At 60.1% G+C, this 57,671-nt stretch carries 46 protein-coding genes, 2 tRNA genes and 1 pseudogene (1 of these 49 running past the window's edge); 38 read left to right on the top strand and 11 right to left on the bottom strand.

What is annotated here, in order from left to right:
- Together thiC and cytX are read left to right on the top strand one after the other, a co-directional pair.
- Positions 1-1,426: the 3' portion of a phosphomethylpyrimidine synthase ThiC gene (gene thiC / locus LIX91_RS10835; protein ID WP_003414443.1), read on the top strand. The gene continues 464 nt to the left of window position 1, outside the view; the window shows 1,426 of its 1,890 coding nt (coding positions 465-1,890); the start codon falls outside the window, past its left edge; its stop codon occupies positions 1,424-1,426.
- Positions 1,427-1,960: 534 nt separating this feature from the next.
- Positions 1,961-3,250, top strand: coding sequence for a putative hydroxymethylpyrimidine transporter CytX (gene cytX / locus LIX91_RS10830; RefSeq protein ID WP_103689900.1), 1,290 nt, complete (start codon positions 1,961-1,963; stop codon positions 3,248-3,250).
- Here cytX and LIX91_RS10825 read toward each other — a convergent pair.
- The gene (locus LIX91_RS10825) at positions 3,219-3,965 is read right to left on the bottom strand and encodes an RsiV family protein (protein WP_004409450.1); all 747 of its coding nucleotides are present in this window, start codon (positions 3,963-3,965) and stop codon (positions 3,219-3,221) included. The genes cytX and LIX91_RS10825 overlap by 32 nt on opposite strands.
- A gap of 207 nt (positions 3,966-4,172) precedes the next feature.
- On the opposite strand from LIX91_RS10825, the gene LIX91_RS10820 reads away from it, so the two are divergent.
- The 11 genes from LIX91_RS10820 (at position 4,173) to LIX91_RS10770 (ending at position 14,417) form a co-directional block, all read left to right on the top strand.
- Positions 4,173-4,790 carry an NUDIX domain-containing protein gene (locus LIX91_RS10820; RefSeq protein WP_003342963.1) on the top strand — a complete coding sequence of 206 codons (618 nt, stop codon included), beginning with the start codon at positions 4,173-4,175 and terminating at the stop codon, positions 4,788-4,790.
- A complete protein-coding gene (locus LIX91_RS10815; protein ID WP_003414449.1) occupies positions 4,781-5,233 on the top strand; it encodes a DUF1249 domain-containing protein in 453 nt (150 codons plus the stop codon). Before LIX91_RS10820 ends, LIX91_RS10815 begins: the two co-directional genes overlap by 10 nt.
- A gap of 196 nt (positions 5,234-5,429) precedes the next feature.
- Positions 5,430-5,837: a hypothetical protein gene (locus LIX91_RS10810; protein WP_226488469.1), complete on the top strand. Its 408-nt coding sequence runs from the start codon at positions 5,430-5,432 to the stop codon at positions 5,835-5,837.
- The gene (locus tag LIX91_RS10805) at positions 5,834-6,199 is read left to right on the top strand and encodes a hypothetical protein (protein WP_100072877.1); all 366 of its coding nucleotides are present in this window, start codon (positions 5,834-5,836) and stop codon (positions 6,197-6,199) included. Before LIX91_RS10810 ends, LIX91_RS10805 begins: the two co-directional genes overlap by 4 nt.
- A gap of 87 nt (positions 6,200-6,286) precedes the next feature.
- Positions 6,287-7,093, top strand: a complete 807-nt coding sequence (gene cpdA, locus LIX91_RS10800) for a 3',5'-cyclic-AMP phosphodiesterase (protein ID WP_103696038.1) — start codon at positions 6,287-6,289, stop codon at positions 7,091-7,093.
- A gap of 88 nt (positions 7,094-7,181) precedes the next feature.
- Complete coding sequence (locus LIX91_RS10795) at positions 7,182-7,799, top strand: YqiA/YcfP family alpha/beta fold hydrolase (protein ID WP_226488468.1); 618 nt, start codon at positions 7,182-7,184, stop codon at positions 7,797-7,799.
- Between the two features lie 76 nt (positions 7,800-7,875).
- Positions 7,876-9,780: a DNA topoisomerase IV subunit B gene (parE, locus tag LIX91_RS10790; RefSeq protein WP_003414454.1), complete on the top strand. Its 1,905-nt coding sequence runs from the start codon at positions 7,876-7,878 to the stop codon at positions 9,778-9,780.
- Positions 9,777-10,754, top strand: coding sequence for an esterase-like activity of phytase family protein (locus tag LIX91_RS10785; protein ID WP_226488467.1), 978 nt, complete (start codon positions 9,777-9,779; stop codon positions 10,752-10,754). The genes parE and LIX91_RS10785 overlap by 4 nt, the downstream gene beginning before the upstream one ends.
- A gap of 38 nt (positions 10,755-10,792) precedes the next feature.
- Positions 10,793-11,272, top strand: a complete 480-nt coding sequence (locus tag LIX91_RS10780) for a TIGR02281 family clan AA aspartic protease (RefSeq protein ID WP_153222477.1) — start codon at positions 10,793-10,795, stop codon at positions 11,270-11,272.
- A 10-nt stretch (positions 11,273-11,282) separates the two neighbouring features.
- A complete protein-coding gene (parC, locus tag LIX91_RS10775) occupies positions 11,283-13,538 on the top strand; it encodes a DNA topoisomerase IV subunit A (protein ID WP_003317178.1) in 2,256 nt (751 codons plus the stop codon).
- A gap of 183 nt (positions 13,539-13,721) precedes the next feature.
- Positions 13,722-14,417: a membrane integrity-associated transporter subunit PqiC gene (locus LIX91_RS10770; RefSeq protein ID WP_226488466.1), complete on the top strand. Its 696-nt coding sequence runs from the start codon at positions 13,722-13,724 to the stop codon at positions 14,415-14,417.
- 372 nt (positions 14,418-14,789) lie between these two features.
- On the opposite strand, the gene LIX91_RS10765 is transcribed toward LIX91_RS10770, so the two are convergent.
- Positions 14,790-16,331 carry a HAMP domain-containing protein gene (locus LIX91_RS10765; RefSeq protein WP_003414460.1) on the bottom strand — a complete coding sequence of 514 codons (1,542 nt, stop codon included), beginning with the start codon at positions 16,329-16,331 and terminating at the stop codon, positions 14,790-14,792.
- A gap of 130 nt (positions 16,332-16,461) precedes the next feature.
- Between LIX91_RS10765 and serB the strand changes: the two genes are divergently transcribed.
- Complete coding sequence (gene serB / locus LIX91_RS10760) at positions 16,462-17,676, top strand: phosphoserine phosphatase SerB (RefSeq protein ID WP_003431946.1); 1,215 nt, start codon at positions 16,462-16,464, stop codon at positions 17,674-17,676.
- 66 nt (positions 17,677-17,742) lie between these two features.
- Here the strand turns inward: serB and LIX91_RS10755 are convergent, their stop codons facing one another.
- The 4 genes and pseudogenes from LIX91_RS10755 to LIX91_RS10740 all read right to left on the bottom strand — a co-directional run bounded on the left by LIX91_RS10755 (position 17,743) and on the right by LIX91_RS10740 (position 23,196).
- A complete protein-coding gene (locus LIX91_RS10755) occupies positions 17,743-19,527 on the bottom strand; it encodes a molecular chaperone (RefSeq protein WP_226488465.1) in 1,785 nt (594 codons plus the stop codon).
- 255 nt (positions 19,528-19,782) lie between these two features.
- On the bottom strand, positions 19,783-20,646 hold the full coding sequence (gene asd, locus LIX91_RS10750) for an archaetidylserine decarboxylase (protein ID WP_032634688.1): 864 nt from the start codon (positions 20,644-20,646) through the stop codon (positions 19,783-19,785).
- A gap of 156 nt (positions 20,647-20,802) precedes the next feature.
- A pseudogene (locus tag LIX91_RS10745) lies at positions 20,803-21,615 on the bottom strand (rhodanese-like domain-containing protein); the annotation flags it as partial.
- Between the two features lie 45 nt (positions 21,616-21,660).
- On the bottom strand, positions 21,661-23,196 hold the full coding sequence (locus tag LIX91_RS10740) for an HDOD domain-containing protein (protein ID WP_003414465.1): 1,536 nt from the start codon (positions 23,194-23,196) through the stop codon (positions 21,661-21,663).
- A 207-nt stretch (positions 23,197-23,403) separates the two neighbouring features.
- On the opposite strand from LIX91_RS10740, the gene motA reads away from it, so the two are divergent.
- Both motA and motB read left to right on the top strand, forming a co-directional pair.
- Complete coding sequence (motA, locus tag LIX91_RS10735; RefSeq protein ID WP_032702578.1) at positions 23,404-24,255, top strand: flagellar motor stator protein MotA; 852 nt, start codon at positions 23,404-23,406, stop codon at positions 24,253-24,255.
- 3 nt (positions 24,256-24,258) lie between these two features.
- Positions 24,259-25,317 (top strand): flagellar motor protein MotB, encoded by a 1,059-nt coding sequence (motB, locus tag LIX91_RS10730; protein WP_226488464.1) that lies wholly within the window; start codon positions 24,259-24,261, stop codon positions 25,315-25,317.
- Between the two features lie 61 nt (positions 25,318-25,378).
- On the opposite strand, the gene rsgA is transcribed toward motB, so the two are convergent.
- Positions 25,379-26,410 (bottom strand): small ribosomal subunit biogenesis GTPase RsgA, encoded by a 1,032-nt coding sequence (gene rsgA, locus LIX91_RS10725; RefSeq protein WP_003317188.1) that lies wholly within the window; start codon positions 26,408-26,410, stop codon positions 25,379-25,381.
- A gap of 108 nt (positions 26,411-26,518) precedes the next feature.
- On the opposite strand from rsgA, the gene orn reads away from it, so the two are divergent.
- Together orn and LIX91_RS10715 are read left to right on the top strand one after the other, a co-directional pair.
- On the top strand, positions 26,519-27,055 hold the full coding sequence (orn, locus tag LIX91_RS10720; protein WP_003317189.1) for an oligoribonuclease: 537 nt from the start codon (positions 26,519-26,521) through the stop codon (positions 27,053-27,055).
- Between the two features lie 96 nt (positions 27,056-27,151).
- Positions 27,152-27,763, top strand: a complete 612-nt coding sequence (locus tag LIX91_RS10715) for a trimeric intracellular cation channel family protein (RefSeq protein WP_003343002.1) — start codon at positions 27,152-27,154, stop codon at positions 27,761-27,763.
- Between the two features lie 198 nt (positions 27,764-27,961).
- Here the strand turns inward: LIX91_RS10715 and queG are convergent, their stop codons facing one another.
- Positions 27,962-29,050, bottom strand: coding sequence for a tRNA epoxyqueuosine(34) reductase QueG (gene queG / locus LIX91_RS10710; RefSeq protein ID WP_046236101.1), 1,089 nt, complete (start codon positions 29,048-29,050; stop codon positions 27,962-27,964).
- Positions 29,051-29,113: 63 nt separating this feature from the next.
- Between queG and LIX91_RS10705 the strand changes: the two genes are divergently transcribed.
- From LIX91_RS10705 to LIX91_RS10650, 12 genes are all read left to right on the top strand, one after another.
- Positions 29,114-30,604: an NAD(P)H-hydrate dehydratase gene (locus LIX91_RS10705; RefSeq protein ID WP_226488463.1), complete on the top strand. Its 1,491-nt coding sequence runs from the start codon at positions 29,114-29,116 to the stop codon at positions 30,602-30,604.
- On the top strand, positions 30,592-31,062 hold the full coding sequence (tsaE, locus tag LIX91_RS10700; RefSeq protein ID WP_003317192.1) for a tRNA (adenosine(37)-N6)-threonylcarbamoyltransferase complex ATPase subunit type 1 TsaE: 471 nt from the start codon (positions 30,592-30,594) through the stop codon (positions 31,060-31,062). The genes LIX91_RS10705 and tsaE overlap by 13 nt, the downstream gene beginning before the upstream one ends.
- Before the next feature lie 2 nt (positions 31,063-31,064).
- Positions 31,065-32,492 (top strand): N-acetylmuramoyl-L-alanine amidase, encoded by a 1,428-nt coding sequence (locus tag LIX91_RS10695; protein WP_198702760.1) that lies wholly within the window; start codon positions 31,065-31,067, stop codon positions 32,490-32,492.
- Positions 32,492-34,438, top strand: coding sequence for a DNA mismatch repair endonuclease MutL (gene mutL / locus LIX91_RS10690; protein ID WP_100072787.1), 1,947 nt, complete (start codon positions 32,492-32,494; stop codon positions 34,436-34,438). Before LIX91_RS10695 ends, mutL begins: the two co-directional genes overlap by 1 nt.
- On the top strand, positions 34,439-35,410 hold the full coding sequence (miaA, locus tag LIX91_RS10685; RefSeq protein ID WP_003414475.1) for a tRNA (adenosine(37)-N6)-dimethylallyltransferase MiaA: 972 nt from the start codon (positions 34,439-34,441) through the stop codon (positions 35,408-35,410).
- A 93-nt stretch (positions 35,411-35,503) separates the two neighbouring features.
- Positions 35,504-35,764, top strand: a complete 261-nt coding sequence (gene hfq, locus LIX91_RS10680; protein WP_002551819.1) for an RNA chaperone Hfq — start codon at positions 35,504-35,506, stop codon at positions 35,762-35,764.
- Between the two features lie 12 nt (positions 35,765-35,776).
- Positions 35,777-37,078 carry a ribosome rescue GTPase HflX gene (hflX, locus tag LIX91_RS10675; protein WP_046236074.1) on the top strand — a complete coding sequence of 434 codons (1,302 nt, stop codon included), beginning with the start codon at positions 35,777-35,779 and terminating at the stop codon, positions 37,076-37,078.
- 96 nt (positions 37,079-37,174) lie between these two features.
- Positions 37,175-38,380, top strand: coding sequence for an FtsH protease activity modulator HflK (gene hflK, locus LIX91_RS10670; RefSeq protein WP_226488462.1), 1,206 nt, complete (start codon positions 37,175-37,177; stop codon positions 38,378-38,380).
- Entirely contained in the window at positions 38,380-39,249 is an 870-nt protein-coding gene (gene hflC / locus LIX91_RS10665; RefSeq protein WP_003393535.1) for a protease modulator HflC, read from the top strand. Before hflK ends, hflC begins: the two co-directional genes overlap by 1 nt.
- A 270-nt stretch (positions 39,250-39,519) precedes the next feature.
- Positions 39,520-40,707, top strand: a complete 1,188-nt coding sequence (locus tag LIX91_RS10660; RefSeq protein WP_003402926.1) for an ATP phosphoribosyltransferase regulatory subunit — start codon at positions 39,520-39,522, stop codon at positions 40,705-40,707.
- 54 nt (positions 40,708-40,761) lie between these two features.
- A complete protein-coding gene (locus LIX91_RS10655) occupies positions 40,762-42,054 on the top strand; it encodes an adenylosuccinate synthase (protein WP_003366319.1) in 1,293 nt (430 codons plus the stop codon).
- 169 nt (positions 42,055-42,223) lie between these two features.
- Entirely contained in the window at positions 42,224-44,158 is a 1,935-nt protein-coding gene (locus tag LIX91_RS10650) for a methyl-accepting chemotaxis protein (RefSeq protein WP_103696026.1), read from the top strand.
- A gap of 104 nt (positions 44,159-44,262) precedes the next feature.
- Here LIX91_RS10650 and LIX91_RS10645 read toward each other — a convergent pair.
- Together LIX91_RS10645 and LIX91_RS10640 are read right to left on the bottom strand one after the other, a co-directional pair.
- Positions 44,263-44,349 (bottom strand) — tRNA-Leu (locus LIX91_RS10645).
- 160 nt (positions 44,350-44,509) lie between these two features.
- Positions 44,510-44,596 (bottom strand) — tRNA-Leu (locus LIX91_RS10640).
- Between the two features lie 225 nt (positions 44,597-44,821).
- On the opposite strand from LIX91_RS10640, the gene rnr reads away from it, so the two are divergent.
- From rnr to dnaB, 7 genes are all read left to right on the top strand, one after another.
- Positions 44,822-47,455, top strand: coding sequence for a ribonuclease R (gene rnr, locus LIX91_RS10635; protein WP_003414480.1), 2,634 nt, complete (start codon positions 44,822-44,824; stop codon positions 47,453-47,455).
- Positions 47,452-48,207: a 23S rRNA (guanosine(2251)-2'-O)-methyltransferase RlmB gene (rlmB, locus tag LIX91_RS10630; RefSeq protein WP_003414481.1), complete on the top strand. Its 756-nt coding sequence runs from the start codon at positions 47,452-47,454 to the stop codon at positions 48,205-48,207. Before rnr ends, rlmB begins: the two co-directional genes overlap by 4 nt.
- 278 nt (positions 48,208-48,485) lie before the next feature.
- Entirely contained in the window at positions 48,486-48,911 is a 426-nt protein-coding gene (gene rpsF, locus LIX91_RS10625; protein WP_002551828.1) for a 30S ribosomal protein S6, read from the top strand.
- A 28-nt stretch (positions 48,912-48,939) separates the two neighbouring features.
- The gene (gene rpsR, locus LIX91_RS10620; protein ID WP_002551829.1) at positions 48,940-49,170 is read left to right on the top strand and encodes a 30S ribosomal protein S18; all 231 of its coding nucleotides are present in this window, start codon (positions 48,940-48,942) and stop codon (positions 49,168-49,170) included.
- Between the two features lie 39 nt (positions 49,171-49,209).
- Positions 49,210-50,106: a hypothetical protein gene (locus LIX91_RS10615; protein WP_003414483.1), complete on the top strand. Its 897-nt coding sequence runs from the start codon at positions 49,210-49,212 to the stop codon at positions 50,104-50,106.
- Positions 50,107-50,125: 19 nt separating this feature from the next.
- Positions 50,126-50,572 (top strand): 50S ribosomal protein L9, encoded by a 447-nt coding sequence (gene rplI / locus LIX91_RS10610; protein WP_003317208.1) that lies wholly within the window; start codon positions 50,126-50,128, stop codon positions 50,570-50,572.
- Between the two features lie 123 nt (positions 50,573-50,695).
- Positions 50,696-52,090, top strand: a complete 1,395-nt coding sequence (gene dnaB / locus LIX91_RS10605; RefSeq protein ID WP_003317209.1) for a replicative DNA helicase — start codon at positions 50,696-50,698, stop codon at positions 52,088-52,090.
- Positions 52,091-52,152: 62 nt separating this feature from the next.
- On the opposite strand, the gene LIX91_RS10600 is transcribed toward dnaB, so the two are convergent.
- Positions 52,153-55,023 carry an RHS repeat-associated core domain-containing protein gene (locus LIX91_RS10600; protein WP_226488461.1) on the bottom strand — a complete coding sequence of 957 codons (2,871 nt, stop codon included), beginning with the start codon at positions 55,021-55,023 and terminating at the stop codon, positions 52,153-52,155.
- A 191-nt stretch (positions 55,024-55,214) separates the two neighbouring features.
- Between LIX91_RS10600 and LIX91_RS10595 the strand changes: the two genes are divergently transcribed.
- Positions 55,215-57,524, top strand: a complete 2,310-nt coding sequence (locus LIX91_RS10595; protein ID WP_032702580.1) for a YgiQ family radical SAM protein — start codon at positions 55,215-55,217, stop codon at positions 57,522-57,524.
- Positions 57,525-57,671: the final 147 nt, after the last annotated feature.

The raw sequence follows: 57,671 nt of genomic DNA, 5'->3' as shown, positions 1-57,671 counted from the left end.
GGAATACGTCGCCATCCGCGAGAACATGAAGCTCCAGGAAGCCCGCGCCGCAGGTCTGCTGACCCAGCAACATGCCGGGCACAGCTTTGGCGCGAGCATTCCGAAAGAAATCACTGCCGAGTTCGTGCGTGAAGAGATTGCCCGGGGCCGCGCGATCATTCCGGCCAACATCAACCACGTCGAGCTTGAGCCGATGATCATCGGTCGCAACTTCCTGGTGAAGATCAACGGCAACATCGGCAACAGCGCACTGGGCTCTTCCATCGAAGAGGAAGTCGCCAAGCTGACCTGGGGCATCCGCTGGGGCTCGGACACGGTCATGGACCTGTCCACCGGCAAGCACATTCATGAAACCCGCGAGTGGATCATCCGCAATTCGCCGGTGCCGATCGGTACGGTGCCGATCTATCAGGCACTGGAAAAAGTGGGGGGTGCAGCCGAGGACCTGACTTGGGAGCTGTTCCGCGACACGCTGATCGAGCAGGCCGAGCAGGGCGTCGATTACTTCACCATCCACGCCGGAGTGCTGCTGCGTTACGTGCCGCTGACCGCCAAGCGTGTCACCGGTATCGTCAGCCGTGGCGGTTCGATCATGGCCAAATGGTGCCTGGCGCACCACAAGGAAAACTTCCTTTACACCCATTTCGAAGACATCTGCGAAATCATGAAGGCCTACGACGTCAGCTTCTCGCTGGGCGATGGTCTGCGTCCGGGCTCGATTGCCGATGCCAACGATGCGGCGCAGTTCGGTGAGCTGGAAACGCTGGGCGAACTGACCAAGATTGCCTGGAAGCATGATGTGCAGACCATGATCGAAGGCCCCGGCCATGTGCCGATGCAGTTGATCAAGGAGAACATGGACAAACAACTGGAGTGCTGCGACGAAGCGCCGTTCTACACCCTTGGCCCGCTGACCACCGACATCGCGCCGGGTTACGACCACATCACCTCGGGCATCGGGGCGGCCATGATCGGCTGGTTCGGCTGCGCCATGCTGTGTTACGTCACGCCCAAGGAACATCTGGGGTTGCCGAACAAGGATGATGTCAAAACCGGGATCATCACCTACAAGATCGCAGCCCATGCGGCGGACCTTGCCAAAGGCCATCCGGGTGCGCAGATCCGCGACAACGCCTTGAGCAAGGCGCGTTTCGAGTTCCGCTGGGAAGACCAGTTCAACCTCGGCCTGGACCCGGACACTGCGCGTTCGTACCACGACGAAACCCTGCCCAAGGATTCGGCCAAGGTCGCGCATTTCTGCTCCATGTGCGGGCCTAAATTCTGCTCGATGAAGATCACTCAGGAAGTCCGCGAGTACGCCGCCAATCAGCGCATCGAGGCGGTAGACGTCGACGTCGCCAAGGGACTGGCCGAACAGGCCGAGCGCTTCAAGCAGGAAGGCAGCCAGTTGTACAAGAAGGTGTAAAGGGCGATAGCCCGTCGTTATACACAGTTCCGCTTTGATTCTGCCCGAAGGGCGTAGGAGCGACCGGGGGGGCGATCCGCATTGTTCGCGAAAGGGCTTGGCTTCTGCCCGAAGGGCGTAGGAGCGAACTTGTTCGCGAAAGCTTTATTCCGGGCGATACATCTTCAGCGGATGTAACGACCCTTTCGCGAACAAGTTCGCTCCCACGGCCTACGGCCTACGGCCAGAAGCCGAAGCGGACTTGTGCATAGCGATGCATCGGACGCAGAGCACGCTTCTGCCCGAAGGGCGTAGGAGCGACCGGGGCGGCGATCCGCATTGTTGGCGAAAGGGCTTGGCTTCTGCCCGAAGGGCGTAGGAGCGAACTTGTTCGCGAAAGCTTTATTCCGGGCGATACATCTTCAGCGGATGTAACGACCCTTTCGCGAACAAGTTCGCTCCCACGGCCTACGGCCAGAAGTGTGCTCTACGTCCGATTCTGAAGGTGCAGTGCCGCTGCACCCGGTTCCTAGACTTTCCACACGAGACACCCCTGTGAATACACCCGGCACCTATTCTCCCGACACCCCCGTCCCCGCCAGCCAGCGCGTGTTCGGCGGGCGGGATCTGTTTTCCCTGTGGTTTTCCCTCGGCATCGGTCTGATGGTGTTGCAGACCGGAGCCTTGCTGGCGCCGGGGCTGGGCATGTCCGGCTCGATGCTGGCGATCTTCCTCGGCACGCTGGTGGGCGTCTTGCTGCTCGCCAGCGTCGGCGTGATCGGGAGCGATACCGGCCTGTCGTCCATGGCCGCGCTCAAGCTCAGCCTGGGCAGCAAGGGCGCGTCGCTGCCCGCGGTATTGAACCTGCTGCAACTGATCGGTTGGGGCTCGTTCGAGATCATCGTCATGCGCGACGCAGCCAGTCTGCTCGGCGCTCGGGCCTTTGCAGAGGGCAGCCTGTGGAGCAGTCCGCTGCTCTGGACGCTGTTGTTCGGCGCACTGGCCACGCTGTTGGCCGTCAGCGGACCCTTGACCTTCGTGCGCCGGTTTCTGCGCAAGTGGGGCCTGTGGATACTCTTGACGGCGTGTGCATGGCTGACCTGGAACCTGCTGGCCAAGGCTGATCTGCCCGCGCTGTGGGCAACCTCCGGCGATGGTTCGCTGCCGTTTGCCTCGGGATTCGACATTGCCATCGCCATGCCGCTGTCGTGGCTGCCGCTGATTGCCGACTACTCACGCTTCGGGCAGCGCGCGAAAAGTGTCTTCGGCGGCACGGCTGCCGGCTTTTTCATCGGCAACTTCTGGCTGATGAGCCTGGGCGTCGCCTACACCCTGGCGTTCGCCCCGAGCGGCGAGGTCAATGCCTTGCTGCTGGCACTGGCCGGCGCAGGTCTGGGTATCCCGCTGCTCCTGATTCTGCTGGACGAGACGGAAAATGCGTTCGCCGATATTCACTCGGCTGCAGTCTCCAGTGCTCTGCTGTCACGCATCAAAGTCGAGCATCTGGCATTGGCGATTGGCGTGGTCTGTACGCTGATCGCCTGTCTGGCACCGTTGGCGCAGTATCAGAACTTTCTGTTATTGATCGGCTCGGTATTCGCGCCACTGTTCGGCGTCGTGCTGGTTGACCATTTCATTCTGCGTGGTCGCAGTGGTCAGGTAGCGGAGGGCGGTTTGCGCTGGATGAGCCTGCTGGCGTGGCTCGGCGGGCTCAGCACCTATCATCTGCTGGCCAATCTTTATCCTGAAGTGGGCGCAACACTGCCAGCGCTCATTGTCGCTGGCGTGTTGCAGCTGCTGATCGGCAGTGCGATCAACCGCGGCCGGGGAACAGTTCCGGCTTGAGGATGCCATTGAGCTGCGGATAAGGAATCTTCAGCTCGATGTGACCCATCGAATACGGCGCGATGGTATCGACCGAGTACTTGAGGATCACTGCACCGTAGGTCAGCGCAATGTGGGGCGTGCGCTTGAACGGCCAGGTCTTCATGAACTCGCTGTCTTCATTCATCTTGGTCGATACCAGCCAGCCCTGGTGGGCCAGTTGGGCTTTCTGCCAGAACTCGCTTTCCTTGCCCGGGATGATCATGTCAGCCAGGGTCAGGACTTTCTGCTGCTGACGCGAATAGTTGATGAACGCCCGACCCGGGTTGCCGTGGGCACCGCCGGTCTCCAGATAGCTGGACAGTTCGACCACTACGATACCGTCATGCTGCTCGCGTACCTTGGCCTGCAGATAGCTGGCGTTGCGACCCTGGGCCTGACTCAGGAACTGTTCCTGATAGGCTTTGATCGACGCAGGCGGCGATGCGCTGCTGTCGGCAACGGTCAGTTGCAGCAACGTCTTCTGAACGATGGCGTCCAGGCGCGGCTCATCGGGGAAGTGCACGGTATCGATGTTCACCAACGGGCAGTCGGTCGTGGTGCAGCCCGGCTTGATCAGCTCGGAAGCATCGCGCTGGACTTGCAGCGGTGTGCGCATGTTGGGCGTGAAGAGGCTTTGGCAGGCGCCGAGCAACAGGGCCAGGCAAGCCAGTGAAGTGATCCTCAATAACGACATGTTGATCCTTGGCAGTGTCAGTAAAGGCGGTTGCGTTGTACGTATGCAGGCTGGTTGGACTGTAAACAACGTCTTCGGTTCGATCATGGCAGATTAGAATTGTTTTAAGTCCCGGCCGTCTACCCTGCATCTTCAAGGGGGCTGCATCTGACTGCCGATGCGCGTTAGGATGGCCCGATGTCAAACACGGCGGCAAGCGAGAAACCCATGACCCAGACCACACGATCTGCACCAAGCGCTTTTGAAACCATAAAGCGTGAAAACTGCTTCAAGGGCTTCTATAAGCTGGACAAGCTGCATGTGCGCCACGAATTGTTCGCGGGCGGGATGAGCAAGGAAATCAGCCGCGAACTGTTCGTTCGCCACGACGCCGTCTGCGTGCTGCCCTATGACGCCAAACGTGACGAAGTCGTGCTCATCGAGCAGTTTCGTGTAGGCGCCATGAAAAAGACCAACAACCCCTGGCTGGTCGAACTGGTCGCAGGTCTGATCGACAAGGACGAGCAGCCGGAAGAAGTTGCTCATCGCGAGGCGGAAGAGGAAGCTGGACTGAAGTTCGAAGCATTGTGGCCGATCACCAAATACTTCCCTTCGCCGGGTGGCAGCGACGAATATGTTCACCTGTTTCTGGGGCGCTGCACGAGCGAAGGCGCGGGCGGCTTGCACGGGCTGGAATCCGAAGGCGAAGACATCCGGGTCACGGTCTGGTCATTCGATGACGCCATGCAGGCGATGAAAGACGGAATAATCAAGAACGCATCGACGATCATCGCCTTGCAATGGCTGGCGCTGAATCGTGCAGAGATAAGGGGTTTATGGTCGTGACTGTATTGCGCGAACGCTACCGTGTCGACCTTGCCGGACTGCAGGCCGCGTGCGAGGCCAACTACGCGCGCCTGATGCGCCTGCTGCCCGACATGCGCAACGAACAGCGCTCACGCCGCGTCGCCGTTACCCAGGGTGATCAGATGCTCGGCGTGCTGGCAGTCGAAGTGCTGCTCGACTGCCCGTACACCACCACCTTGCAGGTCTGCCAGGAACACAGCCTGCCCTGGCTGCCGGTGCCCAAGCTCGAAGTACAGGTCTACCACGACGCACGCATGGCCGAAGTCATCGGCGCCGAACATGCACGGCGCTTCCGGGGCATCTATCCCTACCCCAACGCCGACATGCACCAACCAGACGAAAAGGCCCAGCTCAACCTGTTTCTGGGCGAATGGCTGAGTCACTGCCTGGCGTGTGGGCATGAGTTTGAGGCGGTGCGCTGATCTATTCGCAATTCTGAATTTTTTATCTCGACCGGCCTCATGACCTATTTATTCAGTTGTGAATGACTTTGGCCGTCAGTGTTTATGCCTCAGGCATGTAGGTCGTGTCTGAATATATTCAAAGCGAGCAGCGTGTCCTTGAATTTGAAATTCCATGGCTTACATTCGCCATGACTTTCATTTACAGGCATAACGAATGAGCTATTTAGGGAGCCATCTGAATCATTGTCGGGCTGTGCCTTTCAACTGGTACGACACATGGCTTGTAGTAGTAAGCGGTGACGGCCCGAATATCTGTGGGCATGCCTTGTTGAAAGCGGGAGAGTTTTGTTTTCATATTGCCGGGTTGGCCGAACGGCCGTACTTCATGAGTGAAACTGATTACAGGCGTTATCTCAATGAATCCTCGAAAACAGAGCTGTTCCGTCGAAGAATACTTCTGACCGAGCCCGATGCGGCGCAGCGCAAACTTGAGGAGCTTAGCGCCAAGCCGTGGCACTGGTTTGGCATCCCCAATAATTGTGTTTCTTATGTCGAAGAGATTTTCAGTGCTGGCGGCTCTCGGGAATCCATGATTACCAATTGTCCAGTGAGATGGCGATGATCATCTATCGGGCTTTGATTGGTGGTTTCACTGGACTCATCTTCGGCCTTCTCCTATATGTCGGACTGATAACCCTGACAGGCAGCGCTCTGCGTGGGGAGCACTCCCTGTATATGGCCATTATCGGAGCGGTCATCGGTATTCTGTCTTTGAGGCTCATACCGTGGATCGTTCATCTGGCTGGATTGGCAGGAATGATTCTTGGTGTTGCCCTGGAGCTTTTGCTGGCGGGATATCTCTGGCCCGGAATGCCTTATGAGCGCGTGTTGAGCTATCTCTTGGGTGCGGGACTGGCAGGCATGGTGTCGGCCGGACTTATTGCTTCAATTGTGCTCAAGCACCGAGCGAATCAGCAAATGTGACCAAATGCTCGTCCGCACGCACATTCCCGGTTTACCCGCCCGCTGCCACATCACATAATCGCGCTGAATCCTCTCTGGGAGACGGTCTTGCCGAGCGCAGCCCTTTCATCGTCAGTTTTGCTGGTGCAGATATCCGATAGCCACTTGTTCGCCGAGGCGGACGAGGCGTTGTTGGGCATGAGCACGCGGGACAGTCTGGAAAAAGTCGTTGATCAGGTGCTGGCCGAGCAGCCGCACGTCGATCTTGTGGTCGCCAGCGGCGATATCTCGCAGGACGGCAGTGTCGAGTCTTACCAAGCGTTTCGTCGGATCAGCGGGCGGATCGATGCGCCAGCGCGCTGGTTCGCCGGTAATCACGACGAACTGCCGCAGATGGAGCAGGTTGCGCAGCCTAATGGGCTGCTCGACCCCGTGGTGGATATCGGCCAGTGGCGGGTGACGCTGCTGGATTCGGCGGTGCCCGGTTCGGTGCCGGGTTTTCTCGCGGCTGCGCAATTGCAGTTGCTGGAGCAGTCGCTGAGCGAAGCGCCTGACCGGCATCACCTGGTCTGCCTGCACCATCACCCGGTGGCGATTGGTTGTGAGTGGATGGCGCCGATCGGCTTGCGCAATGCCGATGCGTTGTTTGCTGTGCTCGATCGTTTTCCGCAGGTTCGCGCCATACTGTGGGGGCATGTGCATCAAGAGTTCGACCAGATGCGTAACGGCGTGCGCCTGCTGGCGTCGCCGTCGACCTGCATTCAGTTCGCCCCGGGCAGTGTGGATTTCAAGGTGGACACCTCGGCGCCGGGCTATCGCTGGCTGCGACTGCATGACGATGGACGGCTGGAAACGGCTGTTTCCCGAGTGGTCGGCCTGGAATTCGAGGTCGATTACGGCGGCACCGGCTATTGATCGGGCAGGCGGATACGTTTCCGGTGAGGTGCTGTAGCGTAAGTCCCTGTAAACTACACGGCTTTGCCTGGCACCCGGGAGCAACAGCGTGACGAGCGACACACCTTCACTGCTATACATCCATGGCTTGAACAGCTCGAACCTGTCGAGAAAGGCCTGTCAGCTCAGCGCGCTGATGAAATCCCTGGGTCTGGCTGATCGTCTGCAAGTCCCTGAACTGCATCACCATCCGCGTCAGGCCATGCTCCAGCTTGAAGCGGCTATCACGGCGCTGGGACGGCCATTACTGGTCGGCAGCTCCCTCGGCGGCTACTATGCGACTCATTTGGCGCAACGGCACGGCCTCAAGGCGGTGCTGATCAACCCGGCAGTCAATCCGCATCAGCTGTTTGACGGGTTTCTCGGCGTGCAACAGAACCTGTACACCGGCGAGCAGTGGCAGTTGACCGAAGACCATATCCGGGCGCTGGCCGAGCTGGAAGTACCCGCGCCGCAGGACTCGCAGCAGTTCCAGGTGTGGCTGCAGACCGGTGACGAGACGCTCGATTATCGTCGCGCCGAGAAGTTTTACCGGGCCTGTGCCTTGCGCATTCAGGCGGGCGGCGACCACAGCTTTCAGGGTTTTGCCGAGCGCATGCCGGCACTGCTGACGTTTGCCGGGTTTGCCCCTGATCTGTTGCAGACGATCGATCTGTCGGCGCTGTAGGTGATCGATGCCCGGTCACATGAATGCAAGAAGATTGAACCCCCGAAATTCCATGAAAGATTGATAACGAGAACCCATGGCCACTCCCAGCGCTAGCTCTTATAACGCAGACGCCATCGAAGTCCTCTCGGGCCTCGATCCGGTTCGCAAACGTCCGGGCATGTACACCGACACCTCGCGGCCCAACCACCTGGCTCAGGAAGTCATCGACAACAGCGTCGACGAAGCCCTGGCCGGTCACGCGCGTTCGGTACAGGTCATCCTTCATGCCGACAATTCGCTCGAAGTCTCCGACGATGGACGCGGTATGCCGGTGGACATCCACCCGGAAGAAGGCGTGTCCGGCGTCGAGCTGATCCTCACCAAGCTTCACGCAGGCGGCAAGTTTTCCAACAAGAACTACCAGTTCTCCGGCGGCCTGCACGGCGTGGGCATTTCCGTGGTCAACGCGCTGTCCACCCAGGTTCGGGTGCGGGTCAAGCGTGATGGCAACGAATATGAAATGACCTTCGCTGACGGCTACAAGGCCACCGAACTGGCGGTCGTCGGCACCGTTGGCAAGCGCAACACCGGGACCAGCGTCTATTTCGCCCCCGATCCGAAGTATTTCGATACGCCGAAGTTTTCCGTCAGCCGTCTCAAGCATGTGCTCAAGGCCAAGGCGGTTCTGTGCCCGGGCCTGCTGGTCAGCTTCGAAGACAAATCCAGCGGCGAGAAAGTCGAGTGGCATTACGAAGACGGCCTGCGCTCCTACCTGCAGGACTCGGTCACCGACTTCCTGCGCCTGCCGGACGAGCCGTTCTGCGGCAGCTTCACCGGTAACAAGGAAGCGGTCGACTGGGCGTTGCTCTGGCTGCCCGAAGGGGGCGACAGCGTTCAGGAAAGCTACGTCAACCTGATCCCGACGGCGCAGGGCGGCACCCACGTGAACGGTTTGCGCCAGGGCTTGCTGGATGCCATGCGCGAGTTCTGCGAGTTCCGCAACCTGTTGCCGCGTGGTGTGAAGCTGGCCCCGGAAGACGTCTGGGAACGCATTGCCTTCGTCCTGTCGATGAAAATGCAGGAGCCGCAGTTCTCCGGGCAGACCAAAGAACGTCTGTCGTCCCGTGAAGCGGCGGCCTTCGTCTCGGGTGTGGTCAAGGATGCGTTCAGCCTGTGGCTCAACACGCACTCCGAGCTGGGCCTGCAGCTGGCCGATCTGGCGATCAACAACGCCGGTCGGCGCCTCAAGGCGAGCAAAAAGGTCGAGCGCAAGCGCATCACCCAAGGGCCGGCGTTGCCGGGCAAGCTGGCTGACTGTGCCGGACAGGACCCGGCGCGCTCTGAACTGTTTCTGGTCGAGGGTGATTCTGCCGGCGGTTCCGCCAAGCAGGCTCGCGACAAGGAATTCCAGGCGATCCTGCCGCTGCGCGGCAAAATCCTCAACACCTGGGAAGTGGACGGCGGCGAAGTGCTCGCCAGTCAGGAAGTCCATAACATTGCCGTGGCCATCGGGGTTGACCCGGGCGCAGCCGATATCAGCCAGTTGCGTTACGGCAAAATCTGCATCCTGGCCGACGCCGACTCGGACGGTCTGCACATTGCGACGCTGCTGTGTGCCTTGTTCGTGCAGCACTTCCGCCCGCTGGTCGACGCCGGGCATGTGTATGTCGCCATGCCGCCGCTGTACCGGATCGACCTGGGCAAGGAAATCTACTACGCGCTGGACGAAGCCGAGCGTGACGGGATCCTTGACCGTCTGGTCGCTGAAAAGAAACGTGGCAAGCCGCAGGTCACCCGATTCAAGGGGCTGGGTGAGATGAACCCGCCGCAGTTGCGCGAAACCACCATGGACCCGAACACCCGGCGCCTGGTGCAGCTCACGCTGGATGATTTCGCCGCCACCTCGGAAATGATGGACATGCTGCTGGCGAAGAAACGTGCAGGTGATCGCAAGTCCTGGCTCGAGTCGAAGGGCAACCTTGCCGAGGTCCTGACTTGATACGAGCCTGGCTCGCCGCCCTGATCCTGATTGCCGCGCCGGTTGTCGCTGCGCCACTCGAGGCCCTGAAGCTGCAATCCGAGCACCCGGTAGATGACATGGCCGGTGGCAATCTGTCAGGTCTGGCAATGTGCAACGGCCAGTTGTGGACCGTGTCCGACCGTGACGACGATGTGCTGTACAGCCTGGATGTGTCGCAAGACACCTGGAAGGCTCAGTCACATCACATTGACGCACCGGCACCACAAAGCTATCTGCCGCTTAAGCTGCGTTTCATGGCGGGTCTTTCCGCGCTGATACGTGGCGGTAGTCTGGATTTCGAGGGTGTCAGCTGTGACGCCGCCGGCAATCGCTATCTGGTCAGCGAGGCTTACGGCGCAGTGCTCAAGGTTCCGGTCAGCGGTAAACCGTTCTGGCTGGATTTGCCGCAAGCGCTGGTGGATCAGGCGCGCGCTCAGGGCATGTTGCAGCGCTTCAACGCGATTTTCGAAGGGATTGCCGTGAGTCCTGCGGGCGACCGTCTCTGGCTGGCGGCCGAACGCGAGAAGCGCGGCTTGCTGGTGGTGCAACGCGACAAGGAGCAGTGGACCTGCGGGCAAAGCTGCGTGCTGCTGTCCGAGTCCGGTCTGGACGCGTTGCCGCCGGAGCAGGGCAGCAAAAAGGTGTCGACGGATTTTTCTGATGTGTCGTTGTACAACGGCAAGCTGTTCACGCTGGAACGTGCGGTGTATCGCATCTGTCGGCGTGATCTCGAAACCGGGCAGGTCGAGCGTTGCTGGTCGTTTGCCAAGGAAGCCATGGTGCCGTCGCGTCGTTACGATCAACCCTACGGCCTGACCGAGGCACTGGTGGTGGACGAGAAGGGCGTATGGATCGGCATCGACAATAACTTCGGTGTGCGTGCCGACGGTGAGAAACGCCCGATCGTCTGGCGTTTCGCTGCACCTGAGGCGGGCTGGGGTGCCGGGCAGTGAGCGAGGTGCAGCCTGGCAAACGCGCTGGCAAGGTGCTGATGATCGTGGCCTGGGCGGCCGGTCTGTTTCTCGCGACGCGCTTTTTCGGCGATTGGGAAGACCGGCAGCAGAACCCCAACGCCGTGGTCACCTCGCAACACGGTGACGGCTATATAGAGGTGCAACTGGCAGGCAATCGTCAGGGGCACTTCGTCACCACCGGCCAGATCAACGGCCGGACAGTGGAGTTCATGATCGACACCGGGGCGACCGATGTGGCCGTACCCGGTGATATGGCTGACCGTCTGGGGCTCAAGCGTGGCTTCCCCGTCACAGTCAGCACGGCCAACGGCAACAGTCAGGGTTTTCGGACCACGCTTGACCGCTTGCAACTGGGCGATATCGTCCTGACCAATGTGCGTGCCCTGGTGGCGCCCGGTCTGGACGGTGAACAGGTGCTGCTGGGTATGAGCGCAATGAAACAACTCGAATTCACACAGCGTGGCGGCAATTTGCTGCTGCGCCAGTCAACGAAATAATGAGGCCCGCATGAGCGACTCCCTTGACCTCAGCCTGGATGGTGTAGAACGCCGATCATTGGCGGACTTCACCGAACAGGCCTACCTCAACTACTCCATGTACGTGATCATGGACCGTGCCTTGCCGCATATCGGTGACGGCCTGAAGCCTGTTCAGCGACGCATCATCTACGCGATGAGCGAGCTGGGCCTGGGTGCCGACGCCAAGCACAAGAAGTCGGCGCGTACCGTCGGCGACGTGCTCGGCAAGTTCCACCCGCACGGCGACTCGGCCTGTTACGAAGCGATGGTGCTGATGGCTCAGCCGTTCAGCTACCGCTACACGCTGGTGGACGGGCAGGGCAACTGGGGTGCGCCGGATGATCCCAAATCCTTTGCGGCCATGCGCTACACGGAGGCGCGTCTGTCGCGTTACTCGGAAGTCCTGCTCAGCGAGCTGGGTCAGGGCACCGCTGACTGGGTGCCGAACTTTGACGGCACCCTGGACGAACCTGCGGTGTTGCCGGCACGTTTGCCGAACATCCTGCTCAATGGCACCACCGGTATCGCCGTCGGTATGGCGACCGATGTGCCGCCGCATAACCTGCGCGAAGTCGCCAGTGCCTGCGTTCGTCTGCTGGACGACCCCAAGGCCACGGTTGCCGAGCTGTGCGAGCACATTCTGGGGCCGGACTATCCGACCGAAGCGGAAATCATCACGCCGCGTGCCGACCTGCTGAAAATCTACGAGACCGGACGTGGCTCGGTGCGCATGCGTGCGGTTTATCGCATCGAAGATGGCGACATTATCGTCACCTCACTGCCGCATCAGGTATCCGGTGCCAAGGTGCTGGAACAGATCGCCGCGCAGATGCAGGCCAAGAAACTGCCGATGGTTGCCGACCTGCGCGACGAGTCGGACCACGAGAACCCATGCCGTATCGTGATCATCCCGCGCTCCAACCGGGTTGAGCTGGACGAGCTGATGCAGCATCTGTTCGCGACCACCGAGCTGGAATCCAGTTACCGGGTGAACATCAACATCATCGGTCTGGATGGCAAGCCGCAGCTCAAGAACCTCAAGACGCTGCTGGGCGAATGGCTGACGTTCCGTATCGGTACGGTGCGTCGCCGCCTGCAATTCCGCCTGGACAAGGTCGAGCATCGTCTGCACCTGTTGGACGGTTTGCTCACGGCTTACCTGAACCTCGATGAAGTGATCCACATCATCCGTACCGCCGAGCATCCGAAGGCGGAGCTGATTGCGCGTTTCGATCTGTCGGAAATTCAGGCCGATTACATCCTCGACACCCGTCTGCGCCAGTTGGCGCGTCTGGAAGAGATGAAGCTGCGCAGCGAGCAGGATGCCTTGCGCAAAGAGCAGGCCAAGCTTCAGGCGTTGCTGGGCAGCGAGTCCAAGCTGCGCAAGCTGGTGCGTGCCGAGCTGATTGCCGACGCGGAAACCTATGGCGACGACCGTCGTTCGCCTATCGTTGCCCGTGCCGAAGCCAAGGCGCTGTCTGAAAACGAATTGATGCCCACCGAGCCGGTGACTGTCGTCCTGTCGGAAAAAGGCTGGGTACGCTGTGCCAAGGGCCACGACATCGACGCTACCGGGCTTTCCTATAAAGCCGGGGACGGTTTCAAGACCTCGTCCATCGGCCGCTCCAATCAGTTCGCCGTGTTCATCGACTCGACCGGGCGCAGCTATTCGGTTGCGGCCCACACCCTGCCATCAGCGCGAGGACAGGGCGAGCCGCTGACGGGCAAGCTGCAACCGCCACCGGGTGCGACCTTCGAGTGCGTATTGCTGCCGGAAGATGATGCGCTGTACGTGATCGCGTCGGATGCCGGTTATGGTTTTGTCGTCAAAGGCGAAGACCTGCAAGCCAAGAACAAGGCGGGCAAGGCGCTGCTGAGCCTGCCGGCCGGGGCGAAAGTCATCCTGCCTCGCCCAGTGCCTGATCGCGAGCAGAACTGGCTGGCGGCGGTGACCACCGAAGGCCGTCTGCTGGTGTTCAAGATCAGCGATTTGCCGCAGTTGGGCAAAGGCAAGGGCAACAAGATCATCGGTATTCCGGGTGAGCGGGTAGCCAGCCGTGAAGAGTATGTGACTGATCTTGCGGTGATCGGACAAGGCGCTACGCTGGTACTTCAGGCGGGCAAAAGAACGCTGTCGCTGAAACCTGAAGACCTCGAACATTACAAGGGTGAGCGAGGCAGACGTGGCAATAAACTGCCAAGGGGCTTCCAGAGGGTCGATGCATTATTGGTGGAAAATAGCTGAAAACATTGATCTGGCACCAAGGTTCTTCGTTTTGCCATGAAGTACGATGCATAATCGCTGGAGTCATGGTGCATATTCACGGATGATATGGGGTCTTGGGGTGCATGCGTGGCTCAGTGCCTGCATGGGTCTTGAAAGTACTAATACTGTGGCCTGTCTCTGGACGGCCACCTGGATGGGATGATGAATTTTCTACGCCTTCCCTTGATCCTGCTGATGACTGGCGTTCTGGGTCTGGCTGGTTGCAGTGTGCACCAGCCGACCGCGCTTTATCAGCTCGATAGTGGTGAGCCTGGTCAGCCGAAACAGAGTAGTGGTCTGGCAGTATTGCTGGGTCCTGTTTCGGTGGCCGACTATCTGCAACGCGAAACCCTGCTGCAACGCCAGCCTGACGGTACCTTGACCGCTTCGTCCGATGGGCGCTGGGCAGGTAACCTGTCTTCGGATATCGACCAGCTGCTATTGCGTCAGCTGGCCTGGAAGCTGGACAGCCAGCGCGTCGTCATGGCGCCCGCAACGGCCAGCTTCACGCCCGATGTTCAGGTCGTGCTGTCCATCACTCGCCTGGACTCCGGTGCCAAACAGCCCGCAGTACTGGACGCACAATGGCGACTTGTGGACCGTAAGGGCCACGTCCGTGACAGCCGACTGGTTCACCTGGAACAAGTCCATGCCGGCAGCTCTGCCGATCAGGTCAAAGCCCAAGGCATGCTGTTGCAGCGGCTGGCTGATCAGGTCAGCACGGCGATCAAGCCGATTTCCTGGCAGGCGCTCGACGAGCCGAAAAAAACGCCTGTCGCCAAGGCCAAAGAGCCTGACAAGCCAAGAATTCCCCTGGCGTCCCCTATACGCACCGATCTGGAAGTGTTCCGCTTCTAGGATCGGCCCAACAAAAAGCCCGCAGCGATGCGGGCTTTTTGTTGGGCGCTCATCTCTGGTTCCCACACCTCGGCGTTCCTGACGCGCCGCACCGTCAGGATAGGACGCAGAGCGTCCAGAACGGCATGCCCACGCTGGAGCATGGGCACGATGGTGAACTGCGTGACCTACCGGTGCGTGGGGCATGGGCGCGATATTGATCTTGCGGACACCTATCGTTCCTCACGCCACTCCGCGTGGGAATGCAGTTCGTGACGCTCTGCGTCAACTAATTTGCGTCGGACCAGGTCAGTCAGGATAGGACGCCGAGCGCCCAGAGCGGCGTGCCCATGCAGAGCATGGGCACGAGAGAAGAGTGAGCGGAGGAGAAGATCAGGCCTTGTTGGATTCGTGCATGCGCGCCAGCTGGCGTTCGAGCATCGACGGGTAGGGCTCCATCAGGCGTTCTACGCAGCAGGCACCTTCCGGGCTGGCGATCGGGCGGATACGGGCGCGTTGGCGGATCAACGGGTCGTCGTTGATGCGGCGCTCGACCAATAGCAGGTTGCGGCTGTGCTGGGACAGCGCCAGTGCATCCTGCGCGGTTTCGGTCAGCAACAGATCGATCTGACTCAGCCCACTCAAGCCCTCGCCCAGCGTCAGGCCCAGTTGCAGTTGCAAGGTGATGCCGCTGTCGGCCACCTCGATCTGCAAGGCATGACTGAGTGCGCGCAACAGCTCGCCGCAGCAGATCGCGTTGGTCAGGTAGTCATCACCGCTTTCGTGGCTGTGGAACAGCATCAGCGTGCTGCCGTCATTCAGGGTGTGCAGCTCGCTTTCATACAGCGAGGCGGCCTGATCGAGGCAGTCGCGGTAGCGTTGCAGCAATTCGGTCAGGCGTGCGCGCGGCAGGCGGCGCAATTGATCCTGCGCACCCAGCTGCACGGCCAGCACTGCGCTGTTATGCGGTTCGATCGGCGCTACCGAGGCCGCAGTCGGGCGAACGGCTGGCGAGTTGTCCGAGTGGTCGCGCAGATCGGCGAATGGATCCTCATCGTCGTCTTCATCTTCTTCGGCAACGATGCGGCGCTGCACCGGTGGCGCCGGCAAGCGCGGTTTTGCTTCGCTACTGCGTGCCGAAACCTTTGGTGCGGGCTTCTCTTCCGGCTCCAGATAAGGATCTTCGCTGTCGTCTTCCTCGCCGTCATACTCAGGCTCGGGCAACGGTTCTGGCTCCGGCACCGGCGGCGCGAACGAGGTGCGCAACTGCCGCGCCAGATCGCCGACTTCATCCTGGCGATCGGTGGCCGGTGTGTACGGGTCAATATTCCGTAGCCAGATACGCATCTGCATCAGTGGCGTGGAGATGTGGCGGCCAAGGCGCAGGCTCAGGGCCAGCGCCAGGGCCAGCAGGATACCGGCCAGAATGCCCATGCTCTGCAGACTGATGGTCAGCGGCTGCTGGAACTGCGACATGTCGAGGCTGATGCGCAGATGGCCCGCCATCACGTCCTGGAACGTGATCTTGATTTCATACAGACCCTGAGCTTCCCCCAGCAGCCCGTTTTTCGGGCGCTGACCGGCCTCCGCGAGGATGCGGTTATCCACACTGTAGATAGCGGCATGCGCGACCAGCGGATTCTTGACCAGATTGCCCAGCAGCACGTTGAGACTGAGGATGTCGTTGGACACCAACAGCTCGGTAGCCGAGGTGGCGGTCTGGGTAGTCAGGGCCTGCCCCAGCGCATCAGCCTGTTCATGCATGGCCTGCTTGAACTGCAGGCCCATGACACCGGCGTAGATCACCAGCGCCAAAGCGACCAGGATCACGTTATGGCTGGCAATGCGCAAAGCGATCGGTACACGGCGATGACGCAGGGCACGAAAGATGAGCAGGAAGAAATTATCGGTTTTAACGGGCGTGGGCCGGTTCACAGAGCACGGCTCTTTCGGTGAAGTTGTCGCGCAGTATAACGAGCGACCCAGTGGCGGCAAAGCGCTGCCTGTGCCCGGTGGTCACTGAATGTGGTTAGAATGCGGTTTTTTTCCACTGCGGGGGTGCGCCTTGCGCGAAATCGTCCTGATTAACATCACTGGTGTCGACCGTCCCGGTCTCACTGCGGCCATCACCGGCGTCCTCGCCCAGGGTGGCGTGAACATTCTCGATATTGGTCAGGCGGTGATCCACGACACCCTGTCGTTCGGCATCCTGGTTGAAATTCCGGATACCGTGCAGGGATCCTCGGTGCTCAAGGACATCCTGTTCACCGCTTACGAACTGGATCAGCAAGTCCGTTTCACGGCGGTGTCCGAAACCGACTATCAACACTGGGTCGAAGGCCAGGGCAAGGCGCGTCACATCGTTACGCTGCTGACCCGCAAGGTCACGGCCGAGCAATTGCAGTGCGTCAGCGCCATCACTGCCAAGTACGGGCTGAATATCGATCAGATCGATCGTTTGTCCGGTCGCATGCCGCTCGACACCCCGGCCGACAAGGGCAAGGGCTGCATCGAGTTCACCGTGCGCGGCGAGCCTGCCGATCCGAAAGCCATGCAGGCCGAATTCCTCGCGGTTGCCCAGGATCTCAACGTCGATATCGCGTTCCAGCAGGATTCGCTGTTCCGTCGTAACCGGCGCCTGGCGGTGTTCGACATGGATTCGACCCTCATCGAGGCCGAAGTCATCGATGAACTGGCCAAGGCTGCGGGCGTCGGCGAGCAGGTTTCCGAGATTACCGAGCGTGCCATGCGCGGCGAACTGGATTTCAGCGAAAGCTTCAAAGAGCGTCTGGCCCTGCTCAAGGGGCTCGATGTGAGCGTGCTGGATGAAATCGGCGCGTCTCTGCGCCTGACCGAAGGCGCTGAAACGCTGTTCTCCGAGCTCAAGCGACTGGGTTACAAGACAGCGATTCTGTCGGGTGGCTTCACCTATTTTGCCAAACAGCTGCAAGCAAAGCTGGGCATCGATTACGTCTTTGCCAATGAACTGGAAGTGGTTGACGGCAAGGTGACCGGCGTAGCCGTCGAGCCGATCGTCAATGCGCAGCGCAAGGCCGATCTGTTGCGCGAACTGGCCCACAAGGAAGGGTTGAGCCTGGAGCAGACCATCGCGGTCGGCGACGGTGCCAATGACTTGCCGATGCTGGCGATTGCCGGGCTGGGTGTAGCGTTCCGTGCCAAGCCGCTGGTCAAGCAATCGGCCAAACAGGCCATTTCGACGCTGGGACTCGATGGCGTGCTGTACCTGCTGGGTTTCCGCGACCGCGAAGGAAAGCGCTGACGCTCAGGCCGTCGTGATCTGCTCCTGATGGCGAGGGGCCAATCGCGACGGCTGCCGCAATGACCGCTACAGCGTGCCCCACAAGGAATCGAATTCCTGATCCGGCCTGACCTTTTCGGTTTCGGCCGCTTTCGGGGTGTCGTACATCTGATACTCGAACTGATTGTAACTGGCGCTGCTGACCTGCCGGTTGCTCAGTGACGCGCGGCGTTCTTCACCGTCGACGTTGATCATCACCTTGTTGCCCTCCTGAAAAGGCAGGCGTGGTGCAAGCACGGTGGGCGGTTTTTCCATGGCTCGTACTTCGGGCAGCATCAGGGTTCGCAGGTACTGGCTGTTCTGCTGTTCGCGAATCAGTTGCATACCGCACGGCTGGGCAAACGGGGCGATCAGTTCGATCCCCATCTGTGTGCCGCCGCTGCGTACCTGACGGATCCAGCGCACGATGGCAATGCTCCAGCCCTGGCCTGCGTCGTCCTGAATACCCACCAGCTCGCCAGCCTGCAACTGCTGAGGCACATCCTTCTGCCACGCCAGGCAGTAACCGCCCGGGCTGTGGTTGACGATATTCAGGTCGAAGGTCGGAAACGTGTGCTGGTTGTTGGAAAGCGATTCGCTGTCGCCGTCGTTTTTCGGGTATTCGATCTCTTCGTAAGGCAGCAGAACGGATGAGCTCTTGCCGCGCTGCGTATCAAAGGCCGAGGCCCATGGATCGTCCGCGTCATCATTGGCCATCTTCAACGAAAAGCTCGCTGCACTGGTGGTGCTGTTCAATTGCAACAGCTCGCTGAACGACTTCTGGCCCGCGACATAGAAATGCAGCGCGCTCATGCCGATGCACAGTTTCAGCGTGCCCTTACCAGGCGTGCGTTGAAAGGTGCGTTCGGCCACATCGCCCCAGGCGACCGCCAGATGCTGCAGCAGGTCGGTGTTGATGCCGGTTGGAATCAGCAGCGGCGAGGGCGTGCGCTGGTCGTCGGGCAGGGCCAGATACTGATTGATCGCTTCCGCCAGCGCGAACGTGTTGATACCCAACAGCCGTGGAGATTGTTCGTCGTTGAACAGCGTGCGATACAGCGGTGGTTTGTCGGCAGTCGGATCCAGGGCAAACAGGCTGCTCTCCTCGACAGGCGACTGCAGCTTTACCAGCGCGCTCCAGGCCTCCAGCGCATCGGCCAGTTTGCCGATGTTCAGCTGACGCATCTGATTGCAGCGCGAGCAGCCCATCAGCAGCGCGATCACATAGGTCTGTTCCACGCTCAGCACTTTGCTGTGATGGGCCAGAGGCTCTTCGACCGGCGTGTTGTGCAACTGGTACTGACGGGCAATCTGGTAGATCTGATGCAGTTCGAGCCACAGGCCGTCCTGAACCGGACAGTAAAGCTGGTTGGCGCGAATCAGCGGCCCGTTTAGCCCGTGCAGTGCGCGTTGCAACGCCATGCTGAACAGCCCGGCCTGGTCTCGGGTGTAGCGCGGGGCGACCTGCTGAATGATTTGCTTGTAACCGGTCGCCAGATGGTTTTGCAGCGCCTGGCAGAGGTTGGCCACCTTGCGTGGTCGCTCGTCCAGCACAATGGCCTGATTGAGAAAGTGGCGTTCAAGGTGCTTGCAGACGAAGTACACCTCGGGCCGCAGCAGTTCAAGCAATTGCAGGCGGTTTTCGCTCGGGGTGATCAACTGGTTCAGCTCGGTCAGCCCTTGATAGAGCTGGCGTGCCATTTCTCCGAGGTTTGCCTTGGGCAATCTGGAGATCCAGCGTTTGAGGTCGCGGGGGTTGGCTTCACTGAATGTCAGGCTCGACTGCGTCGGCGTGGGGGCACGCAATAGCAGAGGGAGGCTAAAATTACTCATGTGACAGGCAAGCTCCAACAACTCACTGGCGCGGACGATGGCTTCATAAGGGGGCCGAGGTTATCGCGCACCCGCGATGTGCCGAGCATACGCCCATGAAAGTGCGAAGTATCCTACAGCATCAATCGGACGACTTTACCAGTATCGACATCGCTTCGCAGCAGTTATGGCCCTAAGCTACTACCGTCCGGCGGCACGATGCATGAGCGCCACTGTCCATCATCGGACACTCATGCATCAAGGCTCAGGCCTCCATCATGCCTGGGCCGGAACAGCCAGTGCCTGGCCCATTTGAACCTTGGAGCCAGCGGTCAGTTGTTCGGCCCATTTCACCTGACCTGGACCGAACAGCACGATGGCAGTAGAGCCCAGCTTGAACCGACCCATCTCGGCACCTTTTTCCAGGTGAATCGGCGCACGCGCCGCTTCGTCGTAGCTGAACGTCTTCAGTTCACGCTTGGGCGGCGTGACCAGCCCGGCCCATACCGTTTCGACAGACGCCACAATCATCGCGCCCACCAGTACCACTGCCATTGGCCCGCGCTCGGTGTCGAACAGGCAGACCACTCGCTCGTTACGGGCGAACAGCTCGGGTACGTTTTCGGCTGTGGTCTGGTTGACCGAGAAGATGCGGCCCGGTACGTAGACCATTTCGCGCAGCGTGCCAGCCAGTGGCATGTGTACGCGGTGATAGTCCTTCGGCGACAGGTAGACGGTTGCGAACTCGCCGCCCATGAACGGCGCTGACAGCTTGGGATCACCGCCGAGCAGTTCGAGCACGCTGAAACTGTGGCCCTTGGCCTGGAAGATCCGGCCGTGGTCGATAGGGCCCAACTGGCTGATGGCACCGTCGGCTGGCGAAAGAATCGCGCCCGGCGTGGTATCGAGTGGGCGGGCGTCGGCTTTCAAAGCGCGGGTGAAGAACGCGTTGAAGTGCTCGTAGGACGTCAGGTCTTCGACCAGTGCCTGCGACATGTCCACTTGATAACGGCGGGCAAACCACGCGGTGAAAGCGTTTTTGAACCAGCGTACGCGGCATTCGGCAACGCAGCCTGCCAGTCGGGACAGCAGGTGGTGCGGCAGCAGGTACTGGCTGATGATGAACAAGCGGTCTTTCATTGAAGGTCCTGAGGATGAGTGTCCTGAATATTTCTGTGAGGTCCGTCCCGGTTCGGTGGCGCGGGCCGGTTCGACGGTTTCGGCTGGTGCTGGCTGCGCAGGCGCGACGGGTTGTGCAACCTCGACTGCCTCGACGGGCGCCGCGGCCACATCCGGCAGTTCTACCGGTGTCTCCGGGTGATTGCCCCATTCGCCCCACGAGCCGGCATAGGCCTTTACCCTTGGGTAGCCCAGCGCCTTGGCCACCAGATAGGTGAAGCCCGAGCGGTGATGGGTCTGACAGTGCGTGATGATTTCCTTGTCGGGCGTGATGCCCAGATCACGAAGGATCTCCGGCATGTCCTGGCGAATACGCAGGTTGCGCGTCTTGTCCATGCCCGCCGTCCACTCGAAATTGACGGCGCCGGGTATGTGGCCGCCTTTGGCCGCGACCACTTTTTCGCCCGAATACTCGGTCGGCGCGCGGGCATCCAAGATCGCCAGATCGGCGGCGCCCAGACGGCTCTGCAGGTACTCACGCGTGGCGGTAGGTTCGTCGTGCAGCGTCAGCGTGACCGGGGCATCGGCAGCAGGCGGAACGTCGGTGCTCAGCGGTAGCAATTGCGCTTCCCAGGCCAGCAGCCCACCGTCCAGATAGTGATAACGGCTGTGGCCGATGACATCCAGCAGCCAGATGAAACGCCCGGCCCAGCCGCCGCCTTCGTCATCGTAGACGACATACACGGCGTCGGGATTGTGGCCCAGCTCGCCGAATAATTGCTCAAGACTGGCAGTGTCGGGCAGCAGGCCGGGGGCAGGAGGCTTGCCCAGCTGTGTACGTTTCGGATCGACGAAGCGGGCACCGCGAATGTGCCCGGCTTCGTAGCGAGCGCTGCTGGTCAGATCCACGAGGATCAGTTCCGGGGCGTCTAGACGCTCAAGCAGATCGTTGGGTTCGATGACCAGCGACAAGCCAGTGAATGCGGACATTTGCAGCCTCCGATGAAAGGAAAGGGGCGAATTGTACGCCAGGCCTCAGGCTTTGCGATGACTAAAGATGCCCAGTGCCCGTTCAATACATTGCGCGGTTTTTCCGAATGCCTGTACGGAAATTTCCGACAAGGCCCCGCCGCCCTGGTCGGCGACCACCAGCAGCATGACTTTGCCGTTGTTGCTCAGCGAGCGAATAAGCCAGTGCTGGCCGCTGAACAGGGTTTTCAACTGCGGGGGCAGCAGCGCGGCAAATTGCGCACTGTTGGCGGGTGTCATGCGTAACTGCGTTGGCTGGGTCAGCAGGCGTTGCAGCACGGTGCTTTCCTTGATGAACAGCTGCAAGGTAGCTGCGTCCTTTGGCAGGCCGGCAGTCTGATTGACGCGCAGCACCGTTGACGTCTTGTCCAGCATCAGCAGCATGACCCGCTCCATGCCACACGAGATAAATGCATCGCGCGCCGAAGTCGTCAGGTGCATGGCGTTGATGAACGGGCTGGGGTCCTGCAGCAGCTCGGCGCATTGCTTGCGCCACAGTTGCAGGGCGTCGGCCGATGGCGGCGGTGCAGGCTCGTTGTCACGCCTTACACGCCGTGCGTCCCACGGCCAGATCAGCGATTCGGCCGGGTGCCAGAGGTCTTTTTCCGCATGGACGCGTGCGCTGCTGGCGGCATTCTGGTGCGCCTGTTGCTGTACTTCGCTCATCGACTGTTGCAGGTACAGGCTGGTCAGCCGTTCCCAGCGCAGGCAGTGCGGGCTGTTCCAGGCCTGTTGTGCGGCGAGCGCCAGGCCGTTGCCCAGCAACACAGTATTGGCGGGCTGATTCAGCCAGCGGCGCAGGTTGGGGTCGTCGTCCATGAGTTGTTGCTGCTGCAGCGGGCTGTTGTCTTCGCGGGCGATGCGCAGCGCCTTGGCCAGATCGCGTCGCTCGTTGATCAACAGCTTATAGCCGCGCGTAACCCAGATCGGCAGGCGCCAGAACTCGGCGAGTGCCAGGCACAATTCCAGCAGGTTGACGCCGAACAGCTCTTTTTCCACTGCAACGCTGGAATGGCCCTTGTGGATAACCCGCAGCTCCAGTTCTTCGAGCAGCTTCGGATAGGCCAGCGCCATCGGCCAGAGCGGCGACAGAAACAGCAGGCTGCCCATGTGGATGTCCTGCCAGAGTCGCGCAAGGCGGCTGGCAAACAGGCCGTTGGCCTGTTGCGTGGCGTGCTGGCTGACCAGAATCAGCTGGCGATAGGCTGCAGGAATTTCTTCGGGCGGCTTGGCCGGCAAACGGCCCAGCAGGACTTCGGTACGCGCCAGACCCAGGCGGTTGATCGCAATTTCGAGGCTCTCGGCCTGCTCGGTCAAGCCGTGGGTGTGATGGTTGGCCTCGCGCATCACGCTGAGCACCAGCGCAGGACTTTCCTGCATCATTTCGGCGATTTCACGCAGCGACCGACGACTGTCGTTCAGTGCAGCGCGGACGTGTCCATGATTGACGGCAGGGACCGGCAACGCGATGCCGTCAAGCAGTTTGACCCAGGCATCCAGCGTCTTCGGAACGAGGTGATGTGCTGCGTGTACTGTCGGCATTCGAGGGCCTGTGCGGCTGATTATCTGAGCTGGGAAACCGCCAGCGTACGGGGCGCTGAGGCCATTTTCCTCCTTTTATGGAGGCGCATAAATGGGTTTTTCAAAAGAACCGGCTATAGTCTGGCCCAGTTAGGCCGATAAGGAGAAGAAGAGATTCAACAACTTCCGGACTGTCCCTGAACCCGACTCAGTAAAGTATTTTTTCCTATGGCTAAAATCATCGGCATCATTGTCGTCCTCGCAAGTGTCATCGGCGGATATGTGCTGTCCCATGGCAAGGTCATGGCGCTGTTCCAACCGTACGAGGTCTTGATTATCGGCGGTGCTGCGCTGGGCGCGTTCCTCCAGGCCAACCCTGGCTACATGTTCATGCACGTGTTCAAGAAGTCGCTGAAGATGTTCGGTACGCGCTTCACACATGCCTATTACCTCGAAGTGCTGGGGCTGGTTTACGAAATCCTCAACAAGAGCCGCCGTGAAGGCATGATGGCGATTGAAGGGGATATCGAAGACGCTGCCTCCAGCCCAATCTTCGCCAAATACCCGGGTGTGCTCAAGGATGAGCGCATGACTGCGTACATCTGCGACTACCTGCGCATCATGTCGTCCGGCAACATGGCTCCCCATGAGCTGGAAGGTCTGTTCGACATGGAACTGCTGAGCATGAAAGAAGACCTCGAGCATCCATCCCACGCCATTACCGGTATCGCTGACGGTATGCCCGGCTTCGGTATCGTGGCTGCGGTACTGGGTATCGTAGTGACCATGGCGTCGCTGGGTTCCGGCGACAAGGCTGCGATCGGTATGCACGTAGGTGCGGCGCTGGTCGGTACGTTCTTCGGTATTCTCGCGGCTTACGGTTTCTTCGGTCCTCTGGCCACCAGCCTTGCGCATGATGCCAAGGAAGAAATGAACGTCTACGAGGCCATCAAGGCGTCGCTGGTGGCCTCGGCCTCCGGCATGCCGCCTTCGCTGGCTGTCGAGTTCGGCCGCAAGGTTCTCTATCCGCTGCATCGCCCCAGCTTCAGCGAGCTGGAACAAGCGGTTCGCGGTCGCTAAGTCATGGAAAATAATCAGCCGATTATCATCAAGCGCGTAAAGCGCTTCGGTGGCGGACATCACGGCGGTGCCTGGAAAATCGCGTTTGCCGACTTCGCGACCGCGATGATGGCGTTCTTTCTGGTGCTGTGGCTGATGTCGTCTGCCACCCCCGAGCAGTTGCTCGCGGTCGCCGGTTATTTCAAGGACCCGGTCGGCTTCTCGGACAGCGGTTCGCCGTACGTGATCGATCTGGGTGGTTCGCCGGAGATGTCGCCGAACCAGACGCTGAACCCTGAAGTTCAGACCACGCCGTCGCCGGATACGGTGCCGATCGAAGCGGAAAATGCCGAGACCAAGGCTGAAGCAGTGGAGCAAGAGCGTCTGGAGATGCTGCTCCAGGAGTTGCAGACCAAGGTCGAGGAAAATCCGCAGCTGCAGAAATTCAAGGATCAGATTCTGTTCGAAATCACTCAGGACGGTTTGCGTATCCAGATCATGGATGCGGAAAACCGGCCGATGTTCGACTCGGGCAGCGCGCGTCTCAAACCTTATTTCGAAGACATTCTGCTGGCCCTGGCTGACACCATCAAAAGTGTGCCGAACAAGGTCAGTATCAGCGGCCACACCGATGCGACGCCTTTCGTGGGCAGTGGCGGGTTCGGCAACTGGGAGCTGTCGGCCAACCGTGCCAACGCTGCACGCCGTGCGCTGGTAGCCGGGACCTATCCGGATTCACAAGTGGCCAGGGTGGTGGGGTACGCGTCGTCTGCTCTTTATGACCGCCAGAACCCGACCAACCCGATCAATCGCCGCATCGATATCGTGGTGCTGACCAAAAAGGCCCAGCACCGCATCGAGGGCGATCAGAACTCCGGCGGTGCGCCAGTCACGCCAGTCACGCCAGCAGCACCGGCAGCACCGGCGCCTTCGACACCCGCGGCTCCGGCGGTACCTGCTGCTCCGGGGGCTTCGACAGCGGCGCCACCTGACCCGCAGGCCTACGCACAGCCGCGCGAGATCCGGCAGAAGCTGAACATCTTTGACGATGGCAAGTTGCGGGTCGAGCCGGCCCAGAACTGAGCTGTAACCGATACAAAAACGCCGCGATCATCGCGGCGTTTTTGCGTGCGGCGTTCGGTGCTCAGTAACTGTCTTGCGGCAGGCTGGCAATGATCGAGCGGTAGCTGTTCATGCGCTGCTGTTGCACACGGCCGTCCTCAAGCCCTTTGAGCAGGGCGCAGCCCGGTTCGCGATCATGCTTGCAGTCACGAAAGCGGCAGGTGCCGATCAGGTCGTTGAACTCGATGAAGCCTGCCTCTACGTCGGCACGACTGACGTGCCCCAGGCCGAACTCCCGGATGCCCGGTGAGTCGATCAGATCGCCGCCGCGCGGGAAGTGGAACAGGCGCGCGGTGGTCGTGGTGTGTGTGCCCTGGCCGGAAACTTCCGACAGCGGGCCGACCCGAGTGTCCGTTTCCGGCAACAGGCTGTTGACCAGCGAGGACTTGCCGACGCCGGACTGGCCGACGAACACGCTGATGTGCCCGTCAAGCTGGCTTTGCAGGCTCTGCATGCCGTCACCGTGGTGTGCGGACACTTCCAGCACCGGATAACCCAGCGTGCGGTAGACCGCCAGCAGCGCATTGAGCGCGGGCGCATTCTGCTCGTCGATCAGGTCGGCCTTGTTGAGCAGCAGCAAAGGACGAATCCCGGCATGCTCGGCGGCCACCAGGTAGCGGTCGATCAGGTTGGCATGCGGCTCGGGCATCGGTGCGAAGACGATCACGATCAGGTCGACGTTGGCAGCCACAGGCTTGAGCTGGCCGCGTGAATCCGGGCGGCGCAGTTCGGTGGTGCGAGGCAGTTGCGCGACGATGACGCCAATGCCCTGATTGCCGGCGCGCCATACCACGCGATCACCGGTCACCAGTGCAGGCAGGTTGGCGCGCAGGTGGCAGCGAAAGACCTGACCGGTCGCTTCGCCTTCCTGGGCCTCGACTTCGACTTGCACGCCGAAGTGAGCGATCACCAGGCCCGTCTGCTCGGGCCCGAGGTCGCCACCCTCGAGTGTTTCAAGCGTAGCGGACTCGCGTTTTGCCGCGCGGGCAGCACGCTCGCCCTGAATTTTTTCGATGCGCCAGTTCTGACGACGATTGAGTTGGCGTTTGGCCATGGGTGTTCCGATGTGATGTAACCGATGAATTAGGCAGTACGATGGATCGGCAGGAGTCTAGCACGGCAGGGTGAGCTAAACTGCGCGCCTACGCTGAGGAGTCGACACATGCAGAACAAGCAGAACCTGATCTGGATCGATCTGGAAATGACCGGTCTGGACCCTGATACCGATGTCATTATCGAAATGGCCACGATCATCACCGATAGCGAGCTGAACACCCTGGCCGAAGGCCCGGTGATCGCTGTGCATCAGAGCGACGAAACGCTGGCGAAAATGGACGAGTGGAACACTCGCCAGCACGGCGGTTCGGGCCTGACCCAGCGCGTGCGGGAAAGTACCGTCAGCATGGCTGAAGCCGAGGCGCAGACCCTTGAGTTCATCAAGCTGTGGGTGCCAGAGCGCAGTTCGCCGATCTGCGGTAACAGCATCTGCCAGGATCGCCGCTTCCTGTACCGCCACATGCCAACGCTGGAAAACTGGTTCCACTACCGCAATCTGGATGTCTCGACCCTCAAGGAACTGGCTGCGCGCTGGTCCCCCGAGCTGAAATTCAAGAAAGGCAGCACCCATCTGGCGCTCGACGATATCCGCGAATCGATTGCCGAGCTGCGCTTTTATCGCGAGCACTTCATCAAGGCCTGATCGGGACTCGCGGGTGCAGTGAATAATCTTCGCTGCACTCTTTCAGTGCGTTGGTCGGCTGGTTAGACTGCGCGCCTTTGTCGCAGAGTCGCCGCCATGTTGCTGATGCTTTATCTGATCGCTATCACTGCTGAAGCCATGACGGGAGCCCTGTCTGCGGGGCGACGCGGGATGGACTGGTTCGGCGTGGTGCTGATCGCCTGCGTCACGGCGCTGGGTGGCGGGTCGGTGCGCGACGTGCTGATCGGTCATTACCCGCTGACCTGGGTCAAGCATCCGGAATATCTGGTTCTGACCAGTGTGGCGGCGCTGGTGACAATCTTCATCGCGCCACTGATGCGTCACCTGCGCTCACTGTTTCTGGTGCTCGACGCACTGGGGCTGGTGGCCTTTACCCTGATCGGCTGCATGACCGCGCTGGAGGCCGGGCACGGTCTGCTGATCGCGTCAGTCTGCGGCGTGATCACCGGGGTTTTCGGCGGCATCCTGCGCGACATCTTCTGCAACGACATCCCGCTGATCTTCCGCCGCGAGCTGTACGCCAGCGTGTCTTTTCTGGCCGCGTGGTGTTTTCTGCTGTGTCAGTACCTGCAACTGCCCAACGAACAAGCGGTACTGATCACCCTGTTCGGCGGCCTGCTGCTGCGCCTGCTGGCGATTCGTTTCCGCTGGGAAATGCCCAAGTTTGTCTATAAAGACGAGCCTTGAAGAGGGGGAAGTCCACGAGCGGCATGCCCAAGCTAGTCTTGTGGGAGGCAATGTTGTTCAGTCATAGCCATGTATGAGCGAGCCGGGCCACGCTTCGCTTGCTCGCGAAGGCTGACTGACAGAGGCATAAATCTCCGGCGATTGTCCCTGCCTCTTCGCGAGCAAGCTCGCTCCCACAGGAATATCCAGGGGGTACCTTTAAAGCGGCGCCACGCCATGCCGTTGCAGCGCCCATTCCACGTGTTCCCTGACCAGTTCCGAAGGATAATCGCGCCGTGCTTGCAGGGCCTCGATCACCGGGATGGTGGAGGGCGCATTGCCCAGCCCCACGGCCAGATTGCGTAGCCAGCGCTCATAACCTGCCCGGCGCAATGGCGAGCCTTCGGTGCTGCCGAGGAATTTCTCTTCATCCCAGAGGAACAGCTCGGCCAGCCCGGCGTTGTCCAGGTTGTGGCGCGGCTGAAAGTCGCTCTGCTCGGTTGGACGGGCGAAGCGGTTCCACGGGCAGACGATCTGGCAATCGTCACAGCCGAACACCCGGTTGCCGATCAGTGGCCGCAGCTCTTCGGGGATCGCCGTCTTCAGCTCGATGGTCAGATAGGAAATGCAACGCCGCGCGTCCAGCACGTAAGGGCCGATAAACGCCGCCGTCGGGCAGATGTCCAGGCATGCCGTGCAGCGCCCGCAATGTTCGGTCGCATGGGGCGCATCCACTGGCAACGGGATATCGACAAACAGCTCGCCGAGAAAGAAGAAGCTGCCCGCCTTGCGGTTGAGCACCAGCGTGTTCTTGCCGATCCAGCCCAGCCCGGCCTGTTCGGCGATGGCTTTTTCCAGCACCGGCGCGCTGTCCACGAAGGCTCTAAAGCCAAACGGCCCGATGGCCTGCTGAATACGCTCGGCCAGTTGCTGCAGGCGCTTGCGGATGAGTTTGTGATAATCACGGCCCAGCGCGTAACGTGAGACGTAGGCTTTTTCCGGCTCGGTCAGGCGCTGCGCCATCTCGGTGTCGCCCGGCAGATAATCCATGCGCAGCGACACCACGCGCAGCGTTCCCGGCACCAGCTCAGCGGGGTGGGAACGTTTGCTGCCATGGGCTGCCATATAGTCCATTTCCCCGTGATAGCCTGCATCGAGCCAGCGTTGCAGATGCTGTTCGTGCTCTGCCAGGTCCAGGCCGCTGATCCCGACTTCCTGAAAACCCAGCTCACGCCCCCACGCCTTGATTGAGACGGCAAGGGCGGCAAGATCATCGGAAGTGGGAAGTACAGCAGTAATAGCGGACATGCGCAGAGAGAAACCGGGGCCAAGGTGCGTATAATTCTGCCAGACATCGGAGCCCATAGACGCATGTTCGACACTAAACCTCATTTAACCGACGCGCTGTACAGCGCTGCGCAGGTCCGCGACCTCGACGCACGGCTGATTGCGGCCGGTACACCCGGCCTGGAATTGATGCTGCGCGCTGCGCAAGCGTTGTGGCACACCCTGCTTCGGCGCTGGCCGGAGGCCAACGAGCTGACCGTATTGACCGGGCGTGGCAACAACGCCGGTGACGGGTATCTGGTCGCTGCCATGGCGCACAAGGCCGGCTGGCAGGTCCGGGTGCTGGCTGTCGGCGACCCGGCCGCACTGACCGGTGATGCCGCGGCGGCGCATGCTGCGGCTTTCGGTATTGATATTCAGGCATGGGCCGGGCAGCCGCTGGCCGGTGTCGTGCTGGATGCCTTGCTCGGCACCGGGCTCGACGGCGAGGTGCGCGAGCCCTATGTCTCGGCCATCAACGCGATCAACAACAGTGGTCTGCCAATAGTCGCGGTGGATATTCCATCGGGCTTGAGTGCAGATACCGGACAGACGCTGGGTGTCGCGGTGCGTGCCGATGTGACCGTTACGTTCATCGGCCTCAAACTGGGGCTGTTGACGGGTGATGCGGCGGACCTGGTGGGTGAGCTGATTTTCGACGACCTGCGTGCAGACCCGGCGCTGGTGGCGCAAGCGCCGTTCAGTGCGACGCGCCTCGATAAACACAACCTGCCGCCACTGGCAGCACGCCCGCGAACCGCCCATAAAGGCCTGTTTGGCCGGGTGCTGGTCATCGGTGGCGATCACGGTTTTGGCGGCGCAGCGTTGCTCAGTGCCGAAAGCGCCCTGCGCAGCGGTGCAGGCATGCTGACGCTGGCGACAAGGCCCGAGCATGTTCCGGCCGCCCTGACGCGCATGCCGGAAATCATGAGCGCGGCGATTCATTCGGCCAACCAGCTGATGGGCTTGATCGAACCAGCCAGCGTGTTGGTGGTCGGTCCTGGACTGGGGCAGGCGGCCTGGGGGCGCAGCCTGCTGTCGGCGGCTGCCAATGCGGATCGTCCGCAGGTGTGGGACGCCGATGCGCTGAACATGCTGGCCGCCGGGCTGGTCAGCCTGCCCAAAGGCAGTGTCATCACCCCGCATCCGGGCGAGGCGGCGCGGTTGCTGGGCGTGGGCATCAAGGACGTTCAGGCTGACCGGGCTGCTGCAGTGCGGGCGCTGGCGCGTAAATTCGATACGGTTTGTGTGCTCAAGGGCTCCGGCAGCCTGATTGCCGATGCCAGCGGGCAACTGGCGCTGTGCGACCGCGGTCATCCGGCCATGGCCACCGCGGGGCTGGGTGACGTGCTGGCCGGATTGACCGGCGCGCTGATGGCGCAGCATCTCAAACCGTTCGACGCGGCCTGTCTGGCCGTGTGGCTCCATGCAAGCGCCGGTCAGAAAGTCGGTGAGTGCGGTCGAGGGCTGGCCGCCAGCGATATTATTCCTGCCATTCGTCAGTTATTGGAGGAGCTGCAACCGTGTCTGATTTAACGCTGCATGTGGTGGGCGAAGAGGCAATGATGGATTTTGGTGCACGTCTGGCCAAGGTCACTGAAGGCCTTGGCGTCATCTTTCTGGATGGCGATCTGGGCGCTGGAAAAACCACGCTTTCGCGGGGATTGATTCGCGGCTTCGGGCATGTCGGGGCCGTCAAGAGTCCTACTTTCACGCTGGTCGAACCTTACGAAATCGGCGCGATAAAGGTGTTTCACTTTGACCTTTACCGGCTGGTCGATCCGGAAGAACTCGAGTACATGGGCGTGCGTGATTACTTCGACGGCGACGCACTTTGTCTGATTGAATGGCCCCAGCGTGGTGCAGGCTTTTTGCCAAAGCCTGACCTGACCATTACCATTGGGCCGCACGGAGAAGGTCGGTCCGTGATATTGAGCCCGCTGGGCTCGCGTGGCGAACGCTGGTGTGCCACTTTGGCTTTGGAATTCAAATAGATATGGGGTTAGGTATGCGCATGCGCGCGCTGGTTACTGTAGTTGGTCTGCTGTTGATGGCCCTGGCTGTCGAGGCGGTTGCCGCTACGCAAGTACGAAGTGTCCGCTTATGGCGAGCGCCGGATAACACACGTCTGGTCTTCGACCTGACGGGGCCGGTTCAGCACAGCCTGTTTACCCTGACTTCGCCTGACCGTCTGGTGATCGATATCAATGGTGCGACGCTTGGCGGCCCCTTGAACGTACCGACGGCCAATACGCCGATCAGCAGCATGCGTTCTGCGCAGCGCACGCCTACCGACCTGCGCGTGGTCATCGACCTGAAAAAGGGTGTGACCCCGAAGAGCTTCACGCTGGCGCCGAATCAGCAATACGGCAACCGCCTGGTGGTCGACCTGTACGACAACGCCGCCGATGCCAATCCGACACCGGTGATTCCGGATACCGCTGCCAACACTGCGCCCGCGGTTCCGGTCAGCCCGGCCAAGCCTGAAATCAAGCTGACCCCGGTGCCGAACGGTAAGCGCGACATCGTCGTGGTGATCGATGCCGGGCACGGCGGGGAAGACCCTGGTGCCTCGGGCGGTGCCGGTCAGAAAGAGAAAAACGTGGTGCTGTCGATTGCCAAGGAGTTGCAGCGCCAGGTGAATGCCGAGAAAGGCTACCGCGCCGAACTCACGCGCACCGGCGACTACTTTATTCCGTTGCGAAAACGTACCGAGATCGCCCGTTCCAAGGGCGCCGATCTGTTCGTGTCGATCCACGCCGACGCCGCGCCGTCCTCCGCTGCGTTCGGCGCGTCGGTGTTTGCCTTGTCCGATCGGGGGGCTACTTCCGAAACCGCACGCTGGCTGGCGGACAGTGAAAACCGTTCCGACCTGATTGGTGGTGCCGGCGCGGTCAGCCTCGATGACAAGGACCGCATGCTCGCAGGCGTGTTGCTGGACTTGTCCATGACCGCGTCGCTGTCTTCGAGCCTGAACGTTGGTCAGAAGGTATTGAGCAATATTGGCCGCGTGACCTCGCTGCACAAGTCACGTGTCGAGCAGGCGGGCTTCATGGTGCTCAAGTCGCCGGATATTCCGTCGATTCTGGTGGAAACCGGCTTTATCTCCAATGCCAATGAGGCCAACAAGCTCGGTTCTGCGTCGCATCAACAGGCGCTGGCGCGTTCGATCACGTCGGGCGTCAAACAGTTCTTCCAGCAGAACCCGCCGCAGGGCACCTATATCGCCTGGCTGCGTGATAACGGCAAGCTGGCCCAGGGGCCGCGCAATCATGTCGTTCGGTCCGGCGAAACCCTGGCCATGCTCGCCGCGCGCTACGACATGAACATCGCCACCTTGCGCAGCGCCAACAATCTGAAGTCCGATGAATTGAAGATCGGCCAGGATCTGCGTATTCCAAGTTCCGAGGTGGCGACTCAGTAATGACCGATCTCCTGCTCGACGGCGCCGAAGCCGATAACGCTCAGACTGCCCTGAATGCAGCACGCATCGAACTGCTCAGTCCGCGTCTGGCCAACCAGATTGCGGCGGGCGAAGTTGTCGAGCGTCCGGCTTCGGTGATCAAGGAGCTGCTGGAAAACAGCCTCGATTCCGGCGCGCGGCGCATCGATGTCGACGTCGAGCAGGCCGGTATCAAACTGTTGAAAGTGCGTGACGATGGCGGCGGTATCTCTTCGGACGATCTGCCATTGGCGCTGGCACGCCACGCGACCAGCAAGATTCGCGACCTGGAAGACCTCGAGCGGGTCATGAGCCTGGGGTTTCGCGGCGAAGCGCTGGCTTCGATCAGCTCCGTGGCGCGCCTGACCCTGACCTCGCGCACCCGCGACGCCGATCAGGCCTGGCAGGTCGAAACCGAAGGTCGTGACATGGCGCCCCGCGTGCAGCCGGCCGCGCATCCGGTAGGCACCTCCGTTGAAGTGCGCGACCTGTTCTTCAATACGCCGGCCCGACGCAAGTTTCTGAAAGCCGAAAAAACCGAATTCGATCATTTGCAGGAAGTCATCAAGCGCATGGCGCTGGCGCGTTTCGACGTGGCCTTCCACCTGCGTCACAACGGCAAGACCGTGCTGAGCCTGCATGAAGCGCATGACGATACCGCCAGAGCGCGACGTGTCTCGGCAATCTGCGGGCCGGGCTTTCTGGAGCAGGCGCTGCCCATCGAGATCGAGCGCAATGGCCTGCATCTGTGGGGCTGGGTAGGGCTGCCGACTTTCTCGCGCAGCCAGGCCGACCTGCAATATTTCTTCGTGAATGGTCGGGCAGTGCGCGACAAGCTGGTCGCCCACGCGGTGCGTCAGGCGTATCGCGACGTGCTGTTCAATGGCCGTCATCCGACCTTCGTGCTGTTTTTCGAGGTTGACCCCGCTGCTGTGGACGTCAACGTTCACCCGACCAAGCATGAAGTGCGCTTCCGCGACGGGCGTATGGTGCATGACTTCCTGTATGGCACGCTCTACCGTGCGCTGGGCGATGTGCGCCCTGAAAATCAGCTGGGTGGCAGCGCGCCGGTTGTCGCCGAAACGCGCCCGAGCGGGCCTGATGCTGGCGAATTCGGGCCGCAGGGTGAAATGCGTCTGGCCAACAATGTGCTGGAGCAGCCCCAGGGCGAGCCGGTTGCCCGGCCTGCTGCCGGTGGCGGCGCTGGCAGCGGTTATCAGTATCAATACACGCCTCGGCCCACTGCTGGCGTGCCGGTGGCCGAAGCACAAAGCGCTTACCGTGAATTCTTCGCGCCGCTGCCCAGTGCCGCGCCCGCGTCGCTGCCTGAATCGCCCGGTGATATTCCGCCGCTGGGTTATGCGCTGGCGCAGCTCAAGGGTATCTACATTCTTGCTGAAAACGCTCACGGCCTGGTGCTGGTGGACATGCACGCCGCTCACGAGCGGATCATGTACGAGCGCCTGAAAATAGCCATGGCCAACGAAGGCTTGAGCGGCCAGCCATTGCTGGTACCCGAGTCCATCGCGGTCAGCCAGCGTGAAGCGGATTGTGCCGAAGAGCACCTTGCGACTTTCCAGCGCCTGGGCTTCGAACTTCAACGGCTCGGCCCGGAAACCCTGGCGATCCGCCAGATCCCTGCGTTGCTCAAGCAGGCCGAAGCCAATCGGCTGGTCAGCGACGTGCTGGCCGACCTCATGGAATACGGCACCAGCGACCGGGTGCAGGCGCACATGAACGAGCTGCTCGGCACCATGGCCTGCCACGGCGCGATTCGCGCCAACCGGCGTCTGGCCATCCCGGAAATGAACGGCCTGCTGCGTGACATGGAAAACACCGAGCGCAGCGGGCAATGCAACCACGGTCGTCCTACCTGGACCCAGATGGGTCTCAATGACCTGGATAAATTATTCCTGCGCGGTCAATGAATGAACGCTTTACCTCCGGCCATCTTTCTCATGGGGCCTACTGCTGCAGGCAAGACCGACCTTGCGATAGAACTGACCAAAGTGCTGCCCTGCGAGTTGATCAGCGTCGATTCTGCGTTGGTCTATCGCGGCATGGACATCGGCACCGCCAAGCCGTCGAAGGCGCAGCTTGCTGAACATCCTCACCGTCTGATCGACATTCTCGACCCGGCGCAAAGCTACTCCGCAGCCGATTTTCGCAGTGACGCTCTGGCGGCCATGGCGGAAATTACCGCACGCGGAAATATTCCTTTGCTGGTCGGCGGCACTATGTTGTATTTCAAGGCTCTATTGGACGGGCTGGCGGACATGCCGGCGGCCGATGCACAGGTCAGGGCGCAGCTTGAGGCAGATGCACAGGCCTTCGGCTGGCAGGCATTGCACGATCAATTGGCGGTGGTCGATCCCGTTTCGGCGGCACGTATTCACCCCAACGATCCGCAACGGCTGATCAGGGCGCTCGAGGTGTATCGCGTCAGCGGAATGAGCATGACGGCACATCGCGAGCAACAAACTGCGCAAAGTACCGAAGCAGCCGCATCAGGGCGCCAGCAATTGCCCTATACTGTCGCGAACCTTGCCATCGCTCCGGCTGATCGCAAGGTGCTGCACCAACGCATCGCGCTACGTTTCGAGCAAATGCTGGATCAGGGGTTTCTGGACGAAGTACTGGCATTGCGCTCAAGAGGTGACCTGCATTCGGGGTTGCCATCGATAAGAGCTGTCGGTTATCGCCAGGTCTGGGATCACCTGGATGGGAAGCTGACGCGGGATGAAATGCAGGAGCGCGGCATCATTGCAACGCGCCAGCTGGCCAAAAGGCAGTTCACCTGGCTACGCAGCTGGGAGGACTTGCACTGGCTGGACAGCCTGGCCAGCGACAATCTGTCGCGCGCCTTGAAATACCTGGGATCGGTCTCCATATTGAGCTGAGTCCCTGCAATAGCCGTCTATCCTTGGGGGGTGGTCGGTCAAGCTAATCGAATTCGATTTATTATTTTATTGATCCTTAAAGGAGTGCGGCACATGTCAAAAGGGCATTCGCTACAAGACCCTTACCTGAATACCTTGCGTAAAGAGAAGGTCGGGGTATCGATCTATCTGGTCAACGGTATCAAGCTGCAGGGTACGATCGAGTCTTTCGACCAGTTCGTCATTTTGCTGAAGAACACGGTCAGCCAGATGGTCTACAAACACGCTATTTCCACCGTCGTACCGGTTCGCCCGATTCGCCTGCCAAGCGCTACAGACGCTGACGGCGCGGACGCCGAGCCAGGTAACGCCTGATAGGAGTCTGCCTTGTTCTTTGAGCGCCACAGTGGTGGTGAACGTGCAATTCTCGTTCATCTGGATGGTCAGGACCCTGAGGCGCGCGAAGATCCGCAGGAGTTTCAGGAATTGGCCATCTCGGCCGGTGCCGATACCGTTGCGTTTATCAACGTGCCGCGTCATCGGCCTTCGGCCAAGTATCTGATCGGCTCTGGCAAGGTCGAAGAGCTTCGCGATCAGGTCAAGGCCGAACAGGCCGATCTGGTCATCTTCAATCACACCCTCACGCCCAGTCAGGAACGCAACCTCGAACGCGTTTTCGAGTGTCGTGTGCTTGACCGCACCGGTCTGATTCTGGATATCTTCGCGCAACGGGCGCGTACTCACGAAGGCAAGCTTCAGGTCGAACTGGCCCAGCTTGAGCACATGAGTACCCGTCTGGTCCGTGGCTGGACCCACCTTGAGCGACAGAAAGGTGGTATCGGCCTGCGCGGTCCGGGTGAGACCCAGCTCGAAACCGACCGACGTCTATTGCGGGTTCGCCTGCGGCAGATCAAGGGACGGCTGGAGAAGGTTCGCAGCCAGCGTGATCAGGCCCGTCGCGGGCGTCGTCGCGCGGATATTCCATCGGTTTCACTGGTGGGGTATACCAACGCCGGCAAATCGACCCTGTTCAACTCGGTAACCGATTCGGATGTGTTTGCGGCAGACCAGCTGTTCGCCACGCTCGATCCGACCCTGCGTCGTCTGCAACTCGATGACCTGGGGCCTATCGTGCTGGCCGATACCGTGGGCTTTATTCGCCACCTGCCGCACAAGCTGGTCGAGGCCTTTCGGGCGACGCTTGAAGAATCGAGCAACTCCGATTTACTGCTGCATGTGATCGACTCCCACGAGCCGGATCGCATGTCGCAGATCGAGCAGGTCATGGCCGTGCTTGGCGAGATCGGAGCCGAGGGCTTGCCGATCCTCGAGGTCTATAACAAACTCGATCTGCTTGAAGGCGTAGAGCCTCAGATACAGCGCGATGCCGACGGCAAGCCGCAGCGTGTCTGGGTTTCTGCCCGTGATGGTCGAGGGCTTGATCTGCTCAAACAGGCTATCGCCGAATTGCTTGGCGACGACCTGTTCGTCGGCACGCTGCTTCTGCCTCAAAGTCTTGCCCGGCTGCGTGCCCAGTTCTTTGAACTGGGTGCGGTGCAGAGCGAAACGCACGACGAGGATGGTGCCAGCGTGTTGGCCGTACGACTGCCGCGCGTTGAACTCAATCGACTGGTGAGTCGCGAAGGATTGCAGCCGCTGGAGTTCATCGAGCAACACACTTTGCAATAAAAGCACGAGAAAGCCGTTGTACGGCTTTCCCGAGCATTCTGTAGCATTGGTCGGCGCGCCGCGGGCGCGTCTTTGCTTTATCAGATGGAGAGCGCTATGGCTTGGAATGAGCCGGGTGGCAACTCGAATAATCAAGATCCCTGGGGTGGCAAACGCCGTGGCGGCGACCGCAAGGGACCACCTGATCTCGACGAGGCCTTCCGTAAGCTGCAGGAAAGCCTGAAGGGGTTGTTCGGCGGCGGTAACAAACGCGGCAGCGATGGCGGCGGCAGTGGCAATGGCGGCGGTTCAGGCAAGGGCGGTGGCCTCGGCCTGCTCGGCATTGGCCTGGTCGTGCTCGTCGCTTTCTGGCTGTACAGCGCTATCTATGTGGTTGACGAGCAAGAGCAGGCTGTCGTGCTGCGTTTCGGTCAGTACCACGAGACCGTGGGCCCGGGCCTTAACATCTACTTCCCGCCGTTCGATCGCAAGTACATGGAGAACGTGACTCGCGAGCGCGCCTACAGCAAGCAGGGCCAGATGCTCACCGAAGACGAGAACATCGTCGAAGTGCCGCTGACCGTGCAATACAAGATCAGCGACCTTCAGGCGTTCGTGCTGAACGTCGATCAGCCTGAAATCAGCCTGCAGCACGCGACTGAAAGTGCGTTGCGCCATGTCGTGGGTTCCACGGCGATGGATCAGGTGCTGACTGAAGGCCGCGAACTGATGGCCAGCGAAATCAAGGAGCGTCTGCAACGTTTCCTCGATACCTACCGCACCGGCATCACCGTGACCCAGGTGAACGTACAGAGCGCCGCCGCGCCGCGTGAAGTGCAGGAAGCTTTCGATGACGTGATCCGCGCCCGTGAAGACGAGCAGCGTGCACGTAACCAGGCTGAAAGCTACGCCAATGGTGTGATCCCGGAAGCCCGTGGTCAGGCTCAGCGTATTCTCGAAGATGCCAACGGTTACCGCGATGAAGTGGTTTCGCGTGCCAAGGGTGAGGCGGATCGCTTTACCAAACTGGTTGCCGAGTACCGCAAGGCTCCTGAAGTCACCCGTCAGCGTCTGTATCTGGACACCATGCAGGAAGTCTTCAGCAACACCAGCAAGGTGCTCGTGACCGGCGACAAGGGGCAGAACAATCTGCTTTATCTGCCGCTCGACAAGATGATCGAGAGCAGCCGCAGCGGTAACGGCAATGGCTCCAATTCAGGTACGCCATCGCAGTCGGCCAATGATGCTGCCGCTGCTGCCGCCGCTGCCCGGGCGAATGAGGCTCAGCAGCGCGGTGAAGTACGTACCAGGGAGACTCGCTGATGAGTAACAAATCGCTGATCGCCCTCATTGTTGGCGTGATACTGGCCGTCATTGCCTGGAACAGCTTCTACATCGTGTCCCAGACAGAGCGTGCGGTCCTGCTGCAATTCGGTCGTGTGGTCCAGGCTGATGTTCAGCCGGGTCTGCATGTGAAGGTTCCTTACGTGAACCAGGTGCGCAAGTTCGACGGTCGTTTGCTGACCCTCGATGCACCGACCCAGCGCTTCCTGACACTGGAAAAGAAAGCGGTCATGGTCGATGCTTACGCCAAGTGGCGTGTGAAGGATGCGGAGCGTTTCTACACCGCGACTTCCGGCCTCAAGCAGATCGCCGACGAGCGTCTTTCGCGTCGTCTGGAATCCGGCCTGCGTGACCAGTTCGGCAAGCGCACCCTGCACGAAGTCGTGTCGGGTGAGCGAGACGCGCTGATGGCGGATATCACCGGTTCGCTGAACCGCATGGCCGAGAAAGAACTGGGTATCGAAGTTGTCGATGTCCGGGTAAAGGCCATCGATCTGCCGAAGGAAGTGAATCGCAGCGTTTTCGAACGTATGAGCACCGAGCGTGAGCGTGAAGCGCGCGAGCACCGTGCCAAGGGTAACGAGCTGGCTGAAGGCATCCGTGCCGACGCCGATCGTCAGCGTCGTGTGCTGCTGGCCGAAGCCTATCGCGAGTCGGAAGAAGCGCGTGGCGATGGTGATGCCCAGGCTGCCGCGATCTACTCCAAGGCGTATGGTCAGGACCAGGAGTTCTACGCGTTCTATCGCAGCCTGCGTGCCTACCGCGAAAGCTTTGCGAACAAGAGCGACGTGATGGTGCTTGATCCGAACAGCGAATTCTTTCGCTACATGGAAAAAGCCAAGCCGTAATTAATCATCCGCCGGGCGGCAAAACCGCCCGGTGGGGTGAACGTACGGTGAAACGTGTGTATCATGCGGCAGCCGGGAAATTCCCGGCTTTTTTGCGTCTGCACGATTGATTGGCCGTATCTGAATCAGAACGCGGCAAGATTTTTCGAGGAAAGTGGTCTGCAAGGCCTGTCTCGGGCATTTGTCGTGCCCGTCATACGGCGCACCACTTTCTGCTTCACTCAAGGTCGGCCTGTAGGCTGGCCGCCTGGATCACAGGGGAATGGCGTAATGGCAACGGTCGACCGCTGGCTGCTACCAGATGGCATCGAAGAAGTACTGCCACCGGAAGCGGCGCGCATTGAAGTAGCGCGCCGTCAGGTGTTGGATCTGTTTCAGAGCTGGGGCTATGAGTTTGTCGTCACCCCGCATATCGAGTATCTCGAGTCCCTGCTGACTGGCGCGGGTTCGGATCTGGATCTGCGCACCTTCAAGGTTATCGACCCGCAATCGGGCCGGCAGATGGGCTTTCGCGCCGACATCACGCCGCAGGTTGCACGCATCGATGCTCACACCCTCAAACGTGAAGGCCCGAGCCGTCTGTGCTACGCGGGCAGCGTTCTGCACGCCCAGCCACGCGCGCTGTCGTCCTCGCGCAGCCCGATACAACTGGGTGCCGAGTTGTACGGCGATGCGAGCCCGAGCAGCGACGTCGAAGTCATCAGTCTGATGCTGGCCATGCTGCAACTGGCCGATGTGCCGGATGTGCATATGGACCTCGGGCATGTTGGTATCTATCGCGGTCTGGCGCGTGCCGCCGGCCTGTCGGGTGAAGTCGAGCAGCAGCTGTTCGATGCACTGCAGCGCAAGGCCATCGATGAGGTGATTGCCCTCACCGCTGATCTGCCGCAAGAACTGGCAACAATGCTGCGCGCACTGGTCGATCTGTGCGGTGGTCGTGAGGTGCTGGACGCCGCACGTGATCGTCTGGCCGGCGCACCGGCGCCGGTGCTGGCCGCGCTGGATGATCTTCTGTCGATCGCCGAGCGTCTGGCTGCGCGTTTCCCGCAACTGCCGCTGTACTTTGACCTGGGCGAACTGCGCGGCTACCACTACCACACCGGTGTGGTGTTCGCAGTATTCGTACCAGGTGTGGGCCAGTCGATCGCTCAGGGCGGTCGTTACGATGACATCGGTGCCGACTTCGGTCGTGCCCGTCCGGCGACCGGCTTTTCCACCGACCTGAAAACCCTGGTTACCCTGGGCCAGGCAGAAATCGTCTTACCGTCTGGTGGCATCTGGGTGCCGGACAGTACGGATGCGGCACTCTGGCAGATGGTTTGCCAGTTGCGCAGTGAAGGTCAGCGTGTGGTTCAGGCCTTGCCTGGGCAGCAGGCGAGCGCCGCGCGTGAAGCCGACTGTGACCGGCAATTGATTCAGCATGGCGAGCACTGGCAGGTAATGCCGCTGGCTTCTTGAGTATTCCTGCCGGCCGCCGCCGGCACCAAGTTTGCGTGAATGAGGACAAGTGTTATGGGTAAGAATGTCGTAGTCCTGGGCACTCAATGGGGTGATGAGGGCAAAGGCAAGATCGTTGATCTGCTGACCGAACATGCTACCGCCGTAGTTCGCTATCAGGGTGGCCACAACGCCGGCCACACACTGGTGATCGACGGTGAGAAAACCGTATTGCACCTGATTCCGTCCGGTGTGCTGCGCGAAGGCGTGCAGTGCCTGATCGGTAACGGTGTGGTGGTTGCTCCCGACGCGCTCCTGCGCGAAATCGTCAAGCTGGAAGAGAAAGGCATTCCGGTGCGCGAGCGTCTGCGCATCAGCCCGTCCTGCCCGCTGATCCTGTCGTACCACGTAGCACTCGACCAGGCGCGTGAAAAAGCCCGCGGCGAGTTCAAGATCGGCACCACCGGTCGTGGTATCGGCCCGGCCTACGAAGACAAGGTTGCACGTCGCGGTTTGCGCATCGGTGACCTGTTCCATCGCGAGCGTTTCGCCGCCAAGCTGGGCGAACTGCTCGACTACCACAACTTCGTGCTGGTCAATTACTACAAAGAGCCTGCCATCGACTTCCAGAAGACGCTCGACGAGTGCATGGAATACGCTGACATGCTCAAGCCGCTGATGCTCGACGTCACCGCTGCGCTGCATGAGATGCGTCGCGACGGCAAGGACATCATGTTCGAAGGTGCCCAGGGTTCGCTGCTGGACATCGACCACGGTACCTACCCGTACGTCACCAGCTCCAACACCACTGCGGGCGGCATTGCCACTGGCTCCGGTTTTGGTCCGATGTACCTGGATTACATCCTGGGCATCACCAAGGCCTACACCACGCGTGTGGGTTCGGGTCCGTTCCCGACAGAGCTGTTCGATGACGTCGGTGCCTTCCTGGCCAAGCGTGGTCATGAGTTCGGTGCCACCACCGGTCGCGCACGCCGTTGCGGCTGGTTCGATGCTGTCATCCTGCGTCGCGCTATCGAAATCAACAGCATTTCGGGTCTGTGCCTGACCAAGCTGGACGTGCTCGACGGTCTGGAAACCATCAACATCTGCGTGGGCTACGAGAACGAAGAGGGTGCCGTCATTGACGCGCCTACTGACGCTGACAGCTATCTGGGCCTGCGCCCGGTCTACGAGCAGATGCCAGGCTGGAGCGAATCCACGCTGGGTGCCAAGACCCTCGAAGAGCTGCCTGCTGCCGCTCGCGCTTACATCAAGCGTGTCGAAGAGCTGGTGGGTGCGCCTATCGACATCATTTCGACCGGTCCTGACCGCAACGAAACCATCGTGCTGCGTCATCCGTTCGGCTGATACGTCACCGGGCTGTGCCAAAAAGGGTCGCATGTGCGGCCCTTTTTTATTTTCGCGCCGGGCAGGGAGGCGCACAAAAGTGAGACTTGTGTCACGGCACGGCGCTTGCTACAAAGATGACAGAAAAGTGCCATCATTTTAGTGGCGCTGAGGGTGGAGGGATTCTCCTGTGTCTGCTGTCTTATCTCTTTTGCAAAGTCGTTTGTTGCGCCCAGTCTTCATCGCGCTGGGTATCGCCCTTTTGGTGCAGGTCATCGTGGCGGTTGCGCTTACCCGGAGCACGGTCACCGCGCTTGAGGCTGATCTCGCCAGCCGCCTCGGGGTAGATTCGCAACATCTTTCCGCGGAGCTGGAGTCGGCGAGTAGCGAAGTGACATCGAGTCTTGATGCCTTGTCATCCAGCACCCGACAGCGCCTGAGTGTCGGGCTCTCTACCCGTCTGAAGGACGAGCAGGCGCAACTGCGTGCCACGCTGGAAAAAGACCTTCGCGAGTCCGCGACCGATATGGCCGAACTGCTCGCCGCCGTCGCCCCGCGCGCCATGTGGGACAACGACACGCCGACGCTTTCCGAATTCGCACGCCGTGCTCAGCGCAATCCCAACGTACTGTTCGTCGTTTATGACGACGCCGCAGGTGAACACCTTACGCGTTACATGAACCGCGACAATCCGCTGGTCAAGGCTCTGCTGGCCAAGGGCGAGGGCGAGCGGGCGATGGACAAGGTCCTCAATGCGGCGAAAAACGATCCTTCCGTGTATTACGTCGAAGCATCCATCAGCCCTAACGGTGTGGAGATCGGCAAGGTGCGCATGGGTGTGTCCACGGCAACGGTCGAAGAGAACCTTGCCGCGCTGGACAAGCGTTTCGCGACCCTGATCACCAGCGGTGAACAGTTGGTGTCCGACAGCCTTGCCAGTGCCTCGAAAGACAGCTCGACTGCCTTGCGTACGCGTCTGCAGTCGGCTCAGGCGGCAGCGACTGCAATGACCGGCAATACGCGTGTCGCTGTTCAGGAAGCGGCCGAAACGCTGCGCTGGAGAATCGGTATGGGGCTGGCCCTGGTCGGCCTGGGTGTATTGCTGTTACTGGCGGTGGTGCTCGGGCGCCGGGTTGTCAGCAAGCTGCATCTGCTGATCGCGGCACTCAATGACCTGGCGGCGGGCGAGGGCGATCTGACCAAGCGCGTCAAGCTGGACAGTAATGACGAGATTGGTGATATGTCGGCCGCAGTCAACCGCTTCATCGACAAGCTGCAACCTATCGTCCGCGAGGCGGGTGAGGTGGCGCAGCGCACCGGGCAGGAAATCGGTGTCATGAGCGAGCGTAACGCCGGTGCCGATGCTGCGGCCGAATTGCAGCGGGACGAAGTGGCAGCCAGCCTCAAAGCGCTGGAGCAGATGGCCGACGAGGCGCAGTCGGAAAGCCACGCGATGCAGGCAGCCCTGCGTCAGGTGATCGATATCAAGCAGGCAACCGATGAAAACACCCGTACCTCCAGTCAGGTTGGCGGGTTGATCGAAGCGCTGGCCGGGCAGGTCGAGACGGGGGCGCAAGTGATCGAGCGTCTGGCGCAGCAAAGTCAGCAGATCGAGGTGGTGCTGGAAGTCATTCATGGTATTGCCGAGCAAACCAACCTGCTGGCGTTGAACGCAGCCATCGAAGCGGCTCGCGCAGGTGAGACGGGCAGAGGCTTTGCCGTGGTGGCTGACGAGGTGCGTGCACTGGCCAGCAAGACCCAAAGCTCGACGGGCGATATTCAGGAACACATCGTGGCCTTGCAGCGCGGCGCGAAAGAGGCGGTCGCTGCCATCGGCATCGCCGGACGCCAGGCCAAGGAAGGTCTGGAAGTGCTGCGAGACAGCGCCAAGCGACAGCAGACGGTGCAGGCCTCGGTGGAGCAGGTGCATGCGGCCATTGGTCTGGCGACCAAGGCGGCCGTTCATCAGGCCGAAGGCGCCCAGGCGGTGCGTGGTCGGGTAGAGGTGATCCATGCTCAGGCCGAGCGTGCTGCCAAGGCGGTGGTGGAGACGACCGCCAGCGGCAAGGTGCTCGATGGGCTGGCTGCACAGTTGAAGGCGAGCTTGGGGCAGTTTCGGGCTTGAGTGTCAGGTGCGGCGCTGCAAATGTGGCGCTGCACTGTCTGCAGGAGGAGAGCTTCGGGAGTCTGAAAGCAAAAAACCGAGCCATTGGCTCGGTTTTTTTGAATTGGTGCCCAGAAGAAGACTCGAACTTCCACGACCTTGCGGTCACCAGCACCTGAAGCTGGCGTGTCTACCAATTTCACCATCTGGGCAGCATCAGCAGCGTATACGCCGTTGATGGGGCGCACTATACGGCGATCGTTTTACTCTGTAAACCCCTGTTTTGATTTAATAATCAAACCCTGAAAATGCAAAAACCCGCTTTCGCGGGTTTTTGTGAGGCTTGAGACTGTTGTAGTCTGTTGCCTGAATTGGTGCCCAGAAGAAGACTCGAACTTCCACGACCTTGCGGTCACCAGCACCTGAAGCTGGCGTGTCTACCAATTTCACCATCTGGGCAGTATCGACAGGCATCAACCTGTCGATGGCGCGCACTATACGGACCGTCTTTTAGGCTGTAAAGCCCGGCAGAGCAAAAAAACCGAAAAAAATCGCGGACGGCGTGTTTCGGGTGTTTCAGCGGGGTCCAGGAGGCTTTTTGTCCAGTGGATTGAGCGTGAAATTTCCCGTTTCATGAGGTCTATGCCAAACTAACCCCTATATATACAAGGTGAAAACTATCTAATGGCCGATTGGCAGTCCCTCGATCCCGAGGCCGCTCGTGAAGCGGAAAAATACGAAAACCCTATTCCCAGCCGCGAGCTGATCTTGCAGCACCTTGCCGAGCGAGGTTCGCCGGCCAGTCGCGAGCAACTGGTCGAAGAGTTCGGCCTGACCACCGAAGATCAATTCGAGGCTCTGCGCCGCCGCCTTCGGGCGATGGAGCGTGACGCCCAGTTGATCTACACCCGTCGCGGCACTTATGCACCGGTAGACAAGCTTGACCTGATCCTGGGTCGCATCTCCGGACATCGCGATGGCTTTGGCTTTCTGGTGCCGGACGACGGCTCCGACGACCTGTTCATGAGCCCGGCGCAAATGCGTCTGGTGTTCGACGGTGACCGGGCACTGGCGCGTGTTTCCGGTCTTGACCGTCGCGGCCGCCGCGAAGGCGTGATCGTCGAAGTGATCTCGCGTGCTCACGAAAGCATCGTGGGTCGCTATTTCGAAGAAAGCGGCATCGGCTTCGTGGTGCCCGACAACCCGAAAATCCAGCAGGAAGTGCTGGTGACGCCGGGTCGCAACAACGGCGCCAAGATCGGCCAGTTCGTCGAGGTGAAAATCACCCATTGGCCGACGCCGCGCTTCCAGCCGCAAGGCGACGTGATCGAAGTGGTGGGCAACTACATGGCGCCCGGCATGGAGATCGATGTCGCGCTGCGTACCTACGACATTCCGCATGTATGGCCCGAGGCAGTGCTCAAAGAGGCTGCCAAGCTCAAGCCGGAAGTCGAAGAGAAGGACAAGGAACACCGCGTCGATCTGCGCCATCTGCCGTTCGTGACCATCGACGGTGAAGATGCTCGCGACTTCGACGATGCGGTCTATTGCGAAGCCAAGCCGGGCAAGCTGCGTTTGTTCTCCGGCGGCTGGAAGCTCTACGTGGCGATTGCCGACGTATCGAGCTACGTGAAGATCGGCTCGGCGCTGGATGCTGAATCCCAGGTGCGCGGCAACTCGGTGTATTTCCCCGAGCGCGTCGTGCCCATGCTGCCTGAGCAATTGTCCAACGGCCTCTGCTCGCTGAACCCGCATGTCGATCGTCTGGCCATGGTCTGCGAGATGACCATCTCCAAGACCGGCGAGATGACTGACTACGTGTTCTACGAAGGCATCATCCACTCCCACGCTCGCCTGACCTACAACAAGGTCAGCACGATTCTGGAGCAGCCGAAAACCGCCGAGGCGAAAAGCCTGCGCGGCGAATACGGCGATGTGGTGCCGCACCTCAAACAGCTTTATGCCATGTACAAGGTATTGCTGGGCGCGCGTCATGTGCGTGGTGCGATCGATTTCGAAACTCAGGAAACCCGGATCATCTTCGGTTCCGAGCGCAAGATTGCCGAAATCCGTCCGACCACCCGTAATGATGCCCACAAGCTGATCGAGGAATGCATGCTGGCCGCCAACGTGGCCACCGCGCAGTTCCTGAAGAAGCACGAAATTCCTGCGTTGTACCGCGTTCACGATGGTCCGCCACCAGAGCGCCTGGAAAAACTGCGTGCGTTCCTCGGCGAGCTGGGTCTGACGTTGCACAAAGGCAAGGAAGGTCCGACACCGAAGGATTATCAGGCGCTGCTTGAAACCGTTCGTGATCGTCCTGACTATCACCTGATCCAGACCGTGATGCTGCGTTCGTTGAGCCAGGCGGTCTACAGCTCGGACAACAACGGTCACTTCGGTCTGAATTACGAAGCGTACACGCACTTCACGTCGCCGATCCGTCGTTATCCGGACCTGCTGACCCATCGTGCGATTCGCAGTGTCATTCGCTCCAAGCAGGATACGCCGCACGTCCGTCGTGCCGGCGCTGCCACGATTCCGAAGGCGCGCATTTACCCGTACGACGATGCGCTGCTCGACCAGTTGGGCGAACAATGCTCGATGAGCGAGCGCCGTGCCGACGAGGCTACGCGCGACGTGGTCAACTGGCTCAAGTGCGAATACATGAAAGATCGCGTCGGCGAGTCGTTCCCGGGCGTGATCACCGCGGTAACCGGCTTTGGTCTGTTCGTCGAGCTGACCGACATCTATGTCGAAGGCCTGGTCCACGTGACCGCCTTGCCGGGTGACTACTACCACTTCGATCCGCTGCACCACCGCCTTGCCGGCGAGCGTACCGGGCGTAACTTCCGCTTGGGCGACACCGTTGAAGTGCGGGTCATGCGCGTCGATCTGGACGAGCGCAAGATCGATTTCGAGATCTCCGAAGCGGCAGCGGCTGCGAAGCCAGCGGCTCGCAAGCGTCGTGGTAACGACACCGCGGCACCTGCTGCCACCACCACGGCTGAAAAGGACAAGGCGCCGGCCAAGTCCGGACGCCGTAGCGCTTCGACCAAGGAAAGCAGTCCCGAAGCGTATCGCCCGAGCGATGCCGCCGCTAAAAACGCAGAAGTGCGTAAAAGCCGCGAGCTGAAAAAAGCGCTTCTGGCAGACGCGAAGGGTGGTAGCAAGGCATCGTCGGGAAAGTCTGACAGGTCGGGCTCTGCGCCTTCATCGGGCAAGCCGGCCAGCAAACACCGTAAAGGCTCGTCAAAAACGGGCTCCGCGCCAGCTGCGAAAAGCAGTGGCGCTCGTAAACCCAAGGCCAAGTCATGAGTCAGCTGGAAAAAATCTACGGCGTTCACGCCGTAGAAGCGTTACTTCGTCATCATCCGAAACGCGTCAAGCACATCTGGCTGGCCGAGGGTCGTAACGACCCTCGCGTCCAGACGCTGGTGGCACTGGCCGCCGAGAATCGCGTGACCATCGGGCAGGCCGAGCGCCGCGAGATGGATGCCTGGGTCGAGGGTGTGCATCAGGGCGTGGTTGCCGATGTCAGCCCGAGTCAGGTCTGGGGCGAGGCAATGCTCGACGAGCTGCTGGACCGCAGTGAAGGCTCGCCGCTGCTGTTGGTGCTGGACGGCGTGACCGATCCGCACAACCTCGGCGCCTGCCTGCGTACCGCCGATGCGGCAGGTGCGCTGGCGGTCATCGTGCCCAAGGACAAGTCCGCAACCCTGACGCCAGCCGTGCGAAAGGTCGCCTGCGGTGCGGCCGAGGTCATTCCGCTCGTGGCAGTGACCAACCTGGCGCGTACGCTGGAAAAACTGCAGCAGCGCGGATTGTGGGTAGTGGGTACTGCGGGCGAGGCCGAGGTCGAGCTGTATCAGCAGGACCTGACCGGGCCGACCATCATTATCATGGGCGCCGAAGGCAAGGGCATGCGTCGCCTGACCCGTGAGCATTGTGATTATCTGGTGCGCCTGCCGATGGCGGGCAGTGTCAGCAGTCTCAACGTGTCGGTCGCGACCGGTGTGTGTCTGTTTGAAGCGCTGCGCCAGCGATCCGCCAAGCGGAAGCCTGCTTAGCAGCAGCTGCAAGCTAAAAGCTGCAAGCCTCAAGCCTCAAGCTAAAAGCTAAAAGCTAAAAGCGGACTGCTTCTACTTGCAGCTTTCCACTTGCAGCTTGCAACTGCTTCCCTGTTTGTAGCTTTCCACTTGCAGCTTGCAGCTGCCTTCTCTACACTTGCGCCCCTTGCTGTCACGGCAGGCGCGCATGTGCCTGTCCCTGAGCAAGACCAACAGTGTCATTCACTCCTTGTCTGACCGCTATTTGAGCGGCAGGCTACAACCCGTAAGGAGCATTCATGCGTCATTACGAAATTATCTTTTTGGTCCACCCGGATCAAAGCGAGCAAGTCGGCGGCATGGTAGAGCGTTACACCAAGCTGATCGAAGAAGACGGCGGCAAAATCCACCGTCTGGAAGATTGGGGCCGTCGTCAACTGGCTTACGCAATCAATAATGTTCACAAGGCTCACTACGTGATGCTGAACGTTGAGTGCACTGGCAAGGCTCTGGCCGAGCTGGAAGACAACTTCCGTTACAACGATGCTGTGATCCGTAACCTGGTCATCCGTCGCGACGAAGCCGTAACCGGCCAGTCCGAGATGCTCAAGGCTGAAGAGAACCGCAGTGAGCGCCGTGAGCGTCGTGACCGTCCTGAGCACTCCGACAGCGCCGATGGCGATGACGGCGACAACAGCGACGTTAGCGATAACGCTGACGAGTAATCCACGGACCTTTTGAGGAGCCAATTACATGGCACGTTTCTTCCGTCGTCGTAAATTCTGCCGCTTCACCGCTGAAGACGTCAAAGAGATCGATTACAAAGATCTCAACACTCTGAAAGCCTACGTATCCGAGACCGGCAAAATCGTTCCAAGCCGTATCACTGGTACCAAAGCACGTTATCAGCGTCAGCTGGCCACCGCTATCAAGCGTGCCCGCTTCCTGGCCCTGCTGGCCTACACCGACAGCCACGGCCGCTGAGACCAGGTAGTCGACAAAACGTAACAAAGGATAGAAAGCATGCGTGCCCTGGCTGAATTCATCATGCGCGGCCGTATGCAGGCCACTCTCGTAGTGGCTGGATGTGCGGCATTGCCGCTGTTGTTCTGGTTGAGTGCTGCCGCAGGGTGCCTTGTGCTCCTGCGACGCGGGTTCAGTGATGCCGTTGGTGTCCTGGCCTGGGCTCTGCTGCCGGCTTTGGTCTGGTGGTATTTCGGTGAACCTCGTACAGCCATGGTGCTGGCGGGTTCACTGAGTTTGGCAATGGTTTTGCGTGCCAGCGAGTCCTGGGTCCGTGTGCTGCTGGTCAGCGTAGCGTTGGGTGTGGTGTATGCAGTAATTCTGGGCACGGTTTTTCGCGAACCTCTGGAAGCAATGTCGCAGGAGTTGCAGAAACATCTGCCGACAATGCTGGCCGGGCTCTACGAGCAGTTGAACGTAGAAGAGCGAGCGCGTCTGGGGGCACTGATTGCACCCGTCCTGAATGGCCTGATAGCGGCTGTGCTGCAAATCGTCAGTGTGCTGTGCCTGATTCTTGGGCGGTACTGGCAAGCGATGATGTACAACCCTGGTGGTTTCGGGCGTGAATTTCGCGCCGTGAAACTCCCGCTGGTGCCTGCGTTGGTGCTGGTGGTGTGCATGTTGGTGGGGCCGAATTTCGGTCCGCAGATAGCGATGCTTACACCGCTGTGCAGCGTACCGCTGGTCTTTGCGGGCCTGGCTCTGATTCACGGACTGGTCGCTGAAAAGCGTCTGTCCAGGTTCTGGCTGGTGGGGATGTACATCACGCTGCTGGTGTTCATGCAGCTGATTTATCCGTTGCTCGTGGTAATTGCCATTGTCGACAGCCTGATTGATTTTCGCGGTCGCCGGAGCTCGAAAGATTCCGGCAATGGTCCTGCGAACGGTGAAGGTTAAAAGTTAAGAGGATTTCCACATGCAACTGATCCTTCTGGAAAAAGTCGCCAACCTGGGCAACCTGGGCGACAAAGTAAACGTTAAGGCCGGCTACGGTCGTAACTACCTGCTGCCTTACGGCAAAGCAACCGCTGCAACCGCTGCCAACGTGGCTGCGTTTGAAGAGCGTCGTGCCGAGCTGGAAAAACTGGCTGCAGACAAGAAAGCATCTGCCGAAACTCGCGCTGCCCAACTGGCTGAGCTGGAAGTGACTATCACTGCCACCGCTGGTGACGAAGGCAAGCTGTTCGGTTCGATCGGCACCCACGACATCGCTGATGCACTGACCGCCTCTGGCGTTGAAGTTGCAAAAAGCGAAGTTCGTCTGCCGAACGGCACTATCCGCAACGTTGGTGAATTCGACGTAGCCGTGCACCTGCACAGCGACGTAGAAGCAACCGTACGCGTTGTCGTAGTGGCTGCTTAAGCAACACGTAATCGTCTGGTGGCATTGTCGCCAGAGGATTAACATCGGGCACGATCCTGTTTACAGGTCGTGCCCTTTGTCTTTGTGCCATCCCCATTCTGCAAACCTCGAATTGAAGTGGCCATGAACGATATTTCCGCCCCCGAACAATACGATCTGCAAACCGCTGCCCTGAAGGTGCCGCCGCATTCCATCGAGGCCGAACAGGCCGTGCTCGGTGGTCTGATGCTGGACAACAACGCCTGGGAGCGGGTGCTCGATCAAGTGTCCGATGGTGATTTCTATCGACATGACCACCGCCTGATATTCCGCGCCATCGCCCGGTTGGCCGATCAGAACAGCCCGATTGACGTGGTCACCCTGGCTGAACAGCTGGACAAGGAAGGGCAGACCTCGCAAGTAGGCGGCCTGGGCTACCTCAGCGAGCTGGCGAAAAACACGCCTTCTGTCGCCAACATCAAGGCCTACGCGCAGATCGTCCGGGCCCGGGCCACGCTGCGGCAATTGATCGGCATCAGTACCGAAATCGCCGACAGTGCGTTCAACCCAGAAGGCAGGACCGCCGAAGAGATTCTTGACGAGGCTGAACGGCAGATCTTCCAGATCGCCGAAGCGCGCCCCAAGACCGGCGGTCCGGTCAGCGTCAACGACCTGCTGACCAAGGCCATCGACCGAATCGACACGCTGTTCAACAGCGACAACGCCATTACCGGCCTGTCGACCGGTTATACCGATCTCGATGAAAAGACCAGCGGACTGCAACCCTCCGACCTGATCATCGTTGCCGGACGTCCGTCGATGGGTAAGACCACCTTCGCCATGAACCTGGTCGAGAACGCGGTGCTGCGCAGTGACAAGGTCGTACTGGTCTACTCGCTGGAGATGCCAGGCGAATCGCTGATCATGCGTATGTTGTCTTCGCTGGGGCGCATTGATCAGACCAAGGTGCGGGCCGGCCAGCTTGATGACGATGACTGGCCTCGTCTGACATCGGCGGTCAATCTGCTCAATGACCGCAAACTGTTCATCGACGATACGGCCGGTATCAGCCCCTCCGAAATGCGTGCGCGGACGCGGCGGATCGTGCGTGAGCATGGCGACATCGCCATGATCATGATCGACTACCTGCAGCTGATGCAGATCCCCGGTTCCAGCGGTGACAACCGTACCAACGAGATTTCCGAGATCTCGCGCTCATTGAAAGCACTGGCCAAGGAATTCAACTGCCCGGTGATTGCCCTGTCGCAGCTCAACCGCTCCCTTGAGCAGCGTCCCAACAAGCGCCCGATCAACTCCGACCTCCGGGAATCCGGAGCGATCGAGCAGGATGCCGACGTCATCATGTTCGTCTACCGGGACGAGGTGTACCACCCGGAAACCGAGCACAAGGGCATTGCCGAGATCATCATCGGCAAGCAGCGTAACGGCCCCATCGGTACCACGCGTCTGGCGTTCATCGGCAAATACACGCGCTTCGAGAACCTGGCGCCGGGCAGTTACAACTTTGACGACGATTGATTTTGCCGCCCGATGCTGTTGCCATTTAATCACCGCTCTTGCGGAGACGTTAGCAGCATCTATCAATGCGTATCCCCGATCCGGTGTGGATACCATGCCCCAGTGTCATTTTTTGCCAGTAGCAAGCGGATTTTACCTCTACCTTTGGCGCCGGCGACCCCGGTAAGATCCAGCGAGATTTCGTCTTTTACCTTGTGTGCTGATGCGCCCTTTGAGCCTCGCTCATTGAAACTGTCGATCGCTTTGGTGACGGCTGATCTCAGATCATCCTGGCTATATTCTTTTTGGGCAGTCTCGAATGTGGCGGATTCAAAAAAATCGCCGATAGCAACGTTAGCGGATGTTGTCGCTCGGTTCTTTTTTACTGGGGTATCAGGGCTGGGGGCTGCAGGCGTGGATGTACTTGTTCCTGCAAAGCTGCGATAAAACGCTTTGTCTTTAATAGATACGGTGGGTTCTGACGTCTCAGAAAAAGATGTCCGGCCGCTCAAGTTGCTCACATTGCTGAAGTTGCTCACATTACTCACATTGCTCTCGCGGCGTGACGTATCGCGATACTTTCCGGCCCTAAGCTCCATGCGGATGAGGTTGTTTGAACGGCTTAAGAATTCAGGCGATGCGCTTTGTGTTCTGAAAAAGTCTTGCTGGCCCGGTCTGGTAAGGTAATACGCATATATCGATCCCGTCATGCCGTCGTGCCGAAGATATACATCCCTGGTTCTCGCGTTGATGCTGCTCATGAAGCCGCCAAGTTCTTTAATCTCTTCGTCTTTAAGTCCAAACTCACTGGCCGCACTGTCAAGAAAAGTACTATAGGCCTTTAGTTTGGCGTTTTTCCGTGCCTGCGAGCTGCGGGCTAGAAGTACCCATGTGGCGAGTCCCATAAGGACTATCCCAATAGTAATGCTTGTGGAAATGAGCGTCATGCCGTCAAAATTAATGCTCTGGCCACCCTCTGGGTCGACTCTGCTGACGGGGTTGTTTCTGGTCATTCGGTAAAGGTTCAGCCCCTCTACATCGCCTAGCGCGTCTGCACTCATCCAGCGCATCAACCAAGGCGCGTAATACCTCACGCCGTAGTAATAAAGACCCGTGCTGTCCCGCTCCTTGCCAGAGTAGCGGACGACTTTATAAGACGCTTCAACAGCCGAGCGCGCAGCCCACCATGCGGTCCCTCCGAACGGGTAATACCCTTCATGGCTGATCAGCTTTGCCTGGGCATCCAGCTCAAGTGTGCTTGAGCCCAGGTGGTCACCGATGCTGTAGCGGAACTGATTGTTGTCTATCGCATCCGGTTTGCCCTCCAGCCAGTGCAGGCAGCGCACGTTAGTCCGTCCGGCGTACACTGTGATGACTTCCAGTCGCTCGCCGGTTGCACTGTTTGTACGGATTTCCAGGCCCGGCAAATAGCGCACGTCGCATTGGTGCTGGGATGTCCGGGTCATGGCCTTCGCTGTTTTACGCAGGCGCTGGCCGCTAGCGTCGTAAGCGTAGTGTTCGCCGTCGTCTGGTTGCTCGGAACGAGTGACGGCATCCGCCTTGATCAGGCGGTTTCCCGAGTCCCAGTGCAGCGCTCGTCCCGCAACCAGCGCTTGCTGATTGCCATTGGCGTCGAATTGTTTATCGAAGTCTGGTGGCGCATCACCCTCGCTCCAGGGCAAGGCCCGGTTGCTTTGGGTATCGACGATCATGTGACGTGTATACGCTTGCGCACCCTTGTGAATGAGCTTTAAGAGATTGCCTGCATCGTCGTAGGAATAACGTTGGGTGTAATTGAGTAGCTGACTTTCATCCACTGGGAGCCGGGCGAGCTCCGGTAATTCAGGGCGAATCCCCGCCAGGGCGGTTTCGCGACCGCTGGCCCTGATTAACTGGTAAAGGCTGTCATATTCGTATTCATTGACGGCATCAATGCGCTGGCCTGAACAGTGGCGTGCAGGCTGAGCCTCGTCCCGAATCCTGGTTACATTCCCCACTGGATCGTAGTCGTACAGCAGGTGCTGCAGTTGCTTGACTCCCGGACGGTAGGTGATTAGCTCAGCCATGCGACCATCGGCAGGATCAAAGCTTACGCGGCTGATGACTCCGTTACCGGCTGTTTGCGACTCGATACGGCCATGCGCGTCGTACATCAATCCATGCAGCAGTACCTGATCGCTCCCGTTCATCAGCTTCAGGCGGTTAGCCTTCAACTGGCCCGATACGTCATAGGCCGATGTATGACGATTGCCTGATGCATCGGTTTGATCAAGTACCTCGCCCATAGCGTTGAAGCGTGCTTTGCTTGAGAAACCAGGGCCGGGCTCCAGCAACTCTTCCTGATGCAGAGCGTCTGCAGGCCAGTTCGGTAGGTCGTTCGTCCGGAGAAAGCGTCGGGTCTGCTGGAGAATCTGCCCTGATACGCCACAGGCATCGATAAAATCGCTACCCGATCCGTCGTAAGTCTGAGTCAGGCGGCCGCAGACATTGTTGGCAGCGGCCAGCTCTGAACTATCGGCATATGAGAAACGCTCTGATGTTCGGCAGGGCTGGCCCCTGGGCTTTTCGTTGATCGCCAAGGGGCGAAGCAGTTCGTCGTAGCGGGTTGTCCAGCGGGTACCGCGTGCGTCATGGTGTTCCAGCAACTGACCCGCCTCGCCATAGAGGGAAACCTGGCAGCCTGCGTCGACACTGTTTATCGCCAAGGGCGCGCCGGTGAGGCTGAGTACCGTGCTCAGGTTCGGGCGAGTGAATGGCTCGGTGGTCAATTGCCTGAATAGCCTGGCGTCCCATCTGGCGACGGGTCTTGCCGCTGCATCATACTGCTGGCGTTCCGGGCGCGCCTGCGAGCTGTCACCCGGTGTGCCGCGGTAATAACTCACACTGCGGATTGGCAGCCCCCGGCTATCAGTCACTATCAGCGCGGGTGTATGTCGGTGCAGGGCATCAGGCATGGTCGTAGATTTCCATCAGAGCGCGGAATCAGGGTATTCCGACTCGACAAGTCGCGGTACTGTCATAAATAGCAGTGGGGCGTGCCAGGCGAATGATCTTGCTATTCCGACCATTGCCGTCGGACTTGATCAAAAAACGTGCTATATTCCGCGCCCGCGATTTCTCCAACGTGCAAACGTAGGTCCTGAACATGCAATCAGCCAAGCCGTTATTTGACTATCCCAAGTACTGGGCCGAATGTTTCGGACCAGCACCTTTCCTGCCCATGAGCCGGGAAGAAATGGATCTGCTTGGCTGGGATTCCTGCGACATCATTATCGTGACCGGTGATGCGTACGTGGATCACCCGTCTTTCGGCATGGCGATCATCGGTCGTCTGCTCGAGTCCCAGGGCTTTCGGGTCGGGATCATCGCGCAGCCCGACTGGCAGTCCAAAGACGACTTCATGAAGCTCGGCGAGCCGAATCTGTTTTTCGGTGTCGCGGCCGGTAACATGGACTCGATGATCAACCGCTATACCGCGGACAAGAAGATTCGCTCCGATGACGCCTATACCCCGGGCGGCATGGCCGGCAAGCGTCCGGACCGCGCAAGTCTGGTCTACAGCCAGCGCTGCAAGGAAGCCTACAAGCATGTACCGATCGTGCTGGGTGGCATCGAAGCTTCCTTGCGCCGCATTGCGCACTATGACTACTGGCAGGACAAGGTTCGCAACTCGATCCTGATCGACGCCTGCGCCGACATCCTGCTGTACGGCAATGCCGAGCGTGCGATTGTCGAAGTCGCCCAGCGTCTGTCCTACGGCCACAAGATCGAAGACATCACCGACGTGCGCGGTACTGCGTTCATTCGTCGTGACACGCCGCAGGGCTGGTATGAGGTCGATTCCACGCGTATCGACCGTCCGGGCAAGGTCGACAAGATCATCAATCCGTACGTCAACACCCAGGACACGCAGGCCTGCGCCATCGAGCAGGAAAAAGGCAACGTCGAGGATCCCAACGAAGCCAAGGTGGTGCAGATTCTTGCCAGCCCGCGCATGACCCGTGACAAGACGGTCATCCGCCTGCCATCGGTGGAGAAGGTCCGTAACGACGCTGTGCTGTATGCCCACGCCAACCGCGTGTTGCACCTGGAAACCAACCCGGGCAACGCTCGCGCGCTGGTGCAGAAGCATGGCGAGGTGGACGTCTGGTTCAACCCGCCGCCCATTCCGATGACCACTGAAGAAATGGACTACGTGTTCGGCATGCCTTACGCGCGCGTCCCGCATCCTGCGTACGGTAAGGAAAAGATCCCTGCCTACGACATGATTCGCTTCTCGGTGAACATCATGCGTGGCTGCTTCGGTGGCTGCACCTTCTGCTCGATCACCGAGCACGAAGGGCGGATCATTCAGAACCGCTCAGAAGAGTCGATCATTCGCGAAATCGAAGAGATACGCGACAAGGTGCCGGGCTTTACCGGGGTCATTTCCGACCTGGGCGGGCCGACCGCGAACATGTATCGCATCGCCTGCAAAAGCCCGGAGATCGAGTCGGCCTGCCGCAAGCCGTCCTGCGTATTCCCCGGCATCTGCCCGAACCTGAATACCGATCACTCGTCGCTGATCCAGCTGTATCGCAGCGCTCGCGCCTTGCCGGGCGTGAAAAAGATCCTGATCGCCTCCGGCCTGCGCTACGACCTCGCGGTCGAGTCGCCGGAGTACGTCAAGGAACTGGTCACGCACCACGTAGGTGGTTACCTGAAGATCGCCCCGGAACACACCGAGGAAGGTCCGCTCAACCAGATGATGAAGCCGGGCATTGGCAGCTATGACAAGTTCAAGCGCATGTTCGAGAAGTACACCAAGGAAGCTGGTAAGGAGCAGTACCTGATTCCTTACTTCATCGCCGCCCACCCGGGCACCACCGATGAAGACATGATGAACCTGGCGCTGTGGCTCAAGGGCAATGGTTTCCGCGCGGACCAGGTGCAGGCGTTCTACCCGTCGCCGATGGCTACGGCCACGGCCATGTACCATTCGGGCAAGAACCCGTTGCGCAAGGTCACCTACAAGAGCGATGCGGTCACCATCGTGAAGAGCGAAGCGCAGCGTCGTCTGCACAAGGCTTTCCTGCGCTATCACGACCCGAAAGGCTGGCCGATGCTGCGTGAGGCGCTGGAGCGCATGGGCCGTACCGATCTGATCGGGCCGGGCAAGGATCAACTGATCCCGTTGCATCAGCCGGCTACTGACAGCTACCAGAGTGCACGCCGCAAGAACTCGACGCCGGCGGGCAGCCACAAGGTTGCGAAAACTGCCAAGACCACGCTGATCCAGACCCAGCACACCGGGCTGCCACCACGCGGAAGCGATGGCAGCAAGCCGTGGGACAAGCGCGAAGAAGCCAAGGCTGCCGCCATGGCGCGCAACAAGCAGGCTGCCAAGGAGCGCATGGATGCAGCCAAAGGCAAAGGCACCAAACCGCCCAAGCGCAAGCCAGTGGTGCCACGCTAACGCGAGGTATCCGCGCAGACGCAGAGCGTCGCACGATAGTTGGTATTATCGTTCCTCGTTCTGTGGGTGTACCTATCATGTGCTCGTGTGCTGATAGTGCCGGAAATGTAGCGTCGGGCAGTGCTGAAAACCCACCTGCAATCCCTT

The sequence above is a fragment of the Pseudomonas sp. B20 genome, from assembly GCF_020515755.1.
GTDB lineage: Bacteria > Pseudomonadota > Gammaproteobacteria > Pseudomonadales > Pseudomonadaceae > Aquipseudomonas > Aquipseudomonas syringae.
The sequence above is the reverse complement of the archived record's forward strand: the minus strand, read 5'-3'. Positions and strand labels throughout refer to the sequence as shown.

Excerpts from the sequence above, each read along its gene's own strand:
- LIX91_RS10825 (WP_004409450.1), bottom strand. The coding sequence starts at position 3,965 with ATGTCGTTATTGAGGATCACTTCACTGGCTTGCCTGGCCCTGTTGCTC.
- LIX91_RS10820 (WP_003342963.1), top strand. The coding sequence starts at position 4,173 with ATGACCCAGACCACACGATCTGCACCAAGCGCTTTTGAAACCATAAAG.
- LIX91_RS10815 (WP_003414449.1), top strand. The coding sequence starts at position 4,781 with ATGGTCGTGACTGTATTGCGCGAACGCTACCGTGTCGACCTTGCCGGA.
- LIX91_RS10810 (WP_226488469.1), top strand. The coding sequence starts at position 5,430 with ATGAGCTATTTAGGGAGCCATCTGAATCATTGTCGGGCTGTGCCTTTC.
- LIX91_RS10805 (WP_100072877.1), top strand. The coding sequence starts at position 5,834 with ATGATCATCTATCGGGCTTTGATTGGTGGTTTCACTGGACTCATCTTC.
- parE (WP_003414454.1), top strand. The coding sequence starts at position 7,876 with ATGGCCACTCCCAGCGCTAGCTCTTATAACGCAGACGCCATCGAAGTC.
- LIX91_RS10780 (WP_153222477.1), top strand. The coding sequence starts at position 10,793 with ATGATCGTGGCCTGGGCGGCCGGTCTGTTTCTCGCGACGCGCTTTTTC.
- parC (WP_003317178.1), top strand. The coding sequence starts at position 11,283 with ATGAGCGACTCCCTTGACCTCAGCCTGGATGGTGTAGAACGCCGATCA.
- LIX91_RS10770 (WP_226488466.1), top strand. The coding sequence starts at position 13,722 with ATGAATTTTCTACGCCTTCCCTTGATCCTGCTGATGACTGGCGTTCTG.
- LIX91_RS10755 (WP_226488465.1), bottom strand. The coding sequence starts at position 19,527 with ATGAGTAATTTTAGCCTCCCTCTGCTATTGCGTGCCCCCACGCCGACG.
- asd (WP_032634688.1), bottom strand. The coding sequence starts at position 20,646 with ATGAAAGACCGCTTGTTCATCATCAGCCAGTACCTGCTGCCGCACCAC.
- LIX91_RS10740 (WP_003414465.1), bottom strand. The coding sequence starts at position 23,196 with ATGCCGACAGTACACGCAGCACATCACCTCGTTCCGAAGACGCTGGAT.
- motA (WP_032702578.1), top strand. The coding sequence starts at position 23,404 with ATGGCTAAAATCATCGGCATCATTGTCGTCCTCGCAAGTGTCATCGGC.
- motB (WP_226488464.1), top strand. The coding sequence starts at position 24,259 with ATGGAAAATAATCAGCCGATTATCATCAAGCGCGTAAAGCGCTTCGGT.
- rsgA (WP_003317188.1), bottom strand. The coding sequence starts at position 26,410 with ATGGCCAAACGCCAACTCAATCGTCGTCAGAACTGGCGCATCGAAAAA.
- orn (WP_003317189.1), top strand. The coding sequence starts at position 26,519 with ATGCAGAACAAGCAGAACCTGATCTGGATCGATCTGGAAATGACCGGT.
- LIX91_RS10715 (WP_003343002.1), top strand. The coding sequence starts at position 27,152 with ATGTTGCTGATGCTTTATCTGATCGCTATCACTGCTGAAGCCATGACG.
- queG (WP_046236101.1), bottom strand. The coding sequence starts at position 29,050 with ATGTCCGCTATTACTGCTGTACTTCCCACTTCCGATGATCTTGCCGCC.
- LIX91_RS10705 (WP_226488463.1), top strand. The coding sequence starts at position 29,114 with ATGTTCGACACTAAACCTCATTTAACCGACGCGCTGTACAGCGCTGCG.
- LIX91_RS10695 (WP_198702760.1), top strand. The coding sequence starts at position 31,065 with ATGGGGTTAGGTATGCGCATGCGCGCGCTGGTTACTGTAGTTGGTCTG.
- mutL (WP_100072787.1), top strand. The coding sequence starts at position 32,492 with ATGACCGATCTCCTGCTCGACGGCGCCGAAGCCGATAACGCTCAGACT.
- miaA (WP_003414475.1), top strand. The coding sequence starts at position 34,439 with ATGAACGCTTTACCTCCGGCCATCTTTCTCATGGGGCCTACTGCTGCA.
- hfq (WP_002551819.1), top strand. The coding sequence starts at position 35,504 with ATGTCAAAAGGGCATTCGCTACAAGACCCTTACCTGAATACCTTGCGT.
- hflK (WP_226488462.1), top strand. The coding sequence starts at position 37,175 with ATGGCTTGGAATGAGCCGGGTGGCAACTCGAATAATCAAGATCCCTGG.
- hflC (WP_003393535.1), top strand. The coding sequence starts at position 38,380 with ATGAGTAACAAATCGCTGATCGCCCTCATTGTTGGCGTGATACTGGCC.
- LIX91_RS10660 (WP_003402926.1), top strand. The coding sequence starts at position 39,520 with ATGGCAACGGTCGACCGCTGGCTGCTACCAGATGGCATCGAAGAAGTA.
- LIX91_RS10655 (WP_003366319.1), top strand. The coding sequence starts at position 40,762 with ATGGGTAAGAATGTCGTAGTCCTGGGCACTCAATGGGGTGATGAGGGC.
- rnr (WP_003414480.1), top strand. The coding sequence starts at position 44,822 with ATGGCCGATTGGCAGTCCCTCGATCCCGAGGCCGCTCGTGAAGCGGAA.
- rlmB (WP_003414481.1), top strand. The coding sequence starts at position 47,452 with ATGAGTCAGCTGGAAAAAATCTACGGCGTTCACGCCGTAGAAGCGTTA.
- rpsF (WP_002551828.1), top strand. The coding sequence starts at position 48,486 with ATGCGTCATTACGAAATTATCTTTTTGGTCCACCCGGATCAAAGCGAG.
- rpsR (WP_002551829.1), top strand. The coding sequence starts at position 48,940 with ATGGCACGTTTCTTCCGTCGTCGTAAATTCTGCCGCTTCACCGCTGAA.
- LIX91_RS10615 (WP_003414483.1), top strand. The coding sequence starts at position 49,210 with ATGCGTGCCCTGGCTGAATTCATCATGCGCGGCCGTATGCAGGCCACT.
- rplI (WP_003317208.1), top strand. The coding sequence starts at position 50,126 with ATGCAACTGATCCTTCTGGAAAAAGTCGCCAACCTGGGCAACCTGGGC.
- dnaB (WP_003317209.1), top strand. The coding sequence starts at position 50,696 with ATGAACGATATTTCCGCCCCCGAACAATACGATCTGCAAACCGCTGCC.
- LIX91_RS10600 (WP_226488461.1), bottom strand. The coding sequence starts at position 55,023 with ATGCCTGATGCCCTGCACCGACATACACCCGCGCTGATAGTGACTGAT.
- LIX91_RS10595 (WP_032702580.1), top strand. The coding sequence starts at position 55,215 with ATGCAATCAGCCAAGCCGTTATTTGACTATCCCAAGTACTGGGCCGAA.